The following is a 53,528-nucleotide window of genomic DNA, read 5'->3' as shown; positions in this document are numbered from 1 at the left end:
GGCGGGCACAAGCTTGACTTGGGGTCCAGGCCCGGCATCGTCCGCTGTCACGGTCATGAAGCAGCGGAGCCGCATCGGATGCGCCCGAATCCCACTCTCGCCGCCCTGGTGCTCGGCCTGTTCGCCGCAAGCACGGTGCTCCCGGCCCAGGCCCGCTCGGCCCGCGAGGAGATCTCTCCCGCCGAGGAGCAGACCTTCCCCTACGACGCGAACATTCCCGGCTGCCAGGATCCCTCGGTGCTGGAGACGGTCTCGAGCCAGTTCGCCGAGAAGGAGGAGCAGTACTGGAATTCCTCGATGACGATCGTCGCCTACGATCACATCGAGCGCACGGCCTGGCGGCCCTACGGCGTCGACTTCATCCCCCGCCGCTTCTGCACCGCGGTCGCGACCACCTCGGACGGCCTGCGCCGCAAGATCGACTATTCGGTCCGCGAGAGCACCGGCCTGATCGGCGCGAGCTGGGGCATCGATTTCTGCGTGCACGGCCTCGACCGCAACCTGTCCTACGCCTACGCCACCGCCTGCCGGATGGCCCGGCCCTGATGCGCGCGGCCTGCGTCGCCCTCGCCTTCGCCGCGGTTCTGGCGCTGACGGACGGCGCCGCGCAGGCCCAGGATTACGGGGGCTTCCGCCGCGGCGGCGAGCCCGGCGTCTTCGACTTCTACGTCCTCGCCCTGTCCTGGTCTCCGACCTATTGCGAGGATGAGGGCAGCCGGCGGGACCGCGACGGGCAATGCGCCCCGGGCCGCGGCCTCGGCTTCGTGGTGCATGGGCTCTGGCCGCAATACGAGCGCGGCTACCCCTCCGAATGCTCCACCGTGCAGCGGCCGGTCACCCGGCAGGCGATGGAGGAGGCGGGCCGGATCTATCCGAGCGAGGGCCTCGCCCGGCACGAATGGCGCACCCACGGCACCTGCTCGGGCCTCGACCCGGCCGCCTATTTCCGCGCGGCCCGCGCCGCCCGGGAGGCGGTGACGATCCCCGACGCCTATGTGAAGCCCGCGGCCGACCGGCGGGCCGCGCCGATCGAGATCGCCCGCGACTTCGTCATGGCCAACAAGGGCCTGCGCCCGGACATGATGTCCGTCACCTGCCGCCGCGGGCAGCTGCAGGAGGTGCGCATCTGCTTCACGAAGGACCTGCGCGGCTTCACCCCCTGCCCGGAGGTGGCCCGGCAGAATTGCCGCGTCGGCGAGGTCGCGATCGAGGCGGCGCGCTGATCCTTTCAGCCGCCGCCGGGCACCGCTATCCTGGCGCGAGACGTCCTTCGGAGGGGCCGCCATGGCGGAGAAACCGACCTGCCGCCTCGTCCAGGCCGGCGCATCCTTCACCGGCAAGCAGGGCCTCGACTACGCGGTCGGCATCTCGGCGGAGAGCGTCGGCGCCAAGGGCCTTCATCTCCAGCTCGTCACCATCCCGCCCCTCGCCAAGGCGAAGGCCCACCGGCACGAGGCCCACGAGACCGCGATCTACGCGCTCAGCGGCGTCTCGGGCTGCTGGTACGGCGAGGGGCTCGAGGAGCACGCGGTGGTGCGCCCGGGCGACTTCTTCTACATCCCGGCCGGGGTGCCACACCTGCCCTACAACCCGAGCGCCGAGGCGCCCTGCATCGCGGTGATCGCCCGCACCGATCCGAACGAGCAGGAGAGCGTCGTGCTGATGCCCGAGCTGGACGGCGTGCATGCGGACGTCTTCGCCGGCGCGAAGGCGGACATGCCCTGAGCCAGGCCCTGAAAGGTTCTCGACCCTGAATTACCGCCACGCCTTCCACGCCGGCAATTTCGCCGACGTGCTCAAGCACCTCGTCCTGACCCGGGTGCTCGTGCACCTCCTGGCCAAGGACAAGCCGTTCCGGGCGATCGACACCCATGCCGGGCTCGGAGTCTACGATCTCGAGGCCGAGGAGGCCGGACGCACGGGCGAATGGCACGAGGGCTGGGGCCGGCTCGACGCGCCGTTCCCGCCGGAGGTCGAAGCCCTGCTCGCGCCCTACCGGGCGGCGGTCGCCGCCACCCGCGCCCGCCACGGCGCCACGACCTATCCCGGCTCGCCGGCCCTGATCCGGGAATTCCTGCGCGCGGGCGACAAGGGCGTCTTCGTCGAGCTGCATCCCGTCGATGCCGAGACCCTGGCGGAGCGCTTCCGCAGCGATTCCCGCACCAAGGTGATGCATCTCGACGGCTGGACCGCCCTCAACGCCCTGATCCCGCCGCCGGAGCGGCGCGGCCTCGTGCTGATCGACCCGCCCTACGAGGTGCGCGGCGAGATCGACCGCCTCGGGGAGCAGCTGCTCAGGGCCGCGTGGAAATGGCCGACCGGCACCTATCTCGGCTGGTACCCGATCAAGGAGGTCGCCGCGATCGACCGCATGGCGGCGCGGCTCGATGCAGGGCTCGCCCGCCCCGCCCTGCGCCTCGACCTGATGATCGCCCGGCCCGACGACCCGAGCCGTCTCTCCGGCACGGGCCTGATCGTGATCAATCCGCCCTGGACCCTGCGCCAGGAAGCCGAAGCCTTCCTGCCGGCCCTGGCCGGGCGGCTGGCGCAGGGGGATTACGGCGCCTTCCGCTGCGAGGGCCTCGGGCCGGAGGCGTGAGGCCGCTCAGACCGCGATCCGCCCCTCCAGCGGGAACACCTTGGCCGGGTTGAGCAGCCAGGCGGGGTCGAACACGCTCTTCACCCGCATCTGCTGCTCCAGATCGACCTGGTCGTACTGGAAGCGCATCAGCTCGCGCTTCTCGATGCCGACCCCGTGCTCACCGGTGAGGCAGCCGCCGACCTCGACGCAGAGCTTGAGGATCGCATCGCCCGCGGCCTCGGCCTTCTGCAGCTCGCCCGGCGTGTTGATGTCGAACAGGATCAGCGGGTGCAGGTTGCCGTCGCCGGCATGGAACACGTTGGCGACCCGCAGGCCCTGCTCGGAGCAGATCGCGCCGATCCGCTCCAGCACCCCGCCGAGCTGGCCCGTGGGGATGGTGCCGTCCATGCAGATGTAGTCGGAGATCCGGCCCGTGGCGCCGAAGGCCGATTTGCGGCCTTTCCAGATCGCCGCGGATTCCGCCTCCGAGGTCGAGACCCGCAGGGAAGAGACCTGGAATTGCCGGGCGATGGCGACGATGCGGGCGAGCATGTCCTCGCATTCCGCATCCGAGCCCTCGACCTCGATGATCAGCATCGCGGCGGCATCGAGGGGGTAGCCGGCCTTGGCGAAATCGTCGGTGATGCGGATCGCCTCGTTGTCCATGTACTCGATCGCCACCGGGATGATGCCCGCCGCGATGATCGCCGCGGTGCAGGCGCCCGCATCCTCCACCGAGGAGAAGCCGACGAGCATGGGCCGGGCGCCCTCGGCCGCGCGCAGGATGCGCACCGTCGCCTCGGTGACGATGCCGAGCTGGCCCTCCGAGCCGCAGATGAGGCCGAGCAGGTCGTAGCCGGGGCTGTCGAGATGGTCGCCGCCGATCTCCATCACCGTGCCGTCATGGGCCACCAGCGTCACGCCGAGGAGGTTGTTGGTGGTCACGCCGTATTTCAGGCAATGCGCCCCGCCGGAATTCATGGCGATGTTGCCGGCGATGGTGCAGGCGAGCTGGCTCGACGGGTCGGGGGCGTAGAAGAAGCCCTCGTGGCTGACCGCGCCGGAGATCGCGAGGTTGGTGATGCCGGCCTCGACCCGGGCCGTGCGGTTGGCGAAGTCGATGTCGATGACCCGGGTCATCTTGCCGACGCCGAGGATGATCGCGTCCTCCTGGGCGATCGCCCCGCCGGCCAGGGAGGTGCCGGCGCCGCGGGCGACCACGCGCACCCCGTTCTCGTGGCAGAAGGCCATCACCGCGGAGACCTCCTGCGTGGTCGAGGGCAGGACCACCGCCAGCGGCATCTTGCGGTAGGCGGTGAGCCCGTCCGTCTCGAAGGCGCGGCGCTCGTCCTCGCTCACCACCAGCGCCTCCGGAGCGACCAGCCCCCGCAGGCCCTCGATGATGGCGTCGCGGCGGGCGACGACGGCCGCGTCGGGCAGGGGGAAGGCGATCGACATCGGCGTCTCCTGTGAAGCGCCTCCCGGGGCGCATCCGGTTTCTTCAGCCCCGCTTCAGCCGGCCTGGGCGATGCTCAGGAACGGGGCGGGTTCTCCCGCATCCTAAGGCAAGCGGGCCTGCCTTGCACCGGGCCCGCGGGGACGCAGGGGAGGATGGGACGGAAACGCGGCGTGAAGGCTTCCCTTCCCTCCGCGCGCCCTAAATGCCGGGGTGGCATTCACAATCTTTATCTGTTCTAAAGCGAAAAGCTCTGCCATGAGCCGGGCGGCTCCGGCCGCACCCAAGGAGGAAAATAACGATGCGTCACCTGATCCTCGGCGCCGCTTTCGCGGTGCTCCTGCCCGTCGCCGCCCAGGCCGAGGGCGATGCCGCCGCCGGCGAGAAGGCCTTCGCCCCCTGCAAGGCTTGTCACAACTTCGAGAAGAACGGCGTCGGCCCGACCCTGAAGGGCGTCGTCGGCTCGAAGGCTGGCGAAGGTGCCGACGGCTACAACTTCTCCGACGCTCTGAAGAAGTCCGGCATCACCTGGGACGAGGCCAACCTCAAGGAGTGGATCACGGACCCGAAGAAGAAGGTCCCCGGCACCAAGATGGTCTTCCCGGGCATCAAGGACGAGAAGAAGGTCCAGGACATCATCGCCTATCTCAAGACGAAGTCCTGATCCTTTCGATCCGCGACGCAGAACACGGAAGCCGCTCTTCGGAGCGGCTTTCTCGTTTCGAGGGAGCCTGTCCCGCTCCCGGGGCGCGGCGTCAGACCGCCTCGACGCCGACTTCGACGGTGCGGGCGTGCAGGTCGTCCCGGACATTGGCGAGGAGCGCGAGCAGGTCGCGCCGCTGGTCGACGGGAAGGCCGGTCATGCCGCCGACCGTATCCGGCAGGCAGGTCATCTTGTCCTGCAGGCCACGGCCCTTGGTCGTGAGGAAGATGCTCACCTGCCGCTCGTCGGCCCGGTCACGGGCCCGGCGGACATGGCCGGACGCCTCGAGCCGCTTCAAAAGCGGCGTCAGCGTACCGGAATCGAGGAAGAGCCGGTTGCCGATCTCCTTGACCGTCAGGCCCTCCTCTTCCCAGAGCACCAGCAGGACGAGGTATTGCGGGTAGGTCAGGCCGTGATGGGTGAGCAAGGTGCGGTAGGCGCGCCCGAAGGCATGCGCTGCGGCATAGACGGCGAAGCAGAGCTGGTTGTCCAGAAGCTGCGGGTCGTCGCGGCCCGGCTTGCTCATTCGCATTGTCCTCATGGCGCACCCGCGCTCTCGATCAAGCGGCAGGCCGGCCCGGTACGGCGTGGATGGTCACCGGGCTGGCCCGGTTTGCCCCAGCCTGTGCGGCGAGGCAGCAGGTTCCATATCAAGCGTCTCGACGTCGCGCGACCCACCGCCGTGGAAGCGGTGAAGAAACGCTGATCGGGAACCCCGAGAGCGGAGTAGTAGACCAAAATTCGCGTGTGCACAATCGAGTTAAGCCCCGGCGCCGTCGAAGGGATCCGCACCCAGCGCAGGGGTCCGCCCCGCGCCCGCAAAAAACCTTGCGCGCAATTCAGCGTCCTGTAGAAGCGCCCCATCGGTTGCGCGCAATCTATTTCTGCGCCCGAACGAAGGAGACGACACATGCAGGTTCTCTACACCGCCCAGGCCCATGCCACCGGCGGCCGCGAGGGCTCCGCCGCGAGCAGCGACGAGAAGCTCACGGTCGGCCTGTCGACCCCGAAGGAGCTCGGCGGCGCCGGCGGCGCCGGCACCAATCCCGAGCAGCTCTTCGCGGCCGGCTACGCCGCCTGCTTCCTCGGCGCGGTGAAGTTCGTGGCCGGCCAGGACAAGGTCCGCATCCCGGACGAGGCCCGGATCGATTCCTCGGTCGGCATCGGCAAGCGCGACGACGGGCAGGGCTTCGGCATCACCGTGGCGCTGAAGGTCAGCCTGCCGGGGATCGAGCGCGCCAAGGCCGAGGATCTCGTCCGCCGCGCCGACGTGGTCTGCCCCTATTCCCACGCCACCCGCGGCAACATCCAGGTCGACATCTCCGTCGCCTAACGCTCGCTCGGGCCCTCCGGCTTGCGCTGGGGGGCGAGCGGCGTGATCCGCAGGGCGGTGATCCGGTTGCGGGCCTTGCGCAGCACCTGGAACCGGAAGCCGTGGAAGTTGAAGGCGGTCCCCGTATCGGGGATCGCCCGCGCCTCGTGGATGACGAGGCCGGCCACGGTCGTGGCCTCGTCGTCGGGCAGATTCCAGTCCATCGCCCGGTTGAGATCGCGGATCGGCACGCCGCCATCGGCGTTGACCGAGCCGTCGGGCAGCACGCGCACGCCGGAGACCGAGACGTCATGCTCGTCGGCGATGTCGCCGACGATCTCCTCCAGGATGTCCTCCAGGGTCACCAGCCCCATCACCTCGCCGTACTCGTCGACGACCAGGGCGAAATGCGTCTTGCGCGCGAGGAAGGCCTTGAGCTGGTCGCGCAGGGAGGTCGTGGCGGGCACGAACCAAGTCTCCAGCGCCAGGGCCTCCACCTTCAGGCCGGAGGCGTCCCCGCCCGCGGCGTCGAGCGCCCGCAGCAGGTCCTTCGCATGGAGCACGCCGACGATGTTCTCCGGGCTCTCCCGCCACAGGGGCATCCGCGTATAGGGCGAGGCCAGCACCTCGCGCACGATGTCCTGCGAGGGCAGGTCGGCGTCGATGGCCCGCATCCGGGTGCGGTGGACCATCACCTCGGAGACGGTGAGCTCCTTCAGGTCGAGCAGGCCACCGAGCATGTCGCGATCGGCCTTCTCGACGCCGCCCTCCCGGTGCAGCAGGGCGAGCTGCCCGCGGATCTCGTCCTGCGCGGACAGGATCGACTGATGGGCGTCGATCGAGACGCCGAAGGGCCGCAGCAGCAGCCGCACCAGCCGCTCCACGGCCAGGGCGAAGGGGGCGAGCAGCCCCACGGCGAAGGCCACGGGCCGGGCGGTGAGCAGGGCGAAGCGGTCGGCGTTGTTGATCGCCAGCGTCTTCGGCAGAACCTCGGCGAAGACGATCACCAGCACCGACATGGTCGCCGTGGCGTAGAGCACGCCGCTCTTGCCGAACAGCGCGCTGAGCACGCTCGCCATGAAGGACGAGGCGCCGATGGCGACCACGTTGTAGCCGATCAGCATGGCGCCGATGAAGCGCTCGCGGGCCGCCAGGATGCGGTTGACGATGCCCGCGCGGCGATGGCCGGCGGTCTCCAGCGCCAGCATCCGCGCCCGGGAGGCGGCGGTGAAGGCCGTCTCCGCACCGGCGAAGAAGGCCGAGAGCAGCAGGGAGATCGCGACGATGCTCGCCGCGAGCCAGATTTCGGTGTGGTCCATGGATGGATGAGACGCCAGAGGAGCCGGTTTTCTCGGGCGCAAGCTTATCAGCAGCGGCCGCCTCGCGACACGGCGCGCGCAGCGCAACCCGAGCCGGCCCGGAGCCGGGTTCCGTGCCGATCCGCACAAGAACACGGCAAGGTCAGGCGCGATCCCGTCAGGCTTAGCGAAACAGTCCCGCTCCGCGTGCCGGCCCGCACCGCGATCGGAGCAGTCCTCGGCAAGATGACGGTCAGCGGATCGGACGAAAGCCGGTCCCGGGATCGACCCGAAAGGACCTCATCGTGCCCCGCCTGCCGCTTGCTGCCCTCGTGCTCGCGCTCTCCGCTCCCGCCGCTTTCGCCCAGGTCACCGGTGCTCAGGTCACCAGCGCCCAGCGGGCCGCCTGCGCCCCCGACGTGCTCAGGCATTGCGCCGGGGACATCCCGAACGCCACGCGGATCACCGCCTGCCTCAAGAGCAAGCGGGCGGAGATCAGCGCCGGCTGCCGCGCCGTGCTCGATGCCGCCGAGGCGCCCGTGCGCACCGCCGCCCATCCCTGACGGGCCCGCCCGTGCCCTCTCCACGAAGAAACCCGCCGGAGGGCAATCCGGCGGGTTTCTCTTTTCTCGTCGCGAACGCCGCGATCAGTAGCGCGGGCCGTTCGTGGTGTTGCCGAGCTGCTGCTGGTAGCCGGGGCGCTCCGGGTTCCGGGCGTTGGGGTTGCCGTGCAGGTGGGTGTTGCGGCGGCGGGCCATGCGCTCGGCCTTGGTGGTGCGGTGGTGGTGCCAGCCATGGCGATGATGGTGATGGTGCCAAGCGCGGTGACGCACGCTCGTGGCCAGCGTCTCACCGGCGACGACGCCCGGCTGAGGCATGGCCGGCGCGGCGGAGGCCGAGAACGGGCCGACGAGGCTGCCCAGCACGAGGCCGGCGGCGAGGGTGAGGGCTTTGCGCATCTGTTCAGTCTCTCTCGAAGTGCCGTTCGCACGTCCTGCGCTTAAGTCGGCCGAGACAGAGTCGTTCCTCGGAAAAATCCGGATCTCATCAAGAAAAAACCTCGACCCGCGAGGGATTTCCATTCGTTTGCCGGCGTGTTCTCCCACGGCGCGTGGAGAGCCGGTGACGGGCGATTGCCGGTTGCCTGCGCCGCGCATCCGGGCCACCAGCGCCGCATGATCGAGACGGCCTCCGACAGATCCGACTTGCCGATCGAAGCCGCCCTGCCGCGGTTGCGCGATGCGCTGCGCGGGGGCTCCTCCGCCGTGCTCGTCGCCCCGCCCGGCGCCGGCAAGACCACCCGCGTGCCCCTCGCCCTGCTCGACGAGCCGTGGCTCGCCGGCCGCAGGATCATCCTGCTCGAGCCCCGCCGGCTCGCCGCCCGGGGCGCGGCCGAGCGCATGGCGGCGACGCTGGGCGAGCGCGTCGGCGAGACGGTGGGCCTGCGCGTGCGCCTCGGCTCGAAGATCTCCGGCCGCACCCGGATCGAGGTGGTGACCGAAGGCGTGTTCACCCGCATGATCCTCGACGATCCCGAGCTCACCGGGATCGGCGCCGTGTTGTTCGACGAGTTCCACGAGCGCTCCCTCGACGCGGATCTCGGGCTGGCGCTGGCCCTGGACGCCCAGGGCGCTTTGCGCGACGATCTGCGCCTGCTCGTGATGTCGGCGACCCTCGACGGCGCCCGCGTGGCGGGCCTTCTCGGGCAGGCGCCGGTGGTCGAATCCGAGGGCCGCGCCTTCCCCGTCGCGACGCGCCATCTCGACCGCGACCCGAACCAGCGCATCGAGGACGCGGTGACGGAGGCGGTTCTGCGGGCGTTGCGCGCCGAGCCGGGCTCCGTCCTCGCCTTCCTGCCGGGTCAGGGCGAGATCCGCCGCACGGTGGAGCGACTCGCCGACAGGGTCGGGCCGGAGGTGGAGCTGGCCCCGCTCTACGGCGCCCTGGACCGGGCCGAGCAGGACCGGGCCGTCGCCCCCGCGCCCCCGGGACGGCGCAAGGTGGTGCTCGCCACCAGCGTCGCCGAGACCTCGCTCACCATCGAGGGCGTGCGCATCGTGGTCGATTCCGGCCTCTCCCGAGTGCCGGTCTACGAGCCGGGGATCGGGATGACGCGCCTCGTCACGGCGCGGGCCTCCCGCGCCTCGGTGGACCAGCGCCGGGGCCGCGCCGGGCGCACGCAGCCGGGAATCTGCTACCGGCTCTGGGCGGAAGCGGCCACCGGCGCCCTGGAGCCCTTCGGCCGGCCCGAGATCCTGTCCGCCGACCTCTCCGGCCTGCTCCTCGACGGTGCGGCCTGGGGCGTCACCGATCCGACCACGCTCGCCTTCCTCGACCCGCCGCCCGCCCCGGCCCTGAAGGAGGCGCGGGCGATGCTGACCGATCTCGGCGCCCTCGACGCCGACGGGCGGCTCACCGCCACGGGCCGGGCCCTGCGGGCCCTGCCGCTTCCGCCCCGCCTCGCCCGGATGCTGCTCTCGGCGGCCGGCTTCGGCCGGGCGCGGGCGGCGGCGGATCTCGCCGCCGTCCTGGTCGAGCGCGGCCTCGGCGGCGATGCGGTCGATCTCGCCGAGCGGGTGGAGCGGGCCGGGCGCGAGCGCGGTCCGCGGGCCGAGGAGATGCGCCGCCTCGCCCAGCGCTGGGCGCAGGAGGCGGAGCGCCATGCGCGGGACCTCGCCCGCGGCCCGGCGCCCGCCGGCCTGCCGGAGGGGCCGGGCAGCCTGCTGGCCCTGGCCTATCCGGACCGGGTGGCCCGCGGCCGGGGACGGGACGGCGAGTTCCTGATGGTGAACGGGCGGGCCGGGCGCCTCGACCCGGCGAGCCCCCTCGCCCGCGCCCCCTATATCGTGGTCGCCGACATCACCGGCAGCGCCGCGGCAGCCCGCATCCTCGCCGCCGCGGCGATCGAGCCGGCGGCGATCGAGTCCCTGTTCTCCGATCGGATCGCGGAGCGCGAGAGCGTGGTCTTCGACCGCGAGGCCCGGGCTCTGCGCGCCCGCGCCGCCCGGCGCCTCGGCGCCGTGACGCTCGCCGAGCGCAGCCTGCCGGTGCCCGCCGATGCGGAGGCCGCCCGGGTGCTCGCCCGGGGCATCGCCGGGCTCGGCCTGGAGCGCCTGCCCTGGACATCGGCCTCGCGCCAATGGCGCGCTCGCATCCGCTTCCTGGCCCGGGCCGAGCCCGGGCACTGGCCGGACCTGTCCGACGATGCCCTGACCGCCTCGGTCGAGGACTGGCTCGCCCCCGCCATCGAGGGCCGCACCGGCCTCGACGCGGTGACGGCGGACGATCTCGTGCAGGCCCTGCACGGCCTGCTGCCCTGGGACAAGCGGGCGCAGCTCGACCGGGACGCACCGACCCATGTCGAGGTGCCGACGGGATCACGCATCCCGGTCGATTACGAATCCGGCGAGGAGCCGGTCCTGGCGGTGCGGGTGCAGGAACTGTTCGGCCTCGCCCGCCATCCCGCGATCGGCGGCGGCGTGCCCCTCGTCCTGCACCTGCTCTCCCCGGCCCACCGGCCGATCCAGATCACCCGCGACCTGCCGGGCTTCTGGCGCGGCTCCTGGGCCGCGGTGCGGGCGGAGATGCGCGGGCGCTACCCGCGCCACCCCTGGCCGGAGGATCCCCTCGCCGAGCCGCCGACGCGCAGGGCCAAGCCGCGGGGGACGTGAGCGCTTCGGCTCACTCCCACTCGATCGTGCCGGGCGGCTTCGAGGTGATGTCGTAGGTCACCCGGTTGATGCCCTTCACCTCGTTGATGATCCGGGTCGCGACCCGGCCGAGGAAGGCCATGTCGAAGGGATAGAAATCCGCCGTCATGCCGTCGACGGACGTGACGGCGCGGAGCGCGCAGACATGGTCGTAGGTGCGCCCGTCGCCCATCACGCCCACCGTCTTCACCGGCAGGATCACCGCGAAGGCCTGCCAGATCGTGTCGTAGAGCCCGGCCTGGCGGATCTCGTCGAGATAGATCGCGTCGGCCTTGCGCAGGGCTTCCAGCTTCTCCCGGGTGATGACGCCGGGGCAGCGGATGGCGAGGCCGGGGCCGGGGAAGGGGTGACGGCCGACGAAGGCGTCCGGAAGGCCGAGCTCCTTGCCGAGGAGCCGCACCTCGTCCTTGAACAATTCCCGCAGGGGCTCCACGAGCTTCATGTTCATGCGCGCGGGCAGGCCGCCGACATTGTGGTGGCTCTTGATCGTCACCGAGGGGCCGCCGGAGAACGACACGCTCTCGATCACGTCCGGATAGAGCGTGCCCTGGGCGAGGAAGGCCGCGCCGCCGATCTTCTTGGCCTCGGCCTCGAACACGTCGATGAACAGCCGGCCGATGGTCTTGCGCTTCACCTCCGGGTCGTCGACGCCCTCGAGCGCGCCGATGAACAGGTCCTGCGCCTGAACATGGACCAGGGGGATGTTGTAGTGGTCGCGGAACAGGCGGACCACCTCCTCGCCCTCGCCGAGGCGCAGCAGGCCGTGATCGACGAAGACGCAGGTGAGCTGGTCGCCGATCGCCTCGTGGATCAGCACCGCCGCGACGGAGGAATCGACGCCGCCCGACAGGCCGCAGATCACCTTCTCGGAACCGACCTGCTCGCGGATCTTGGCGATGGCCTCCTCGCGATAGGCGCCCATGGTCCAGTCGCCGGAGCAGCCGGCAATGTCGCGCACGAAGTTGCGGATCAGCAGGGCGCCATGGGGGGTGTGGTGCACCTCCGGGTGGAACTGCACCGCGTAGTAGTGGCGCGCCTCGTCCGCCACCGCCGCGAAGGGGGCGTTGCGGGACATCGCGATGGTGCTGAAGCCCTCGGGCAGCTTGGTCACCCGGTCGCCGTGGCTCATCCAGACCGGGTATGTCTCGCCGACCTGCCAGACGCCCTTGAACAGGGGCGAGTCCGACAGGATCTCGACCTCGGCCCGGCCGAACTCGGCATGGTGGCCGCCCTCGACCTGGCCGCCGAGCTGGGCCGCCATGGTCTGCTGGCCGTAGCAGATGCCGAAGACCGGCACCCCCGCCTCGAAGATCTTCTGCGGCGCCCGCGGCGACAGGTCCGTCGTCACCGATTCGGGGCCGCCCGACAGGATCACGCCCTTGGGCCGGTGCTCGTCGAAGGCGGCCTCGGCCTTGGTGAAGGGCACGATCTCGCAATAGACGCCCTCTTCGCGCACCCGCCGCGCGATGAGCTGGGTCACCTGGGAGCCGAAATCGACGATCAGGATCTTGTCGTGGTGCGAGGTGTCGATGGTCATGCTGTCACGCGGGCCTTCCAAAGGCCCGGGTTAGACGAGGGGCCGGGGCGGCGCAACGCGTCTGCGCGCGCAGCCGGGCCGAGGCGAGGTCGGGGGCCGCACGCCCCGCGGATCGCCCGGCGCGGGCCTGCAACCCATTAACTCTTCATTCAACCTGTGGATGCGAGACCGCCCGTCCCTCGAAACGGACAGGAGTCATCCGACCATGAGAGCTGCCATCATCGGTGCCGTCGTCGCCCTCGCAGGCCTCGGCGCGGCCGCGCCGGCCTCCGCCCTTCCGTTCGCCGGCCCGTCCCTCCAGGACGGCCTCGTGAGCCAGGCCCGGATCGTCGAGCGCCGGGTCGTGCGCGGCCCGCGCTGCAAGACCGTGATCGTCAAGCGCCGCGGCCCCTTCGGCCGCACCGTCATCGAACGCCGGCGCCGCTGCTTCTGAGACCGGACGACGGACGGGGCGGCCCCGACGCCGCCCCGTCGCTTGAGACGCCTCAGGCCGCCAGCAATGCGAGGGCAATGACGGCAGCCGGGCTCGGTTCCGCACTGCACAATCCTGCAATGGTGCGCAGCATCGGGGACGATTCAGGCGGCCTCGGAGCTTTCCTCCGCCCGGTCGTAGCGCGTCCGCGCCTGCGCGATCTCGCCGTGCCGCGCCTCGGCCCAGTCGATCAGGGCGGCGAGGGGCCCCAGCAGCGAATGCCCCAGGGGCGCGAGCCGGTAGCTGACGCTCGGCGGCTTCGTCGGGAAGACGTGCCGGGTGACGAAGCCGTCCCGCTCCAGGTTGCGCAGGGTCTGGGTCAGCATGCGCTTCGAGATGTCCGGGATCAGCCGGTCGATCTCGTTGAAGCGGCGCGGGCCGGCGGCGAGCGCGATCACGATCAGCGTCGTCCACTTGTCCCCGAGATGGTCGAGCACGTCGCGGACCGGGCAGCGGGTCGCGTCGAAGCCGGCGCCCTGCCATTGCGCGAACTTGTCCGCGATGCGGTCGCTCTCGGACATGGCGCGGTTCCTCCGGGGTAACCTTGGGCGAAAAAGCTGCCTCCTTACGGGGGCAGAAGGTCTCATATAGATACCATGCTCCACTTTGAGACTGAAACGGAGCATCCGATGTCCGACGCGTCTTCCCCCCGCCTCTTCGTCACCGGCGCCAGCGGCCAGCTCGGCCGGCTCGTGATCGACGCGCTCCTGGCGCGCGTGCCCGCCGAGCGCATCGTGGCCGGCCTGCGCGATCCCGCCGGCGCGGCGGCAGCGAGCTTCCGCGACCGCGGCATCGCGGTGCGCGTGGCGGATTACGCCCGGCCGGACACCCTGGCGGCGGCCTTCGCCGGCATCGACCGACTGCTGCTGATCTCCTCCAGCGAGATCGGTCAGCGGGTGGCCCAACATCGCAACGTGGTCGAGGCGGCCAAGGCCGCGGGGGTCGGCTTCCTCGCCTATACGAGCGTGCTGCGCGCCGACACCTCGCCCCTCGGGCTCGCCGAGGAGCATCGCCGGAGCGAGGCCCTGGTGACGGGTTCGGGCCTGCCCCACGCGCTCCTGCGCAACGGCTGGTACACGGAGAACTACACGGCCTCGATTCCCCCCGCCCTGGCCCATGGCGTCTTTCTCGGCAGCGCCGGCGAGGGCCGCATCGCCTCCGCGGCACGGATCGACTACGCCGAGGCCGCCGCCGCGGTGCTGACGGCGCCGGAGCCGCAGACCCGCATCTACGAGCTTGCCGGCGACGCGGCCTATACCCTGGCCCAGTTCGCGGAGACGGTGGCGGCCCTCTCGGGCAAGCCGGTCGCCTATCGCGACCTGCCGGAGGCGGAGTTCAAGGCGGCCCTGCTCGGCGCCGGCCTGCCGGACTTCGTGGCGAGCCTGCTCGCCGACTCTGACGCCGCGGCGGCCAAAGGCGCCCTCGATGACGACGGCCACGCCCTCAGCACCCTGATCGGCCGCCCGACCACGCCCTTCGCGGACACCATCGCCGCCGCCCTGAAGGGGTGACCGGCGCGTCAGGCTCGCAGCAATCCCCGGCCCCGCATCCAGGCCAGGAACAGGCCGGGCCAGGCGGCCACCGGGCTGCCCGGCACGCCGAGGCCGAAGCCGTGGCCGCCGCGCTCGAACACATGCAGCTCCGCCGGCACCTTGGCGTTGCGGAGCGCGGCGAACATCAGGAGCGGATGGTCGGTCACCGCGATCGGATCGTCGGAAGCCTGGACGAGGAAGACCGGCGGCGTCTTCTCCGTCACCTGAAGGTCGACGGAATAGGCCCGCCGCTGCGCCTCGGTCGGGTCCTCGCCGATCAGCATGCGCCGGCTGGAGATGGTGCGGTCGAAGGGCGTGCGCAGGGTGATCACGGGATAGATCAGGCCGGCCAGGGCCACATGGGCGGATTGGGTGTCGTCCTCGTCGACCGGCTCGTAGAGATCCGCCGCGGCGCCGACCGCGGCCTCGCCCATCAGGTGGCCGCCGGCGGAGAAGCCGAGCAGGCCGATCCGCTCCGGGTCGAGGCCGTAATCGGCCGCGCTCCCGCGCACCAGCCGGATCGCCCGCTGGGCGTCCTGGCGGGGGGCATCCGGCCCCGCGTTCCAGCCCTCACCCGGCAGCCGGTAGACCAGGATGAAGGCGGTGATGCCGGCCTTGTTGAGCCACGCCCCGACCGGCAGGCCCTCATGGCCGATATCGATGCGGCGATAGCCGCCCCCCGCCGTCACGACGACGGAGGCGCCGTTGGGCCGCTCCGGGCGCATCACCAGCAGGCAGGGCCGGCTCACGGCGGTGATGATGCCCTTCAGGGTCTCGTCGAAGCGGTATTCGGTGACGGGCGGGCCGCCGCCTCCGGGCGGCGGGCCCGGCCAGAGATCGATGACCTCGAGATCGGAGCCGGGGGCCGCCTGCGGCAGCGGCTGCACCCGTTCCGGCTCGGCCCGCGCGGGAATCGTCTGCGCCATGGTGGTGCCGCCAGCCTCCCGCCCCGACAGGCTGGCCGCCGCGGCGGCCAGGAGCGCCCTGCGATCGAGTTTCATCCGCGCCCTTCCCCGCCACGCACCCCGGGCCGCCTGCAAAGCGGCCTCCGTCAGAACGAAGCAGGGCCGTGGTCGATCCCTGAGCGGGGCTCGGTGCGATGCCGCGACGCCCTCAAGCCTGCCGGGTGATCTCGGCGAAATAGAATCCGTCCGTGCCGGTGCGGGCCGGGCTCATCTGCAGGCCGTGCTCCGTGAGGCGCAGGGCCGGGGCGAGGCCGGGACGGCGCTGCGCCAGCGCCTCCGGCGGCTCGGCGGCGAAGCGGCCGCCGCTGCGGGCGAGGAGGCCGGCGACGGCCCCGTCATTCTCCTCCGGCAGGAGCGAGCAGGTGACATAGGCGATGCGCCCGCCCGGCCGCACGAGCTGCGCGGCCCGGTCGAGCACCGCGGCCTGCTCGGCGAGGCGGGTGGCGAGGCTGCCCGGGCGCAGGCGCCATTTCGCGTCCGGATTGCGCCGCCAGGTGCCCGTGCCGGTGCAGGGGGCATCGACCAGCACCCGGTCGACCTGCCCGTCGAGATCCGTCAGCACGTCGGCCCGGGCGCGGCCGCCGCGGGGCGTGCGGATCTCGGCCTGGGCGCCGGCCCGGCGCAGGCGCTCATGGATCGGCGCGAGGCGGCGGGGATCGGAATCGGTGGCGATCAGGCGCGCGCCGTTGCCGGTGGCCGCGGCGAGCGCCAGGGTCTTGCCGCCGCCGCCCGCGCAGAGATCGACGAAGGTCTCCCCCGGCTTCGCATCGGCGAGCAGGCTCGCGAGCTGCGAGCCCTCGTCCTGGATCTCGTAGAGCCCGTCGAGGAATTCCGGCTCGACATGCAGGGCCGGGCCGCGCCCGTCCTCGCCGAGCGGCACCCGCAGGCCCCAGGGGGAATGCGGGGTCGGCTCCGCCTCCAGATGCGCGACCTGCACGCGGGCCGCCTCGCGGTCGATCTTCAGGGCGTTGATGCGGATGTCGAGGGGCGCCCGGCGGGCGAGCGCGCGCAATTCCGGCAGCAGGTCCGCGCCGAACAGCCGCTCCAGGGCGGGCAGCACGAAGGCCGGCGCGTCGCCCGCGACCTCCGGCGGCGCATCGTCGAGGGTGCCCTCGTTCAGGCGCCGGGTCTCGGCCTCGCTCAGGGGCGCGGGGGCGAAGCGGGCGCCGTCGAACAGGCCGGCGATGGTGGGGGCGGCGAGGCCCCGCTGCAGGCGCAGCATGCCGATGAGCACGGCCCGCGGCGTCTCCTCGCCCATGATCCAGGCGGCGGAGGCCTTCCGGCGCAGGCCGTCATAGACCAGGCTCGCGATGGCCGCGCGGTCGCCCGAGCCGGCGAAGCGGTGGGAGAGGCCCCAATCCTTGAGGGCGTCGGCGGCGGGCCGGCGCCGCTCGCCGATCTCGGCGAGGACCTCGATGGCGGCGGAGAGGCGGGCGGAGGGAGTCAGGGCAAGCTCCGAGGGGGCTCTGAGAGTCGGCGAGGGGCCGCTTTGGCGGCGTTGCCGCCCCAAGGCAAGCCCCGCTCACGCGTCGGAGGCCGGCGGCACCTCCTCCGGATCCCGGCCCCGATACAGGGCCTCGAAGTCCCGGCCGCCATAGAACACGTTGGCGATGCAAACGCGGTTGGTCGCGATCCGATCGGCGATCACGGCCGAAGGTTCGAAGGGGACAGGCGCAAACCAGGCTCGAGGTCGTCCCGGAGACGGCCGCCCCGCGGAGCATCGCCGCTGCGATCGCAGCGGGCCGGAAGGCGGTCGAGGAAACGCCTGGCGACGTTCGGGTCGCGGCTGGCTTCGTAGACCCAGCGATAGATATTCAGGAGATCGGCACTCGCCTCTTCGAGGAGCACGACCTCAAGAGGCGTCACGGTGCGCCTTCACGGTCTCGGCATGCAGCCCGTCGATGCGCGCCTCGACCTCCTTCAGGCTCAAGGGAGGCCGCGGATCGTCCAGGGAGCGGCGGATGCGGGCGCGCAGGGCGGCGAGGCGCTCGCCATCCTCCCGGCGCCGGTGCTGCCACAGGGGCAGGGCGTCGCTCACGGCCTCGCTGGTCGAGGCGTATTCGCTCGCCTCGACGCTCTCGCGCACGGCCTGGAGCATCTCCGGCGCCAGGGTGACGTTGATCGTGTCGGCCGGCCGCATGATCCCGCCTCGCCTTGCCCGGGGCCGATCGTGCCACGGAATCCGGGACCGCGCATCGCGCGCCGGGGCCCGCCTGCCGCCTAACGGTAGTCGTTCGGCGTCAGGCCGTAGCGCGCGATCTTGTCGTAGAGGGTCTTGCGGGGAACCGCGAGGGCTTCGGCGGCGAGTTTCACGTCGCCGCCGGCCATGATCAGCTCCTCGCGGATCAGGCCGCGCTCGAAGCGCTCGACCTGCTCGGGCAGGCTCGGCGCCGGCCCGGCCTCCGGAACCGCCGCCTGCGGCACCAGGCCCAGGGCGCAGCGCTCGGCGAAATGGTCGAGCTCGCGCACGTTGCCCGGCCAGGCATGGCGCAGGAGGTGGTTGCGGATCGCCCCCGACATTGGCGGCGGCTCGCGCCCGAAGCGGGCGGCGGCGCGGCCGAGGAAGTGCTGGAACAGGAGCAGCACGTCCTCCCGCCGCGCCCGCAGGGGCGGGATCGCGATCGTGACCACGTTGAGCCGGTGGTAGAGGTCGTCGCGGAAGCTGCCGGCGGCGGCCTCCTGACCGAGATCGACCTTGGTGGCGGAGACCACCCGCATGTCGACGGGCCGGCGCTCGTTGGTGCCGAGCGGCTCCACCACCCGCTCCTGCAGCACGCGCAGGAGCTTCACCTGCAGGCCGAGGGGCATGCTCTCGATCTCGTCGAGGAAGAGCGTGCCCCCCTGCGCGTGCTCGATGCGCCCGACCCGGCGCTTCAGGGCGCCGGTGAAGGCGCCGGCCTCGTGGCCGAACAGCTCGCTCTCGACCACGCTGTCGGGCAGCGCCCCGCAATTCATGGCGACGAAGTTCTTCTGCGCGCGCCGGCTCCAGCGGTGCAGGGCGCTCGCCACCACCTCCTTGCCGGATCCGGTCTCGCCCAGCACCAGCACGTCGACATCCGCCGAGGCGATGTCGCGCACGAGGCGGCGCAGGCCCACGATCTCCGGGGAGACGCCGAGGAAGGCCGGGTCTTCCTCCACCGCCGCGTCGAGGCGGGCATTGAGGCGCCGGTTCTCCAGGACGAGGCGGCGATGCTCCAGGGCGCGGCGCACGGAGCCCATCAGCGCCTCGGCCGGGTAGGGCTTGGCCAGGAAGTCGTAGGCGCCTTCCCGCATGGCCGCGACCGCCATGGTGATGTCGCCGTGGCCGGTGATGAGGATCACCGGCAGGTCCGGGTCGAGGGCGCGCAGGCGCTCGAACAGGGCGCGCCCGTCCATCCCCGGCAGGCGCACGTCGCTGACGACGACGCCCGGCGGCTGCGCCTGGATGCCGGCCAGCGCCGCCTCCGCCGTCTCGAAGGTCTCCACGGAGAAGCCGTCGAGCTCCAGGCTCTGGCGGTTTGCGCGGCGCATGTCCTCCTCGTCGTCGACGAAGACGATGCGCTCGGCGGGGTCGAAGCTCATCGGGTCGGCTCCAGGCTGGCCTCGCCGCGGGCGGCCTGCGGAGCCGGGGCGCGGGAGAGTTCCATGCGGAAGACGGTGCCCTCCGGGCTCGAGCGCACGGAGAGGGTGCCGCCGCTTTCCTCCACGATCCCGCGGGCGATGGCGAGCCCGAGGCCCAGACCTTCCGCCTTGGTGGTGAAGAACGGGTCGAAGACCTGGGCCAGGGTGTCCGGCGGGATGCCGGGGCCGTTGTCGGCCACCGCCACGGCGACGCGCTCGGCCCCTTCCTCCACCGTCAGCGCCACCTGCGGCGCCGGCCGCCCGGCGACCGCGTCCAGCGCGTTCTGGAGCAGGTTGACCAGAACCTGCTCCAGCCGCGGCCCGTCGCCGAGCACGGCGAGGTCGGGGGCGGGCGCCGCCACGGAGAGGGCGATGCCCGCCTGCGCCGCCCGGGCGCCGACCACCTCCAGGCTGCCGCGCAGGGTCTCGGCGAGGCGCACCGGCTCGCGCCGGCCCGAGGCGCGCCGGGCGAAGCCCTTCAATTGCCGGGTCAGCGCGCCGATCCGCTCCGTGAGCCGGCCGATCGCCGAGACGTTCTCGGCGGCGTCCTCTACCCGGCCCCGGCGCACCAGGATCGCGGTGTTGTCGGCATAGGTGCGGATCGCGGCGAGCGGCTGGTTGATCTCGTGGGCCATACTGGCGGCGAACTGGCCCAGCGCCGCGAGCCGCCCGGCCTGGGCGAGCTCGCGGCCCAGGCGCTCCCGCTCGGCCTCGGCCCGGCGGCGCTCCTCGATCTCGCCGCGCAATTGCCGGTTGGCCTCGCTCAGGGCCTGGGTGCGCTCGGCGACGCGGGCCTCCAGTTCCTCGCGCCCGGCCGCGGCCGCGGCGAGGCGCGCCCGCATCCGCCGCCGCCGGCCGATCAGCGTGGCGAGGCCGAGCCAGGACAGGCCGGTGGCGAGCAGGGCGATGACGCGGCCCTGCGCCCGCTCGCGCTCCACCGCGGCGGCGATGGGGGTGAGGGTGTGGAGCCGCCAGTCGGTGCCGGGGATCGGCGCGTCGAGCATCAGGGCGGGGCGGGCCGGCTCCGCGCCCTTGCCGACGCGCACCCGGTCGGGGCCGTCCCGGGTCGGGAAGACGGGCAGGGGCGCCAGCGGCGCCTCGCCGAATTCCAGCGCCTCACGGATGCGCCGCCGCTCCGCCTCGTCGATGCCGCGCAGGGCCATGAAGCGCCAGGCGGGATCGCTCGCCACCAGCACGATGCCGCGGGGATCGGCCGCGAAGACCGTCTCGCCCCCCTTCCGCCAGGCGGCCTCGACGGCGTCGAACTCGATCTTGACCACCACCACGCCCACGGCCTCGGGCAGGCGCCGGGCGAGATAGAAGCCCGGTCGTCCGCTCACGGTGCCGAGGGCGAACTGGGAGCCCGCGCCCCCCGCCATGGCCTGCTTGTAATAGGGCCGGAAGGCGTAGGTGCGCCCGACGAAGCTGCGCTCGGTCGCGGCGTTGCTCGCGGCCACCGTCATGCCGTCGGCCCGGGTCACGTAGATCACCGCCGCGCCCGTCGCCTCGGCGATCTGGGCGAGCCGCCCGTTGACCTGGGCGACGAGGGCCGGATCCGAGGCGTCCCGCGCCACCCGGGCGATCTCCGGATCGGCGGCGAGCGCCAGGGGCAGGGCGCTCTGCGTCTGCATCTCCGCCCGCAGGGCGGCGACCTGGAGGCTCAGGGCGGAGCGCGCGCCGCGGCGCAGATCGGCCAGGGCCCGATGCTCCGCCACCCGCCCCCCGGCCCAGGCCGCGAGCGCCATCGCGGCGAGGCCGAGGAGCAGGGCGAGTCCCCGACGGTGCCGGGCGAGCCCGTGGCGCGCGGCCTCCCTCATGCCGGCGCCCGCGTTCCGGATTCTCGGAACGATTCCGGCCGTCCCGTGCGGATCCCCGCAAAGGCCGCTCCGGAAGCCGGGCGGGGATGAGGAAAAATAGTACGCATTTCAGTCGGTTAGCAAAAACTTAACGGCCCTCCGGCGCTGGCATGCCGGTTGCCATTCGGTCGGCGAAGCACAGTCATGCCGCAACCGCAGAGCTGTGCGCCGACAGGCCAAAAGCAAGAGCGGACAGCGGCGCGGCCCCGAAAAGGGCCCGCCGACCGAGCCGCGGACCGATCCACCGCCTGACAGGGAGAGAGACCCCATGGCTGCCGTCCCCTCGCCGCTGACCGCGCCGCACGCCCCGCCCGCGCCGAAGCCCCTCTACCGCACGCTCTATTTCCAAGTGCTCGTCGCCGTCGCGATCGGCGTCCTGCTCGGCCATTTCTACCCGCAGCTCGGCGCCGAGATGAAGCCGCTCGGCGACGCCTTCATCAAGCTCGTGAAGATGATCATCGCCCCGGTGATCTTCCTCACCGTGGTCTCCGGCATCGCCGGCATGACCAATCTCGAGAAGGTCGGCCGCGTCGGCGGCAAGGCGCTCCTGTACTTCCTCACCTTCTCGACGCTCGCCCTCATCGTCGGCCTGATCGTGGCCAACGTGCTCCAGCCCGGCCACGGCCTGCACATCGATCCGAAGTCGCTCGATCCCAAGGCGGTCGCGACCTATGCCGGCAAGGCCAAGGAGCAGAGCATCGTCGACTTCCTGATGAACATCATCCCGACCACCGCGGTCGGCGCCTTCGCGGGCGGGGAGATCCTTCAGGTCCTGTTCTTCTCGGTGCTGTTCGGCTTCGGCCTCGCCTTCATGGGCGACCGCGGCAAGCCGGTGCTGGACATCATCAAGGTGCTGTCGGAGGCGATCTTCGGCGTCGTCGCCATCATCATGAAGGTCGCTCCCATCGGTGCCTTCGGCGCGATGGCCTTCACCATCGGTAAGTACGGGATCTCGTCGCTCGCCAACCTCGCCTACCTGGTCGGCGCCTTCTACCTGACCTCGGCGATCTTCGTGCTCGGCGTGCTCGGCCTGGTCGCCCGCTACAACGGCTTCTCGATCCTCAAGCTCATCCGCTACATCAAGGAGGAGCTGCTGCTGGTGCTCGGCACCTCGTCGTCGGAATCGGCGCTGCCCTCCCTCATCGACAAGATGGAGCGCGCGGGCTGCTCGCGCCCCGTCGTCGGCCTCGTGGTGCCGACCGGCTACTCGTTCAACCTCGACGGCACCAACATCTACATGACGATGGCGGCGCTCTTCATCGCCCAGGCCACCGACACGCCCCTGTCCCTGGGCGAGCAGGCCCTGCTGCTCCTCGTCGCCATGCTCTCCTCGAAGGGCGCGGCCGGCGTCACCGGCTCAGGCTTCATCACGCTCGCCGCGACGCTCGCGGTGGTGCCCTCGGTGCCGGTCGTCGGCATGGCGCTGATCCTCGGCATCGACCGCTTCATGTCGGAATGCCGGGCGCTCACCAACTTCATCGGCAACGCGGTGGCCTGCATCGTGGTCGCCCGCTGGGAGGGCGAGGTCGACGAGGCCAAGCTCCACGCGGCGCTCGGCGGCAAGCCGGCGGAGATCGCCGCCCCGGTCCCGGCCCTGCAACCGGCGGAGTGATCCCCGGCGATCCGACTCCCGGCGGGGTTTCGTCTCCTCCGCCCCGCCGGTGAGGGAAAACCGCGGCAGCCGGAACCGGCCGCCGCGGTTTTCTTGTTCCCGGGCCGCGCGGCGCCGGTATCCTCCCCGCCGCGCGAATCCGATCGAGGGGAAGCCGGATGCTCAAGGGCCGCTGCCATTGCGGGTCGATCACCTACGAAATGTCCTCGGAGGTGGTGCATAATGCCCTGTGCCACTGCTCGGATTGCCGGCGCCATGCCGGCGCGCCGATGGTCGGCTGGGCCATGGTGCCGGCCGGGCAGGTCACGATCTCCGGCGAGCCCATGGTCTACGCCTCCTCCGAACACGGGCGGCGCCATTTCTGCGGCCACTGCGGCACCGGCCTGTTCTACGTGAACGAGCAGACCCTGCCGGGCATGATCGACGTGCAGACGGCCACCCTCGACACCCCGGAGGCCCTCCCGCCGGCCGCCCAGATCCAGGTGGCGGAGCGCATCGCCTGGATGGAGGAGGCCCACCGCCTGCCGACCTTCGACCGGTTTCCCGGCTGAGCCGTTTCAGAGCGCCGAGAGCCGCCGGTCCACCTTCGCCAGGAAGCGGGCGCGGGCCGTCGGCGTCGCCTTGTCCATGCCGGTGAGGCTCAGCCAGTCGAGCCGGCAGCCCGGGGCACAGAGGCTGCGGATGCCGAAGCGGAACAGCCGCCAGTCCGGCCAGCCGACGAGCCAGAGCAGCCAGCGCGGCGAGCCGTAGGTCGTCACCACCACGATCCGGCGGATGTTGGTGAGCCGCGGTTGCAGCACCCGGGCGCCCCCGAGGGAGAAGGCGATGCCGGGCAGCCAGACCCGGTCGATCCAGCCCTTCAGCATGGCCGGCAGGCCGAACCACCAGGTCGGGTAGACGAGGACCAGCACCTCGGCCCGGCGCAGGGCGGCGATATGGAGAGCGAGGTCGGGGCGCTCCCGATCCTCGTCGAAATAGGTGCCGCGCTCCGGCGCGCTCAGCCGCGGATCGAAGTTGTCCGCGTAGAGGTCGATCGTCTCGACGGCGTGGCCCGCCCGGGCGAGGGCGGCGGTCGCGGCCGCGCGCAGGGCGGCGCAGTAGCTGTCGGATCGCGGGTGGCAATAGACGAGGAGGACGCGCATGGGGCCGTCCTACGGGGAAGCCGGGCGTTCCGCCCGGATCTTTTCGAGGAGCCCCGGCTCGGCATAGCCGTCCGGGGTGAGGCCGGCCTTCTCCTGATAGGCGCGGATCGCCGCCCGGGTCTTCGGGCCGACCTTGCCGTCGGCGGCGCCGACCGCGTAGCCGAGGACGGCCAGCGTCGTCTGGAGTTCGCGCCGCTCCGGCGTCGTCAGCATCCGGTCCCCCCGCGGCCAGGGCGCCGCGAAGGCCGGCGCGCCGGCGAGTCGGTCCGCGAGATGGGCCACGGTGAGGGCGTAGGCCAGCGCCGTGTTGTAGCGCAGGATGACCTTGAAGTTCGGCTGCAGCAGGAAGGCCGGCCCCCTGGCCCCGGCGGGCAGCAGCAGCACCGCCCTCGCGCCCTCGGGGAAGGGGAGGGGACCGGCCGGCTTCACGCCGAGGGCGGCCCATTCCGAAAAGACGCGCTCCGTCGTCTCGTCGGCGAGGCGGTGGTCGAAGCCCTCCGGCAGCGACACCTCCCGACCCCAGCCTTCGTGGGCCCGCCAGCCCGCCGCCTTGAGGAAGTCGGCGGTGGAGGCCAGGGCGTCGGGCACCGCGTGCCAGATGTCGCGCCGGCCGTCGCCGTCGAAATCCACGGCGTGGCGGAGATAGGCGGTCGGCATGAACTGGGTGTGGCCCATGGCCCCGGCCCAGGAGCCGAACAGCCCCTCCGCCGGCGCCTCGCCCCGGTCGAGGATGGTGAGCGCCGCGATCAGCTCGTCGCGCCAGGTGGCGGCGCGGGCGGGCTCGCCGCAGGCCAGGGTGGCGAGGGCCGGCACCACCGGGCGCAGACCCTTCGGATCTGCGATCGCCCGGCCGAAATTCGATTCCACGCCCCAGAAGGCCACGAGGACGTGGCGGTCGACGCCGTAGGCGGCCTCGATCCGCGCCAGCGCCTCGGCCCATTCGGCGAGCTTGGCCTGGCCGGTGGCGATGCGTTCCGGCGTGACGCTGGCGTCGAGATAGTCCCAGAGCGGGCGGACGAACTCCGCCTGCGCCCCCGTGGCCGGCAGCACCACGGGATCGGGCGCCAAGGCGCCGAACTGCGCGGAGACGGTCGCCTCGGAGATTCCCCGCGCCTGGGCCAGGGCTGCGAGCGCGCCGAAACAGGCCGGGAAGGAGGCCGCGGGGAGCGCGGGATCGGACGGGGCGGATTCGGCGGCGGCGCAACCCGGAGCGAGCCCGAGCAGCAGGGCCGCCCCCGCGATGCCCCGTCGAAACCCGCGCCCCATCCACCACCCCGCCTTGCTCGCCCCCGAGCCTAGCACCGGCCCCTTGCCCGTGTCAGGCCGGCTTGCCGACGAAGCGGTCGCGCCCGGCGGGCAGGCCGCAGGCCAGGGCGGCGAGGGCGAGGCCGACATAGAGCGCGCAGGGCCAGCCCCAGCCGCCGCTCGCCTGGTGGGCGAGGCCGAAGCTCAAGGGCCCGAGGGAGGCGAGGGCGTAGCCGATGCCCTGGGCCATGGCCGAGAGCGCCCCGGCCCCGGCGGCGTCGCGGGCGCGCAGGACGATCAGGGTCAGGCCGAGGCCGAAGCAGCCGCCGACCCCGAAGCCGGAGACGATGCCGGCCGGGACGAGCAGGGACGACGGCCCGAAGGCGAGCACGAGGAAGGGCAGCATCGTGGCGAGGATGATGCCGAGCACCCAGGCCCGCTGGTCGCGCCCGCGCCCGGCCAGGGAGGCCACGATCAGGGCGCCGGGGGCCTGGCCGAGGGTGGTGACGGAGGCGAGGTAGCCCGCCTCCAGGGCCGAGAGGCCGCGCCCTTCGAGGAGCGCAGGCAGCCAGCCGAACTGCACATAGGCCAGGGCGGATTGCAGGCCCATGAAGCCGGTGACCTGCCAGGCGAGGGGATCGCGCAGCAGCGCCAGGGGCCGGCGCGCCGGGAGCGGCGGCTCCGGCCGCAGGCGGGTCAGGGGCGCCCAGGCCAGCAGGGCCGCCAGGGCGGGCAGGCTCCAGACGGCGAGCGAGGGCGCCCAGCCGCCGAGAATCCCGCTCAGGGGCACGCTGAACCCCGCCCCGAAGGCGGCGCCCAGGCAGAGCGTCATGGTGAACAGGCCCATCATCCGCCCGGTGGCGTGGGAGAAGTCGCGCTTGACGATGGCCGGCACCAGCACCCCGGCGAGCCCGATGCCGAGGCCCGCGAGGATCACGCCGAGGAACAGGGCGGGCAGGGTGCCGAGGGCGCGCAGAGCCAGCCCCGCGGCGATGGCGAGAAGCCCCGCCAGCACCCCGGCCTCCGTGCCGAGCCGGCGGATCGCCAGGGGACCGAGGGCTCCGGCGAGGCCGAGGCAGAGCACCGGCAGGGTGGTGAGCAGGGCGGCCCCGCCCGCGCTCAGGCCCGTCTGCCCGATGATGCTCGTCAGCAGCGGCCCGACGCTCGACAGGGCCGGGCGCAGGTTGAAGGCGACGAGCATCACCCCGGCGCCGACGACGAGGCGGCGGCCTTTGGAAGCAGCGGGTCGGGTCATGGGCGGCGGCGGCCGGCGAGCGCTCCGCCGAGGCAGGCGGCCAGCATCAGGGCGAAGGGAAGGTCGCCCGCCCGGGCATAGAGGGTGGCGCCGGGCAGGGGGGCGGGCAGGTCGGAATCGAGGGCGTCCTCGGCGCCGAGGGGCAGGCGGGCGACGATGCGGCCATGGGCATCGACCACGGCGGAGATGCCGCTATTGGCGTCGCGCACCAGGGGCAGGCCCTCCTCCACGGCCCGCAGCCGCGCCTGGGCGAAATGCTGGCGGGGGCCGGGGGTGTCGCCGAACCAGGCGTCGTTGGTGAGGTTGAGGATCAGCCCCGGCGGCCTCTGCACGCCGCCCGGGGGGGCGGGCGGCCGGATCGCGCCGGGGAAGATCGCCTCGTAGCAGATCGCGGCGGCGACCGGCGGCAGGCCCGGCACGTCGAGGATGCGCTGGCCCTCCCGGGCGCCGGGGGTGAAGCCGCCCGGCACGGAGACGAACTGGCGCAGCCCCACCGCGCGCAGGAGCGCGTCGAACGGCCCCGGCAGGTACTCGCCGAAGGGCACGAGATGCACCTTGTCGTAGGAATCGCCGAAGGTGCCGCCATGGGCGATCGTCAGGATCGCGTTGAAGAACACCGCGTGCTCGCGGGTCAGGGGCTCCTGCGCCCGGGCCGCGCCGGTGATGAGCTGGGTGCCGCGGGGGATCACGGCACCGATGCGCCCGAGCGTCTCGGGATCGCGCTGGATCAGGAAGGGGAAGGCCGATTCCGGCCAGATCACATGGGTCGCCCGGGACAGGCCGCCGCGCCCTTCCGCATCGGCCCGGTCGGAGAGCTCCAGATACTTGTCGACGATGCCCTCGCGGTTCTCGGGCCGGAACTTGGCGTCCTGCGGGATGCTCGGCTGGATCAGCCGCAGCCGCACCCCGGGCACGGTCGGGTCGGGCGCGGCGGGCACGCGCCAGGCGCCGTAGAGGGTCAGCGCCGCGAGCGCCCCCAGCGCCGCGGCGGAGGGGCCGAAGCGGGCGAGCCGGCCCGGGCCGGTGGCGAGCGTGGCCGGCGCGGCGGCGATCAGCACGGCGAGCACCGTGAGCCCGTAGAGGCCGACGAGGGAGGCCGCCTGCATCGGCCAGAGATGGCTCCCCAGGGCCATGCCGAGGGTGTTCCAGGGAAAGCCGGTGAAGAGGTGGCCGCGCAGCCACTCGGCGCCGGCGAGCCCGAAGGCCAGGGCGGCGAGGCGCGCCGCGCCGCGCGACCAGAGCAGGCGGGCGGCGGCGAAGCCGAGGGCCGTGAACAGGCCGAGCACCGCCGGCAGGCCGAGCACGCCGAGCGGCATCGCCCAGGCGAATTCCTCCGCCTCCACCAGGAAGGCGGCGCCGAGCCACCACAGCCCGGCGGTGAAGAAACCGAAGCCCCAGGCCCAGCCGATCAGCGCCGCCAGCCGGAGAGGGCGCCGCCCGTCGAGTCCGTCGAGCAGCCAGATCGCGGGGGCCAGGGCGAGGACGAGGGCCGGGAGGAACCCGAAGGGCGGCATCGCCAGGGCGCCGGAGGCCCCGCCCACAAAGGCGAGGGCGAGCCGCCGCCAGCCCCGCAGCGCCCCGACCCAACGGGCGGGCGCGGCGAGGAGACGGCCGAGCGTCGGCGCATCCGGGCGCGGGGCGGCGCCGGATGCGCCGACAGTCACGGGCGTCATGCCAGCGGTCAGCGTCCCGATTCGGCAGCCTGCTGCGGCGCGGGGGCCGGCGCCGCGGGCGCCGGCAGCGCCAGGGGCACCACGTTGTCGATCTTCAGCGGGCCCTTCTGCAGGCGCACGCGCTTCACCCGGCGCGGATCGGCGTCGAGCACCTCGAATTCGAGATCGCCCGGCCCGGCGATCAGCTCGCCCCGGGAGGGGACGCGGCCGGCCAGCGTCACGATCAGACCGCCGATCGTGTCGATCTCCTCGGCCATCTCGCCCGCGGCGGCGACGAGGTCGACACCGGTCGCCTCGGAGACCTCGGCGAGGTCGGCGCGGGCATCGGCCACATAGGCCTCCTCGTCGCCCTCGAGGCGGTTGACGAGGCGGCCCTCGGCCACGTCGTGCTCGTCCTCGATGTCGCCGACCACGACCTCGATCAGGTCCTCGATGGAGATCAGGCCGTCGGTGCCGCCATACTCGTCGATGACGAGGGCCATGTGGGTGCGGGTCGCCTGCATGCGCACGAGCAGGTCGATCGCCGGCATGGAGGGCGGCACGAACAGCACCGGGCGCTGGATGCGGGTGGAGGCCAGGGTGACCGAGAGGTCGACCTTGCCGAGATCGAGGCTGCGGGGCACGCGGCTGCTCGCCCGGCGGGGGCGGGGGGCCGGCTTCTCCTCCGCGAGGGCGCCCTCGGCCGGGACGGCCTTCGCCGCCGGCACGCGGCGGGGCGCGGCCTCCGCCTTGGCGGCCATGTACTCGACGAGGTCGCGGATATGGACCATGCCCCGGGGGTCGTCGAGCGTCTCGCCATAGACCGGCAGGCGCGAATGGCCGGCGCTGCGGAACAGCTTCAGGAGGTCGCCCAGGCTGGTATCGACGGCCACCGCGGTGATGTCCGCGCGGGGGATCATGACATCGTCGACCCGCACCTTGTGCAGGCCGAGGACGTTCTTGAGCATCGCCCGCTCCAGCGGCGAGAACGACTCGGCCCCGCCATCCGGCTCGGCCAGCGCATCCTCGATATCCGTGCGCAGCGTGTCGCGCGGGCGCAGATGGAAGACGTTCAGAAGGCGGTCATACCACGCCTCGCGTGGCTGGCCCTCGCCTTCCGCAACCGGCGCGGCCAGGGCCGCGCCACGACTTCGGTCGTTGGTCATATCTCTCGTTCAACAGTGAGGCGGGATTGCCCGTGTCGAAGCGCGCGGCCCGAATCACTCCTCGTAGGGGTTCGGGATGCCGAGGGTGGAGAGCGCCGCGATTTCGAGCGCCTCCATGGCGTCGGCCTCGGCCTCACCGGTCTCATGGTCCTGTCCGAGAAGGTGAAGGGTGCCATGAACGAGGAGATGGGCGAGGTGGTGTTCGAGCGGCTTCGACTGCTCCGTACTCTCGCGCAGCATCGTGTCATAAGCAAGAACGACGTCGCCGAGGGGGCGGGCCATGCCCGGCTGCAGGGGCTGCTCCGCGGCGGGGAAGGAGAGCACGTTGGTCGGCTTGTCCTTGCCGCGCCAGGTGCGGTTGAGCCCCTGCACGATGGCGTCGTCGGCCAGCAGCACGCTGACCTCGACCGGGCCGCCCCCGGCCTCCGGCAGACTCGCGAGCCCGGCCTCCACGGCCCGGATCACGAAGGCTTCGAGGTCGGGCACGGCCTCGTCCCAGCGCGCGTCCTCGACGGCGATGTCGATCTCGTGGTCGGTCATCGTCGTCAGGCGAGGGGTCGGCGGCGGGGATTCGGGTTGCGGTCGGCCTCCGCCTCGCCATGGGCGGCGGCCTCGTAGGCCGAGACGATGCGGCGCACGAGGTCGTGGCGCACCACGTCCACGTCGCGGAAGCGCACGCGGCCGATGCCCTCGACGCCGTCGAGCACGCCCACCGCCTCGACGAGGCCGGATTTCTGGCCCGGCGGCAGGTCGATCTGGCTCGGATCGCCGGTGACGATCATCCGCGAGTTCTCGCCGAGCCGGGTGAGGAACATCTTCATCTGCATGGAGGTCGTGTTCTGCGCCTCGTCGAGCAGGATCACGGCGTTGGTGAGGGTGCGCCCGCGCATGAAGGCCAGGGGCGCGATCTCGATCGTGCCGGTCTCGAGCCCGCGATCGACGTGGCGGGCCTCCATGAAATCGTAGAGGGCGTCGTAGATCGGGCGCAGATAGGGATCGACCTTCTCGCGCATGTCGCCGGGCAGGAAGCCCAGGCGCTCGCCCGCCTCCACCGCCGGGCGGGACAGGATCAGCCGCTCGGCATGGCCCTGCTCCAGCAGGGAGACCGCATGGCCGACCGCCAGCCAGGTCTTGCCGGTGCCGGCCGGGCCTTCCGCGAAGACGAGCTCGTTGGCGCGCAGGGCCTTGATGTAGTCGCTCTGGGCCGCGTTGCGGGCGCGCACGGCGCCCCGCTTGCGGGTGGCGATCTGCTCGAAGAGCGGCCGGTCGGGCTCGGCGGCGATCTCGGCGGAGGGGAACAGGTTGCCCTGGACGGTGACCTCCTGGATCACCCCGTCCACGTCGCCGAGGGTCAGCACGGTGCCGGAGCGCTTCACCCGGGCATAGAGCCGCTCGAAGACCCGGCGCGCCTTCTCGGCGGCGTCGGGCTGGCCCTTCACCACGAGGTGGTTGCCCAGCGCCGTCGCGGTCACGTCGAGGCGGCGCTCGATATGGGCGACGTTCTGGTCGTACTGGCCGAAGACGAGACTCGCCAGCCGGTTGTCGTCGAAGGTCAGGGAGACCTCGACCGTCTCGGCGAGCCCGCTGGGCCGCGCGGACGCGGGCCGGGTTCTCTGCTGCACGGCGCGGCCGGGAAGGTCAGCGGGCGGCAAACGGGCGTTCCTGCAAGGTCATCGGCCTCATATGGGGTCAGGCGGCCCGCGCCGCATCGGCGACGCGCTCGCCGAACAGCGAATTCGAGCCTGACTGGACGATGCGCACCGGCACCAGCGTGCCGATGGCGGCGAGCGGCGCGTCGAACTGCACCGCCTGGAGATGGGGCGTCTTGCCGGCGACCTGGCCGGGATGGCGCCCGGCCTTCTCGACCAGCACCTCCACGACCTTGCCCACGGTCGCCGCGTTGAAGGCGTGGCGCTGGGCGTCGAGGAGGCCCTGCAGGCGGGCGAGGCGCTCGCTCTTGACCGCCTCGGGCACCGCGTCCTCCCGCTCGGCGGCGGGGGTGCCGGGGCGCGGGCTGTACTTGAAGGAGAAGGCGGAGGCGAAGCCGATATCGGCGACGAGCCGCATCGTCTCCTCGAACTCGGCCTCGGTCTCCCCGGGGAAACCGACGATGAAGTCCGAGGACAGGGCGATGTCCGGCCGGGCCGCCCGGATGCGGGCGATCAGGGCGCGGTAATGGTCGCCGGTATGCTTGCGGTTCATCGCCTTCAGCACCCGGTCCGAGCCCGACTGCACGGGCAGGTGCAGATAGGGCATCAGCAGCGGGTCGCTTCCATGGGCGGCGATCAGGTCCTCGGCCATGTCGTTGGGATGGCTCGTGGTGTAGCGCAGGCGCAGGAGATCGGGGATCCGCCCGAGCTCCGCCATCAGGCCGGCGAGGCTCGCCGGCGCCCCGTCCGCGCCCGCGCCGTGATAGGCGTTCACGTTCTGCCCGATCAGCGTGATCTCGCGCACGCCGGCGGCGACCATCGCCTCGGCCTCGGCCCGGATCGCGGCCACGGAGCGGGAGACCTCGGCGCCGCGGGTATAGGGCACCACGCAGAAGGCGCAGAACTTGTCGCAGCCCTCCTGCACCGTGAGGAAGCCGGTGACGCCGCGGTTGCGGCGGGCGGGCAGGTGGTCGAACTTGTCCTCGACGGGGAAATCCGTGTCGACGACCCGCTTCTCGCGGGAGGCGGCGAGCAGGGCCGGCAGGCGGTGGTAGCTCTGCGGGCCGACCACCACGTCGACGCCCTGCGCCCGCGACAGGATCTCGGCGCCCTCGGCCTGGGCGACGCAGCCCGCCACGACGATGCGGGTGTCCCGCCCGGCCTCGGCCCGCTCACCCTTGAGCACGCGCAGGCGGCCGAGCTCCGAATAGACCTTCTCGGCGGCCTTCTCGCGGATGTGGCAGGTGTTGAGGACGACCACGTCGGCCTCCTCCACCTGGTCCGTGGCGGCGTAGCCCTCGGCGCCGAGCACGTCCGCCATGCGGGCGGCGTCGTAGGCGTTCATCTGGCAGCCGTAGGATTTGACGAAGGCCTTCTTCAACGGATCGGTACCCTGCCGCCGGCGCCCCGCCATCGCCGGCCTGTCTCAAGTGGCTTGCAGGCCCGCGGGAGATCTGACAGGCGCCCATAGCACGCTTTGGCGCGCCCGTCGCCGCGGGGCGCATCCTCACCCCAGGAAGGCCGATGGACCTTTCGACCGATCCGGATTTCTTCGCGCTGCTCACCGGCAGCCATCGCCGCCTCGTGGGCGTCCCCCTCGCGCCGGAGGGGGCGGACGCGGCCTGGCTCTATGCGGACGCGCCCTTCGCGGTGCTCGCCCATGACGGGGGCGCCGATCCCCGCTTCGTCTACGCCAACCGGGCGGCGCAGGCGGCCTTCGGCTATGCGCGGGAGGAGATCGTCGGGCTGCCCTCGCGCCTTTCGGCGGAGGCGCCGGACCGGGCCGAGCGCCAGCGCCTGCTCGACGCGGTCGCCCGCGACGGCTTCGTCACCGGCTATGCCGGGATCCGGGTGCGCAAGGACGGCCGCCGCTTCGCCCTGAAGGGGGGCACGGTCTGGCAGCTGATCGACGAGGAGGGCCGCATCCAGGGCCAGGCCGCGACCTTCCCGCTGCCGGCCGCGGTCTGATCACACCGCGGCGATGCCCGGCGCCGAGACGTCGGCATCCTCGTACGGGGCGCGGCCGGGCGTCACGAGGGGCGGCAGGGGCCGGCCGGCGAGCGCTTCCTTCAGGGCGCGCCGCACGGAGGCCTCGGCCAGGGCGGTGGCGACCTTGCGGTCGGTGCCCGCCTCGAAGGCGATCGGCTCGCCCCAGATCACCTGCACGTCGATCGGCCCGCGGGTGGCGAACAGGCCGAGATGGGGCGCGAGCTCCATGTCGCCGTACCAAGCGATCTCCGGCCGCTCCAGGCGCGTGAGGGGGATGCCGTTGCGCCGGGTATAGGCGAGCGCCAGGGGCTGCAGGCGGATCCGCTCCAGGCCGCCCTCTTCCGCGGCCAGCGCCGCCCGGGCCGCGCCGACCAGGGAGGAGCGGAAGGGCAGGAGGCGCAGCCCGTCCCCGGTGGTGCCCTCCGCGAACAGCACGATCAGGTCGCCGTCGGCGAGGCGCTGCCCCACGGTGGCGTTGACGCTCGCGGTGGCGGCACGCTTGGCCCGCTCGATGAAGACCGTGCGCTGGAGCCGGGCGCAGGTGCCGATCAGCGGCCAGCCGGCGATCTCGGATTTCGCCACGAAGGAGAGCGGGCGCAGGGCGCCGAGCACCACGATGTCGAGCCAGGAGACGTGGTTCGACAGCACCAGGGCCGGCTCGCCCGCCCCCGGGGGCAGGCCGCTCTGCTCCACGCGCACGGCGAAGAGCCGCAGGAACAGCCGGTGGAAACGCACCGGGATATGCGCCGCCAGGCGCCCGCGCCCGAAGCGCAGGCTCAGCAGGTGCGGGCCGACGACCAGGGCGAAGAACAGGGCACAGAGCGCGAGCCGCGCGGCGAGGCCGAGGCGGGACATGACGCGTCAGCCGTCCAGGGTCACGACAGGGACGCGCTCATGGTCAGCGCCGTGGCCCGGCTGCCGTCGGGCCGGGCGTAGTAGCCGGTGCGCTCGCCGACCTTGGCGAAGCCGTGGCGGGCATAGAGCCTCAGGGCGGGGGCGTTGCCCTCGTCCACCTCGAGATGCACCGTGCGGATCCCGGCGAAGGTCAGGGCGGTCAGGTGCTCGCGCAGCAGCCGGCGGCTGTGCCCCCCGCCGCGCAGGGCCGGGCTGAGCACGATCGTCAGGATCTCGGCCTCGTCCGCCGCCTTGCGGGAGAGGGCGAAGCCCAGCAGGGTCCCGGCCCGCCACAGGCCATGGGCCTCGGTGGAGCGCTCGCACAGCATCCGCTCGAATTCGTGCGGGTCCCAGGGCCGGGCGAAGGCGGTGGCGTGGATCCGGGCCATGGCGCCGGCCTGGGCGGAGTCGCGCAGCGGCGCCACGTAGGGGGTCGAGCCCCAGGAATCCCAGAGGGCGGTCCAGTATTCGAGGGCCCAGAACGGGGAGAGCGGGCGGGTCATTGCCGGGCGAGCCTCGCATGGTCCTGGGGCTGCGCGTCCGGCCCGCGCAGGTAGAGGGGCCGGGGCAGGGCGTGGGCGGGGTCGGCGACGAGCCCGAGGGAGGCAACCCAGGCGATCGGCGGCGGCCCGGTCTCGCCGAGGGTGGCCGCGCCGCCCGCCGCCTCGATCGCCGCGGCGAGGGCCGGGGCGCCGGAGCCGACCACGGTGACCGGCCGCCCTTCGAGCAGGCGCACCGCCTCCTCGACCCGGACGTGGCGCGGCGAGACCGTGACGCCGCCGGCGATGCTCATCGCCTGGAGGTAGATCGCCCCGTGCCGGGCATCGATGGCGGCGGCCACCAGGCCGTCGCCGTTGAGGGCGAGCTGGGGGGCGAGCAGCGCCGAGAGGGTGGTCACGCCGACCACCGGGAGCCCGGTGGCGAGCCCGATCGCCCGGGCGGCGGAGAGGCCGACGCGCAGGCCGGTATAGCTGCCGGGCCCCACGGTCACGGCGACGCGGGCGAGGCCGTCGAAGCCCCCCTCGATCCGCGCCATCACCCGCTCGACCATCGGCAGCAGCGCCTCCGCATGGCCGCGGGCGAGGGTCATCGTCTCCTCGGCGTCGAGGTCGTCGCTGTCGTCGCGGGCGACGCAGACGGAGCAGGCGTCGAGCGCCGTATCGATGGCGAGGATGCGCAAGGTCGCTCCGGTTCGCGGTGGGGCGCCGGGAAAGGTGCCCGATCCGCGCCTTTCTAAGCCGAAAAAGGCCGTCCCGTCAGCGCGGCGCGGCCGTTCCCGTCCGCAATTGCCGGGGAAGTGTTGCGGAGCTGCGTCCTTCCCCGGCCGAGGTCAGAAGGCGTTCCGGTAGGCCCGGGGCGAGATCACCGTCTGGAGGATGATCTTGAGGTCGAGCCAGATCGACCAGTTGTCGATGTAGTGCAGGTCGGCCTGGACGCGCTTCTCCATGTCGGCGTCGGTCAGGGTCTCGCCGCGGAAGCCGTTCACCTGGGCCCAGCCGGTGATGCCGGGCTTCACGTTGTGGCGCCGGGCGTAGAGGGCGATGCGCCGCTCGAAGCTGCGGTCGTGGGCGAGGGCGTGGGGGCGCGGCCCGACCAGGGACATGTCGCCGATGAGCACGTTCAGGAGCTGGGGCAGCTCGTCGAGATTCGTCCGGCGCAGCATGGCGCCGATGCGGGTGATGCGGTCGTCGTTGCGGGTCGCCTGCCGGAATCCCGCCTCCGCATGCACCTTCATGCTGCGGAACTTGAAGACGCCGAAGGCCTGCTGGTTGAAGCCGTAGCGGCGCTGCCGGAAGAAGACCGGGCCGGGGCTGTCGATCCTGATCAGCACGGCGATGGCGATGAGCATCGGGGCGAGCAGGACGAGGGCGGTCGTCGCCAGGACGAGGTCGAAGGCCCGCTTCAGCAGGATCTCGCCGAGATTGAGCGGGCGCCGGCCGATATTGATGCCGGAGAGCCGGCCGACGCGGGCGACCTGGAGGTCGGGGAAGCGGTCGAGCATGGTGCCCGGGCGCAGGTGCAGGGCGGCGGGCACCCGCAGGAAGGCGTCGATGCAGCGCTCCACATCCGCCGTCTCGGTCCAGGGCACCAGCACGAAGACGTCGTCCGGCCGCAGGAAGCGCACCACCGAGACGGCGAGGTCGAGATCCTCCGAGAGGAGCGCCTCGCGGCTCGGCCGGTCGCTGCCCGGCTCGGGACGGCGCAGGTAGCTCGTGCCGATCACCCGCAGGCCGAGCTCGGAGACCGCGTTGTTCTCGTAGAAATCGGTGATGTCCTCCTCGTAGCCGACGAGATGGACCCGGCTCGCCGAGGCGGAGGCCGGGGTGACGCCGTAGCGCACGAGGGCGACCATGCCGGCGCGCACGACCAGCAGGCTCAGCAGGCCGGCCCCGAAGAAGGTTGCGGTCGCGAGGCGGGAGAAGTCGCTCGTGGTCTTGGTCGCGAAACCGATCACCAGCGCCCCGGCCCAGGCCAGCAGCCACAGGGTGGCGAGGCGGCGCAGGTGGGGCGCCCGCGAGAGGTAGTTCTCGATGCTGTATTCCTCGCGCACGAGGTTGGTGACGAGCACGATCCCGGCGAGCAGCCCGGACAGGCGCAGGGCGAGGCTCGTCGAGAGCGGCGGCATCTCCCCGGCATAGGCGAAGAAGTAGAAGAACTCGATGAGAAGGCCCGAGGCGACGATCGCGGCGGCGTCGGCCCCGGCCAGGGCGGAGGCGATGCCGAGCCGGACCAGGGTGCGGCCGCGGCTCGGCAGCAGCGCCGCCCAGACCGAGCGTCGGCGCGGCGCCTGAGGATCGACGTTCCGGTAGGCTTCCGGGACAGGGTCCTGAAACATCGTGATCACGCCATACCGCCATGGGTCAAGCTTGGTCCCGATTTGGCACAGACGCACCTGTCCCATCGAGATCCGCCCGCCTCAGCGCAAACCGTGGACCCGTGTCTCGGTCACGGCGATTTCGGTTCCGGCAGGGGGCCATGACGCGGACGGCATGGCTGTTCCTGTGGACGGGCCGTCCCTTGCGGGGTCTTCGGGGGAATGCCACAGCCGGAGCCCGGCCCGCGGCGGCACGGGATCGAGACGGGACATCGGACACGCCATGGATCGCAGCGCGGACAACCCCGCCCTCGAGGCCGACGTCCTCGACCAGGCTCCCGTGACGGCGCCACCCCCCGTCAAGGCCGGCGCGGCGCCGGCCTATGCGGTGCTGTTCGGGTTGAGCCTGTCGCATCTGCTCAACGACCTGCTCCAGTCGCTGCTGCCGGCGATCTACCCGGTGCTCAAGACCGCCTTCCGGCTCGATTTCGGACAGATCGGCCTGATCACCTTCTGCTTCCAGGTGACGGCCTCGGTGCTCCAGCCCCTGATCGGGCTCGCCACCGACCGCAAGCCGATGCCCTATTCCCTGGCGATCGGCATGGCGGTGTCGCTCGCCGGCCTCGCCCTGCTCTCGATCGCCCCCTCCTACGGCGCCCTGCTCGGCGCGGCCTGCCTGATCGGGCTCGGCTCGGCGGTGTTCCATCCGGAGGCGACCCGGGTGGCCCGCCTCGCCTCCGGCGGCCGCTACGGGCTCGCCCAGTCGGTGTTCCAGGTCGGGGGGAATGCCGGCACCGCCCTAGGGCCGCTGCTCGCGGCCTTCGTGGTGGTGCCGCACGGCCAGGGCAGCGTCGCCTGGTTCTGCTTCGCGGCGCTCGCGGGCATCCTCGTGCTCGCGGGGGTCGGGCGCTGGTATGCGGGGAGCCTGCGCCCCGGCCGGCGGACGCCCGGGCGCGCCGCCGCCGCCATGGGCCCGCGCCCGAGCCGGGCCCGCATCGGCGCGACCATCGCCATCCTGCTGGCGCTGATCTTCTCGAAGTACTTCTACATGGCGAGCTTCTCGTCGTACTTCACCTTCTACCTGATCCACCGCTTCGGCGTGCCGGTCGCGCTCTCGCAGGTCTACCTGTTCGTGTTCCTGGGGGCGGTCGCCGCCGGCACGCTTCTGGGCGGCCCGGTCGGCGACCGCTTCGGCCGCAAGGTGGTGATCTGGGGCTCGATCGTCGGCGTGCTGCCCTTCACCCTGGCCTTGCCCTACGCCAACCTGTTCTGGACCGTGGCGCTCACCGTGCCGATCGGGCTGATCCTGGCCTCGGCGATGCCGGCGATCCTGGTCTACGCCCAGGAGCTGCTGCCGGGCCGGATCGGCCTCGTGGGCGGGCTGTTCTTCGGCTTCGCCTTCGGCATGGGCGGCCTCGGCGCGGCGGTGCTGGGGGAGCTTGCCGACCACACCAGCATCGAGACCGTCTACGCCCTCTGCGCCTGGCTGCCCGCCCTGGGGCTGCTCGCCGCCTTCCTGCCGCGCCTGCGCTGAGCGGCGGGTTTCAGGGCGCCTCCGTCCCGGGGGCGGCGACGGTCTGGATCGCCTCGAAGCCCTCGAATTGCGGGTGGCCGAGATAGAGCGGCTTGGTGCCCGGCACGCGGCCATGGGCCTGCCGAAACTGCTCGGAGCGCGTCCACGCCTCGAAGTCGCTCCGCGACCGCCAGACCGTATGCGAGGCATACAGGACGTGGTCCTCCGCCTCGGGACCGCGCAGGAGGTGGAACGCGACGAAGCCGTCCATCTCCCCGAGCCGGCTGTCGCGGCCGAGCCAAACTTTCTCGAAGTCCGCCGCCGACTCTTTGACGACCTTGAAGCGGTTCATAGCGATGAACATACGGTTCCTCCGATGCCGGGGTACGCCCCCCGCCGGGGCGGAGCCTAAACCACGGGGCCGGCGCGCCCGAAACCGCGCGCAACGCCGCACGGATGCCGGCTGGCCTGTTCGCAACACACAACGAAAACTTTATCCTGGCAGGCGCTCTGTCACCTGCACTTGGTCCTTAAGCAATGTAAACCCGTTGACAACGCAACCTTAGACGAGGATGCAAAGGCATCGTTCGGTCGAAACGACTCGCGCCACGCTGGCAAAACCGGCGCGACCCGGGATGTCAATGTTGGGGGGATGCATACATGCCGGCCAAGGTCCTTGGGTCGGCATGCATCGGCATGGAAGGACCGGATCGTCGGTATAATGCCCAAACAAACTACGGATGTTGATCGTCTCGTCGGCCTGCGCATCACCGCTTTGCGCAAGGCTCGGGGTTTAAGTCAGACAGCGCTCGGCGCGGCTGTCGGCGTGACTTTCCAGCAGGTCCAGAAATACGAGAAGGGCCAGAACCGTGTCGGCGCCGGTCGCCTGCGCGAGATTGCCCGCCTTCTGGAGGTCCCCGTCTCCGCCTTCTTCGAGGAGAACGGCCGCGCGGACAGCAGCGAGCAGGAGGACGTGTTCGGCTTCCTGCGCGCCCATGGCGCGGTGGATCTCCTGCGGGCCTTCGCCTCGATCGAGGACGACCAGCTGCGGCGGGACGTCCTCGCGATCGTGCGCACCGCGGCCCGGCTCGACCGCAGCCGCGCCGGCGTCACGGCCGTCGCCGAGGAAGAGGTTCCGGCCGGGGCCTGAGCGTCCCTGCCGGAACCGGCGGAAGCCGGGACCAAGCCTCGGCCCGGACGCGTGCGAACCACGCGTCCGGGCCGATGCCGTTCAGGGTCCCGGGCGGGGCAGGCGCGGCCTCAGGGCGGGTCGCCCGCGATCAGGTGGAAGAAGCTTCCCGTGACGAGGCCCCGGCGGTGCCCGGCATGGCCGAGGGGCGTGCCCTCCGCATCCGCGACCGCGGCGAGGCCGCTGCGCGCGTCGGGGGCGGGGCTCGTCTCCGCGGCGTAGTGGAATTCGTGACCGACGAGCCGGGCGCCGGCCGGGCCGAGCACGCCGTCCTCGAGAAGCCGCGCCACGCGGTAGCCGAGATGCAGGCGGCGCTTGGCATAGGAGGTCGCCACCGGGAGCAGCCCGGCCATGGGGTGCAGGGTGCCCTCGGCATCCTCCAGGCTCTCGCCCAGCACCATGTAGCCGCCGCATTCCCCATGGACGGGCCTGGAGCGGGCGAAGGCGCGCAGGCCGTCGAGGAAGCGCGTCGCGGCGGCGAGGCGCCCGGCATGGAGTTCCGGATAGCCGCCGGGCAGCCAGCACAGGTCGCAGCCCGGGTCCGGCCCCTCGTCGGCGAGCGGCGAGAACGGCACCAGCTCCGCCCCGGCGGCGCGCCAGCCGGCGACCAGATGCGGATAGAGGAAGGAGAAGGCGGCGTCCTGCGCCACGGCGATGCGCTGGGCCGGCGGGGCGGGCAGTCGCCCCGCGCCCGGCCTCACCTGACCGGCGGCGGCGGCCACCACCGCGTCGAGATCGATCGAGGCCTCCGCCAGATCGGCCAGGCGGTCGAGGCGGGCGACGAGATCCTGCGTCTCCCCGGCCTGGACGAGGCCGAGATGCCGCTCCGGCAGGACGAGGCCGGCATCGCGCAGCAGCACGCCGAGCACGGGCAGGCCGATGCGGGCGAGCCCCGCCTCGACGAGGCGGCGGTGGCGCGGGCTCGCGACCTTGTTGAGGATCACCCCCGCCACCCGGATCCGGGGATCGTAGCGGGCGCAGCCCAAAGCCACGGCGGCGGCCGATTGCGCGGCGCCGGACACGTCGAGGACGAGGATCACCGGCCAGCCGAAGCGGGCGGCGATGTCGGCATTGGCCCCCGACCGGCCCTCGCCGGCCACGACGCCGTCATGCAGCCCCATGGAGCCTTCCGCCACGACGAGGTCGGCCCCGGCGCAGGCGAGGCCGGCGGTGGCGTCGAGCAGGGCGTCGGGCATGGCGAAGCTGTCGAGATTGACGCTCGGCCGGCCGGTCGCCGCCGCGTGGAAGGCGGGGTCGATATAGTCCGGCCCGCATTTCGCCGCCCCCACCGCGAGGCCGCGGCGGCTGAGCGCCCGCATCAAGGCGAGGCTGACCGTGGTCTTGCCGGAGCTCGAACGCGGCGCGGCGACGAGCAGGCCGGGCGGCCTCATGCCTCCGCGCTCCCCGCGGCGGCCGCCCCCGCGCCGGGGCGGAAGCGCCGGTCGTAATCGGGGGCGTAGAGGGCGCTCTCGCGGAAATCCCGGGGCGCGAGCGCCGGCCCGACCAGGATCAGCGCCGTGCGTTCGAGCCGGGCCGCACGCACGGCTTCGGCGATGGTGGCGAGGCGGCCGTTCAGCACCCGCTCGTCGGGCCAGGTGGCGCGGAACACCACGGCGACGGGGCAATCGGCGCCGTAGAAAGGCGTCAGCTCCTCGGCCACCCGCTCGATCACGTGGATCGAGAGATGGATCGCCAGGGTCGCCCCGCTCGCGGCGAAGGCGGCGAGGGTCTCGCGCTCCGGCATCGGGCTCGCCCGGCCGGAGGTGCGGGTGAGGACGACGGATTGGGCGAGGCCCGGCACGGTCAGCTCCCGCCCGAGCACGGCCGCGGCCGCGGCGAAGGAGGGCACGCCCGGCGTCACCGTATAGGGGATGCCGAGGGCGTCGAGCCGCCGGGTCTGCTCGGCGAGCGCGCTCCAGACCGAGAGGTCGCCGGAATGCAGGCGCGCCACGTCGAGCCCGGCCTCGTGCGCGGCGACCATCTCCGCGACGATCGCGTCGAGGTCGAGGGGGGCGGTGTCGACGATGCGCGCGCCCGCCGGGCACCAGGACAGGATCTCCGGCGCGACCAGCGAGCCCGCATGCAGGCAGACGGGACAGCGGGCGATGAGGTCGCGGCCCCGCACGGTGACGAGGTCCGCGGCACCGGGACCGGCGCCGACGAAATGAACGGTCATGGCCGTCGCTTACGGTGTTTCACGGGAAACCGCGAGGGCGCAGGTGACCCGCGGCCCCGCGATCCGCGGCAGCAGCAGCCGGCTCGTCGGGCCGCAGGCGGCGAGCGCCGCCGCCTCCGCCAGGGAGCCGATGCCGCGTTCCGCCGCCATCCGGGCCGAGCGGGTGACCACCCGCGCATCGGCCGCCCGCAGGGCCTCGGAGGCGATCCCCCGCAGGGGCAGGGCGAGCCGGGCGGCGGCCTCGCGGATGGGGCTCTCGCCCGCCCGGTCCGCGGCGGTGGCGAGGGCGGCGAGCGCCGCGACCGGGTGCCCGACCGCGTCGAGGGCCGCCTGGACCAGGGCCAGGATCTCGTCCGGCTCCGCCGCGTGGCGGAAGCCGAACCCGGCGACGAGGCGGCCCGGCCCCGCGGTCACGGCTTCGTCCAGGCCCATTGCGTCACCGGCATCGCCGCGCGCCAGGCCTGCAGCCCGCCGACCGGGGCGGCGCGGGCGACGGAGAGGCGGCGCAGGTCGCCGCCCCTCTCGGCGAAGGCGGCGAGCAGGGCGGCCTCGCCCTCCAGGGTCACGGCATTGGCCACGAAGCGGCCCCCCACCGGGAGCGCCGCGGCGCAGGCGTCGAGCAATCCGGGCACCGAGACGCCGCCGCCGACGAAGACGGCCTCCGGCCCGGGCAGGCCGATGAGCGCGTCCGGCGCCGGGCCTTCGACGATCCGCACCCGTTCGCCCACGCCGAGGGCGTCGGCGTTGCGCGCGATCCGCGCGGCCCGCTCCGGCCGCGCCTCGATGGCGAGGGCCATGTTGGCGGGATGGCGCAGGCACCACTCAATCGAGACCGAGCCCGCCCCCGCGCCCACGTCCCAGAGCCGCTGCCCGGCGCGGGGGCGCAGGGCGGCCAGGGTCACGGCGCGGATCTCGGCCTTGGTGAGCTGGCCGTCATTCTCGAACCAGTCGTCGTCGAGGCCGGGGCTCAGGCTCAGGATCCGGGCTCCGGCCCCCGCCACCACCTCGACGGCGAGGGTGTTGAGGGCGGCCACCTCCGGCTGTCCGAAGCCCTCGGCAGGGGCGGACAACACGCGCTCGGCCGGCCCGTTCATGGCTTCGAGCACAGTGAGGCGCGAGGCGCCCAATCCCCGGGCGACGAGGAGGGCGGCGACGGCGGCCGGCGTGCTCCCGTCCCAGGAGAGCACCAGCAGGCGGGCGCCCGGCTGGAGATGGGGCACGATCCGCGTCAGCGCCCGGCCGTGCAGGGTCAGGCAGGCGGTCTCGGCGAGCGGCCAGCCGAGGCGGGCGGCGGCGAGGCTGAAGGCGGAGGGCTGCGGAAAGGCCCGGATCTCGGCCGCCGGCACCAGCCGGGCGATCTCGGCGCCGATGCCGTAATGGAAGGGATCGCCGGTGGCGAGCAGGCAGGTCGGCCGGCCGCGCCGGGCCAGGATCTCGGGATAGGCCTGGGCGATCGGGCTCGGCCAGGCCCGCGCCTCGGCGGAAAAGGGCGCGGCGAGGGCGAGATGGCGCCGCCCGCCCCAGACGATCTCCGCCGCGTCGAGGGCGGCGGCGGCCGCCGGCGACAGACCGGCCCGGCCGTCCTCGCCGATGCCGACGATGGTGAGCCAGGGCGCGTTCGGCGCGGCGAAGGTCCGGGCCTCGCCCGTGTCATGAGGCATCGCGAAAAAAGGTGCTGGAACGCATCGGGATGCGTTCCAGCTACGCGCAGGATCTCCGCTTGGCCAGCGGCAATCCCGGTCGGGACGTCCCTCAGGCGGCCTTGGTCGCGAGGGCGTTCAGGCCGGCGGGCACCGCCGGGCCGGGGCGGCCGAGATAGGCGCGGCGGGCCGGTCGCAGCACGAACCAGGCGAGCGCCGCCGTCGCCAGGTCGAGGCCGATGGCGATGGAGAAGACCGGGATCCAGCTGCCGGCCGCATCGTGGATCAGAGCCGCCACCGGACCGCCGAGGAGCGAGCCCACGCCCTGGGCCATGTAGAGGAAGCCGTAATTGGTGGTGGCGTGCTTCGTGCCGAAGGTGTCGGTGAGCGTCGAGGGGAACAGGGAGAAGATCTCGCCCCAGGCGAAGAACACCACGCCCGAGAGCAGGGCGAAGGCGTAGGCGTTCTCGCGGAAGGCGAGCAGCAGGCAGATCGCGCCCGCCTCCAGGGCGAAGGCCACCGCCATGGTGGTCTCGCGGCCGACATGGTCGGAGACCCAGCCGAAGAAGGGCCGGGTCAGGCCGTTGGTGATCCGGTCGAAGGTCAGGGCGAAGGGCAGCGCCGCGAAACCGAAGACCAGGGCATCGGCCACGCCGAATTCCTTGGCGAAGGCGGCGAACTGGGCCACGACCATCAGGCCGCCGGTCGACATCATCGCCATCATCGCGAACATCAGCCAGAACAGCGGCGTGCGCAGCATCGGGCCGGGGGCCACGTCGCGGGCGGCGCTCGCCACCTTGTCCGCCGGGATCTCCGGGGTCTCGCCCGGCCTCGGGGCGCGCAGGCCGAGGGCGGCGACCACGCCGATGGCGCCGAGGATCAGGCCGAACACGAGCAGCGTGTCCCGGTAGCCCGAGGCGGCGATCCTGTCGGAGATCGGGAAGGTGGTGGCGATGGCGCCCATGCCGTAGCCGGCGGCGACGATACCCGCGGCGAAGCCCCGGCGGTCGGGGAACCAGCGCACCATCAGGCCGACGATGCCGACATAGACGATGCCGGTGCCGAGGCCGCAGAGCAGGCCGTAGCTCGCATAGAGGCCGGTGAGGCTGGTGACCTGCGAGGCCGCGACCCAGCCGAGCCCGCTCAGGGCGGCGCCCAGCGCGATCATGCCCTTGGCGCTGAAGCGCTCGATCAGCCAGCCCTGGACCGGAGAGAAGAAGGTCTGGAGCACGATCAGGATCGTGAAGGTGACCTGCACCTGGGCGAGCGTGCCGCCGGTGCTGCCCTGGAGCGGCTTCACGAACAGCGTCCAGACATATTGCGGGCTGGAGATCGTCATCATGACGATCAATCCGAGCAGGAGCTGCACCCAGCGGGTGCGCGCGGAACCTGAATACATGATGCACTCCTCGTGGCCCCTTCGCATACGCAAAGGTGGTGCCACCGGGGGAATGCACGCAATGATCGTCAGCGCGTCGCCGTCACCAACCAGCACCCGGCACCGAGGCCGGCCTCGCCCCCCACCGCATGCGGATGCAGGGCCTCGGCGATGGCCGCCCGGGCCTCTGCCCGCATTTCAGGCACCTGCGCGCGCAGATGTCCGGCCACCGGGCCGAGTTCGAGGAGGAAGTCCGTCGCCGCGGCGACGGCCGCCGCCGTGTCGCCGTCCGCGGCCCGCCCGAGGGGCAGGCGCCGGTCGAGGGGCCGCTCGGCGATGTCCCGGAAGCCGGCCTCCGCCAGGAGCGCGGGCAGGGTCCCGCTCGCCGCGAAGCGGAAGGGTCCCGGCTCGTCCCCGCCGGAGGACAGGGTCCGTGCCTCCGGCGGCAGCAGGGCGCGCACCGCCGCCCAGGGCACGGAGACCCAGGGATTCTCCGGCAGGCCGCGCCAGCACAGGAAGGCGAGACGCCCCTTCTCCGCCAGGGCGCCGCGCAGATGGGCGAAGGCGGGCCCGGATTCCTCGAAGAACATCACGCCGAAGCGCGACAGGGCGCAGTCGAAGGCCCCCGCGCCGAAGGGATGGCGCGCGGCATCCGCCTCGATCCAGGCGATGGGCGCGCCGCCGGCGGGCCGCGCCCGCGCGGCCGCCACCGCGAGCAGCGGCGCCGACACGTCGACCGCCGTGACCCGCCCCGACGCGCCGATGCGGGCCGCGGCCTGCAGGGCGCTCTCGCCGGCCCCGCAGCCGATATCGAGGACGCGTTCCCCCGGCCGGGGAGACGCGGCCTCGATCAGGGCCGCGGTGAGCGGGGCGAAGGCGGCGTCGAGGATGGCTTGGTGGCGCGCCCAGCGCGCCCCGGCCTCGCCGTTCCAGTAGGCCGCCTGGTCGCTCGCCGCGCCCATCCCCGCCTCAGAGCCCTTCCGAGCCGCCATCCGAACGCGGATCGTGCACCGCCTCGATGCGGCCGTTCTGCGCGTGCCGCACCAGCATGCCGGCATGGCCGAGGCTGTCGATATAGGCCCCGCCGAGCTCCTCGATCTCGTGGCCCATGCCGCGCAGGGCCGCGATGCAGGCCGGATCGAAGCGGTCCTCGACCTTCACCGTGAGCGATTCCGCGCCCCAGGTCCGGCCGTAGAGCAGGCGCGGCGCGTCGACCGCATCGGCCACCGACATCCCGTAATCGGCGTAGCGGGAAAAGATCTGCGCCTGGAATTGCGGCTGCCCGTCCCCGCCCATGGAGCCGTAGGCCATGATCCGCCCGTCGTCGAAGGCGGCGAGCGCCGGGATCAGGGTGTGGAACGGCCGGCGCCCCGGCTCCAGCGGGTTCACCGCGTTCGGGTCCAGGGAGAAGGACATGCCCCGGTTCTGCCAGCAGATGCCGGTCTGCGGCAGCACCGTGCCCGAGCCGTATTCCCAATAGACCGACTGGATGAAGGAGACGGCGAGGCCGTCCTTGTCGATGGCGCCCATCCAGACGGTGTCGCCGTGGCCGGGATCGCGCAGGGGCACCGGGGCGGCCCGGTCCATGCGGATCGCCGCCGCCTCGCGGGCGAGGCGGTCCGGGGTGAGGAAGCTCGCGGGGTCCACGCGCAGCCGGTCGAAATCGGTCACGACCCGGTCGCGGATGGCGAAGGCGCGCTTCGTCGCCTCGATCAGGCCGTGGTAATGCGCGGCGCTCTCGGCCCGGGCCACGTTCAGCCGGTCGAACAGGCCGAGGATCAGGAGCGCGGCGAGCCCCTGGGTCGGGGGCGGGAAGTTGTAGAGGGTGGCGTCGCGCCGCCTCAGGGACAGGGGCGCCCGCTCCCGCGGACGGTAGGCTTCGAGATCGGCCCGGGTGACCGGCGCGCCGAGGCGCTGAAGGTCGGCGGCGATCTCGCGGCCGAGATCGCCGCGGTAGAAATCCTCGAAGCCGGCATGGGCGAGCTGCTCCAGGGTCGCGGCGAGGAGCGGCTGGCGCCGGAGCGTCCCCTCGGGGCAGGGCTTCCCGTCCCGGAGATAGGTGGCTCCGAAGTTCGGCGCGTCGTGGAGGGTATCAAGTGCCTGGGGCACATAGCGCGCCTCGGAGGGCGACACGGCGCAGCCCTCCCGCGCAAACCGCACCGCATCCGCCAGCAGCAGGTCGCGGGGCAGCCGGCCGCCCAAAGCCCGGGCGAGGTCCAGGGCCAGCTGCCAGCCCCCGACGGTGCCCGCCACGGTGAGCGCCGCATCCGGCCCGCGGGAGGGGATCGCGTCGTAACCCTTCTCCCGGTAGCGGGCGATGCTGGCTTCGGACCCCGCCGGCCCGCAAGCCTCGATGCCCCGGACCCGGCCGTTCGGGGCGCGGATCAGCCAGAAGCCGTCGCCGCCGATGCCGTTCATGTGCGGGTAGACCACCGCGATGGCGGCGGCCATGGCGATCATCGCCTCGATGGCGTTGCCGCCCTGGGCGAGGACGCTCTGGCCGGCCTGGGCGGCGAGGCGGTGGGGCGCGGCGACGGCCGCGGCGGCATAGACGGGGGTCTCGGGCATGCGCCTTTCGCTTCTCTCATCGCGCCGGGCTGGGTCCGCCGGGCCGATCTCGCAGGCAGGATCAGGACCATGCGGGGCGCGAGGCGGCAAGGCCGGCTCTTTCCCCACGGCGGAGTCCGCGGCAACGCCCTATATCCTGCCGCGACGGGATGCGCCCACGCGTCGGTTGCATGGGCCAGGTTCCATGGGCTTGGCACACGCGCTTGGCGTAGGGGTCCGGCGACGGCCCCCGGCGGGAGGAGCGGGCAGGGGATGAGCTTCGGATGAGCTTCGTGGTCCAGGCGTTCGAGCATGTGTCGGGGCGTCTCGTCGCCACGCTGCGGCGCGACGCGACGAGCCAGGCCGATGCCCTGCGCCAGGCGGAGGCCCTGGCCGGTCGGCTGTCCGGCGCGGTCGCCCTCGAAGTCGCGCCGGAGGACGGCAGCATCGCCGCGATCCTCGGCGCCTTCGGCGACGTGCCCGACGATTTCGCGGACGGGCTCGCCGGCGGCTAGGCCGCAGCGTTCCCTCGTTTCCAAGAGCGCGATCCGGTTCGGGAGCCGATGTTCCCGTGGCGGTTGGGGCGCGAGAAGCGCCCGTTCAGCCTCCTGGCGCCCCGCCCGGCGCCAACCGGGCCAGGAAGGGGGAGGCGGCCTTCTCGGCGGCACGCTCGATCGCCCGGTAATGGGCGACGACATCGGCCCCGAAGGGGGAGAGCCGCGCCCCGCCCCCGGCCTTGCCGCCGATCTGCGCCTCGACCACCGGCTCGGCGAAGCCCTTATTCATCTCCTCGATCAGCAGCCAGGCCCGGCGATAGGACATGCCGAGGGCCCGGCCGGCCGCCGAGATCGAGCCGTGCTCGGCCACCGCCTCGAGGAGCTGCACCTTGCCCGGCCCCAGGCGAAGGCCCGGCGCGAGATCGATGCGGATGCTCAGATGCGCCAACCGTCCCTCCTCCCCTCGCGGGTCCCGGCCCGCTCCCGCTCGCCGCTGACTCTACACGATCCGGGCCGCCCGCCGCAGGGCCGGAGGCGAAAAGCCCGGCTCCGCTTCCCCCCTCGCCTCGAGCCATCGCCATGTCTGGACGCACATAGCGGCGCCGGGGAGATCCTGGTGCGACCCGCGGCGGGCACGGCGTCATCATGGCCTTGCCGCCGAAGGCCGCCTGACCGCCTCGACGCCGGCCCTCACGCTCCGAGCAGGCTGCGCACCCGCTCGGCCAGGGCGTCCACGGCGAAGGGCTTGGTGACGAGCTGCGTGGCCGGGGCGGCGGCCCCGTCCTCGAACAGGGCGTTGTCGGCGTAGCCCGTCATGAACAGCACCTTCAGCCCGGGCCGCTCGGCCCGGGCCTGTTCGGCGAGCGAACGGCCGTCGAGGCCGGGCAGGCCGACATCGGTGACGAGGAGATCGATGCGCGCATCCCCCCGCGCCAGGGCGAGCCCGGCCGGGCCGTCGGAGGCTTCGAGCACCGTATAGCCGAGATCGTCCAGCACCTCGTGGACGAGGGCGCGCACGACGGGTTCGTCCTCGACGAGGAGCACGGTCTCGCCCCGGTGGGCCCGGGCGGCTCGCTTCGGCGCGACCGCTTCCTCGACCGGCACCGTATCCCCATGGCGGGGCAGGTAGATGCGCACCGTGGTGCCCTTGCCGGGCGCCGTCTCGATCTCGGCATGCCCCTCGGATTGGCGGGCGAAGCCGTAGATCATGGAGAGGCCGAGGCCCGTTCCCTGGCCCAGAGGCTTCGTGGTGAAGAACGGCTCGAAGGCCTTCGCCGCCACCTCCGGCGTCATGCCGGTGCCGGTGTCGCGCACGCTCACGCAGACATAATCCCCCGGCGCGACGTCCGGGTGCCGCCGCAGCCGCGCCGCATCGAGATGGACGTTGCGGGTGGCGAGGACGAGCCGGCCGCCGCCGGGCATGGCGTCCCGGGCGTTGATCGCGAGGTTGAGCACGGCGCTCTCGAGCTGGTGTGGGTCGCAGAGGGTCGGCCAGAGACCCTGTCCCGGCGCGATCTCGAAGGCGATCTGCTTGCCCAGGGTGCGGGCGAGCAGGTCCGCCATGCCTTGCAGCAGCGCGTTGGCGTCGACGATCTGGGTGGAGAGGGGCTGGCGCCGGGCAAAGGCGAGGAGGCGGTGGGTGAGGGCGCCGGCCCGCTCGGCGGAGGCGATGGCCGCGCCGACATAGCGGTCGATCGTGTCCGTGCGGCCCTGCGCGAGCCGGGTCTGCAGGAGCTCCAGGCTGCCAATGATGCCGGTGAGCAGGTTGTTGAAGTCGTGGGCGATGCCGCCGGTGAGCTGGCCCACGGCTTCCATCTTCTGAGCCTGCCGGAGCTGTTCCTCGACCGCCTCCCGGGCCTCGATCGCCTGCTCGCGCTCCCGCAGGGCGTCCGCGGCGGCGGAATCCGCCCGGCGCTGGCGCGAGAGCGTCCACAGGATCAGCAGGATCGCGGTGGCGCTGGCCGCGGCGGCCCCGCCGGTGACAAAGGCCTCGCGGTACCAGTCACCCAGCACCTCGTCGCGGGTGCGGGTGACGTTGAGGATGAGCGGGTAGCCGCGGGTCGCCCGGGTCGAGACGAGCCGGTGCATGCCGTCGACGGAATCCTCGATCTCGTAGAAGCCGGCGCCGGCCCTGAGCCGCTCCTCGGTGAAGGCCTTGAGCTTGAACTGGCGCCCGACGCCGGGCAGGGGCGGCTCCCGGGTCAGCAGCGTACCGTCCCGCCGCCAGAGGCTCACCGCCGCGTGGCCGCCGAGATTCAGCGAGCGGTAGAAATTGTCGAAATAGCCGAGGTCGATCGTGCCGAGGACGAGGCCGACGAAGCGCCCATCCGGCCCGGCGAGCCGGCGGGCCAGGAAGACCGTCCAGGTCCCGGAGCCGCGGTTCTGCACGGGGCCGGTGACGTAGGGCTCGGCGATCGGGTTGTCGCGCAGCTCCGCGAAATAGTCCCGGTCCGAGATGTCGATCGCGGGGACGGGGTAGCGGCGCGAGAAGTTGATGAGCCGCCCATCCGCGCCGACCATGGTCACGGCGTCGAGCTGCGGCACGCCGGCGACCTTGGCCTTCAGCAGTTCGTGGGTCTCCCGGTCCCCCTTGCGGGCATAGGCCTCGCCGGTGGTCACACCCTCCGCCACCAGCCCGTCGCTCACGCTGCGCAGGACGAGGTCGACGCTCTGGAGCGTGCGGGCCGCCTCCTCGGCGAGCACCGTGTTGAGAACGGTCAGTTCGCGCTGCGCGTCGGCCAGTTCCTTGCGCCGCAGCTCGGCCACGATCAGGCCCGAGGCGGCGAGGATCACGGCGACGAAGAGCAGCGCCGCGCTCAGGAGCACCCTCGGCAGCGAGATGCCGCCGAGGCCGGTCTGCCGGATGATCCGATCGGCAGGCACGAACCGCCGCGCCTCCTGCGCTTCGGGAGGCCGTCGACCCAAGGCCGGCTTCGGCGCGCGAACACGACTCCCGCCCGCCTGACTGCCCTCGGACGCGCCGCGTCGCAAGCCGGCGGAAAGCGCCCCTATCTCATTGGGCGCGCGTGTGGATCCGGGAGCACAGGCGGCGGCCGGCGCCGGGCTCAGCCCTCCAGCGTCTCCAAGACGAGATTGCCGTTGGTGTAGACGCAGATATCGGCGGCGATCTTCATGGCCCGGCGCACGATCGCCTCGGCGTCGAGGTCCTGGTCCTCCAAGGCGCGGGCGGCGGCGAGCGCGTAGTTCCCGCCCGAGCCGATCGCCATCACCCCGCTCTCGGGTTCGAGCACGTCGCCCGAGCCGGAAAGGAGCAGGCTGACGTCCTTGTCGGCCACCAGCATCATCGCCTCCAGGCGGCGCAGGTAGCGGTCGGTGCGCCAGTCTTTGGTCAGTTCCACGCAGGCGCGGGTGAGCTGGCCGGGATATTGTTCGAGCTTGCCCTCCAGCCGCTCGAACAGGGTGAAGGCATCGGCCGTGGCGCCGGCGAAGCCGCCGATCACGCTGCCCTTGGCGAGGCGGCGCACCTTGCGGGCATTGCCCTTCACGATGGTCTGCCCGAGGCTGACCTGCCCGTCGCCCCCGATCACCACCCGGCCGCCCTTGCGGACCATCAGGATCGTGGTGGCGTGCATCTGCGGCGGGCCGCTGGCGGCAGGATCGGACAAGGGGGGCTCCAGTCGGTCGGGTCAGAGGGCTCGGCGGCACAGGTAAGCGCTTCGCCCGCCCCGTCCAAGGTTCAGGGCGCTTCGTTTGGGATGGTGCGGGGGTAGACCAGGCTTCGGCAGGCGTCTTTTCCCCACTCCACGAGCGCTGGTCGGCTGTCGACCGAATTGCAACCACAGCACCTCAACCGCGCGAATTGCCCGCTTGACGGCGCCCGCCTTGCGGGTTCGAAGGCGGCCCGAGAACCAACGAGGATCCGTGATGCCCGCCCTGTCCCAGCTTTCGCCCGAGGCGCTGTCCGAGCTGCGCGCCGGCCTGCGCCAGGAATACGAGGCGCTGAAAGGCCAGGGCCTCAAGCTCGACATGACCCGGGGCAAGCCCGCGCCCGAGCAGCTCGATCTCGCCACGGAGATGCTGGCCCTGCCCGGCAACCGCGACACCACCGCCGATGACGGCACCGACGCGCGCAACTACGGCAACCTCCAGGGCCTCACCGAGACGCGGGCGCTGTTCGCGCCGGTCCTGGGCGCGCCGCCCGAGCAGATCGTGGTCGCCAACAATTCGAGCCTCGCCCTGATGCACGACGTGCTCGTCTACGCCCTGCTCAAGGGCGTGCCCGGCGGCGACAAGCCCTGGAGCAAGCAGGAGCCGATCGCGATCCTCTGCCCCGTGCCCGGCTACGACCGGCACTTCACCCTGTGCGAGGGCTACGGCATCCGCATGATCCCGGTGCCGATGACCGGCGCCGGCCCGGACATGGACGTCGTCGAGAAGGCGGTGGCCGACCCGGCGGTGAAGGGCATCTGGTGCGTGCCGCAATATTCCAACCCGAGCGGCGAGACCTATTCCGACGAGACCGTGCGGCGCCTGGCCGCGATGAAGGCCGCGGCGCCGGATTTCCGCATCCTGTGGGACAACGCCTACGCGGTGCATCACCTGAGCGACGAGCGGCCGTCGCTGGCCAACGTCATCGAGGCCTGTGCCGAGGCCGGCAATCCGGACCGGCCGATCGTGTTCGCCTCGACCTCGAAGGTGACGATCGCCGGCGCGGGCCTCGCCATGCTCGCCTCTTCCGCGGCCAATATCCGCTGGTACCTCGCCCAGGCCGGCCGCCGCAGCATCGGGCCGGACAAGCTCAACCAGCTCCGCCACGTCCGCTTCCTCAAGGACGCCGCCGGCATCGCCGCCCATATGGAGAAGCACCGGGCGCTGATCGGCCCGAAATTCGACGCGGTCGAGACGGCCTTCGCCGCCCGCCTCGAAGGCTACGAGGTCGCCCGCTGGAGCCGGCCGCTCGGCGGCTACTTCATCACCCTCGACGTGGCGGACGGCACGGCGACGAAGGTGGTGGCGCTCGCCGCCGAGGCCGGCATCGCGCTGACGCCGGCGGGGGCGACCCATCCCTACGGCAAGGATCCCGACGACCGGACGCTGCGCATCGCCCCGACCTTCCCCAAGCTCGAAGCGGTGCGCAAGGCGGCCGAGGCGGTCGCCCTCTGCACCCTGCTCGCCGCCGTCGAGGCGAAGCTCGACGCCTGAGACCCGCCGCCGGGGCGTGGGCGGGTCGCCTACGCCTCCGGAGGCCGGGACGCCGCCTCGACCTCCGGCCAGTGCGGGAAGGGCTGCCAGTCGGTGAAGGCATCCTCCGCATAGCCGTGGTCGCAGGAGGCGACGTGCCAGGGCGTGTCGTCGCCGTGCCGGGCCGGATCCCAGCGGACCACGGCGCGCCGGTCGGGCTCGTAGCGGTTGATCGCGATGATCCAGCGGCCGTCATGGGGTGCCGCACCGATCGGTATCCAGCTTCGCATCGCCCCTCGCGACGATCCCACCCTGGGGCGTCCGCGCCCCCCGTCCGGGAAACGCCCAAGGCGCCGAAACCGTTCGCCCCGCTCTCGGCCCGCGGGGCCGGTCTAGATCACGACCGTGATCGCCCGCGCGGCCCGGGTCAGGCCCGTATAGAGCCAGCGGGCGCGGTGCTCGCGGAAGGCGTAGGATTCGTCGAAGAGGACGACCTTGTCCCATTGCGAGCCCTGGGCCTTGTGCACGGTGAGCGCGTAGCCGTAGGTGAACTCGTCCGTCTCCCGCCGCAGGTAGAGCGGGATCTCCTCCTCCGAGCCCTCGATCACCTGGCGCAGGACCTTGATGTCGACGGCGCGCTTGCGCAGAGCCGGGTCGTCGTCCGGCACCACGTCGAGGCGGATCGTGTCGGGCCGCGGCGGGGCGCGCAGGGCCTGCACCGTCCAAGTCGAGCCGTTGAGCAAGCCCTTGGTGCGGTCGTTCCTCAGGCAGACCAGCTTCTCGCCGATGGAGGGCATCGGGTCGGTATGGCCGGCGAGCTCCCGCAGGCGGTTGTTGTAGAGCCGGCGGGTGCGGTTGAGGCCCACCAGCACCTGGTCGCAATCGAGCACCTGGGCCGGGTCGATGTCCCGGCGGCGGATCACCCGGCTCTCGCCGTACGCGCCCACCTCCAGCCGGCCGCCCTCGCGGATGGTCATGGCCATGCGCACGATCGGATCGTCCTTG

At 72.6% G+C, this 53,528-nt stretch carries 55 protein-coding genes (1 of these 55 cut by a window edge); 17 read left to right on the top strand and 38 right to left on the bottom strand.

Features of this window, described 5'->3' with window-relative positions; genetic code table 11:
• Positions 1–78: 78 nt before the first annotated feature.
• The 4 genes from MMB17_RS06195 to MMB17_RS06180 all read left to right on the top strand — a co-directional run bounded on the left by MMB17_RS06195 (position 79) and on the right by MMB17_RS06180 (position 2,599).
• Positions 79–546: a hypothetical protein gene (locus tag MMB17_RS06195; RefSeq protein WP_241101456.1), complete on the top strand. Its 468-nt coding sequence runs from the start codon at positions 79–81 to the stop codon at positions 544–546.
• Positions 546–1,223, top strand: coding sequence for a ribonuclease T2 family protein (locus MMB17_RS06190; protein WP_241101455.1), 678 nt, complete (start codon positions 546–548; stop codon positions 1,221–1,223). The genes MMB17_RS06195 and MMB17_RS06190 overlap by 1 nt, the downstream gene beginning before the upstream one ends.
• A gap of 61 nt (positions 1,224–1,284) precedes the next feature.
• Positions 1,285–1,725: a cupin domain-containing protein gene (locus MMB17_RS06185; RefSeq protein WP_238309521.1), complete on the top strand. Its 441-nt coding sequence runs from the start codon at positions 1,285–1,287 to the stop codon at positions 1,723–1,725.
• A gap of 67 nt (positions 1,726–1,792) precedes the next feature.
• Positions 1,793–2,599 (top strand): 23S rRNA (adenine(2030)-N(6))-methyltransferase RlmJ, encoded by an 807-nt coding sequence (locus tag MMB17_RS06180; protein WP_241101454.1) that lies wholly within the window; start codon positions 1,793–1,795, stop codon positions 2,597–2,599.
• A gap of 6 nt (positions 2,600–2,605) precedes the next feature.
• On the opposite strand, the gene MMB17_RS06175 is transcribed toward MMB17_RS06180, so the two are convergent.
• Positions 2,606–4,039 carry an FAD-linked oxidase C-terminal domain-containing protein gene (locus MMB17_RS06175; RefSeq protein WP_241101453.1) on the bottom strand — a complete coding sequence of 478 codons (1,434 nt, stop codon included), beginning with the start codon at positions 4,037–4,039 and terminating at the stop codon, positions 2,606–2,608.
• A gap of 299 nt (positions 4,040–4,338) precedes the next feature.
• On the opposite strand from MMB17_RS06175, the gene MMB17_RS06170 reads away from it, so the two are divergent.
• On the top strand, positions 4,339–4,701 hold the full coding sequence (locus MMB17_RS06170; protein ID WP_241101452.1) for a c-type cytochrome: 363 nt from the start codon (positions 4,339–4,341) through the stop codon (positions 4,699–4,701).
• Between the two features lie 91 nt (positions 4,702–4,792).
• Here MMB17_RS06170 and MMB17_RS06165 read toward each other — a convergent pair whose 3' ends face one another.
• Positions 4,793–5,266 (bottom strand): MarR family winged helix-turn-helix transcriptional regulator, encoded by a 474-nt coding sequence (locus tag MMB17_RS06165; RefSeq protein ID WP_241101451.1) that lies wholly within the window; start codon positions 5,264–5,266, stop codon positions 4,793–4,795.
• A gap of 384 nt (positions 5,267–5,650) precedes the next feature.
• Here MMB17_RS06165 and MMB17_RS06160 point away from each other — a divergent pair, with 384 nt between their 5' ends.
• Entirely contained in the window at positions 5,651–6,073 is a 423-nt protein-coding gene (locus tag MMB17_RS06160) for an organic hydroperoxide resistance protein (RefSeq protein WP_238309526.1), read from the top strand.
• Here the strand turns inward: MMB17_RS06160 and MMB17_RS06155 are convergent.
• Positions 6,070–7,371, bottom strand: a complete 1,302-nt coding sequence (locus MMB17_RS06155; RefSeq protein WP_238309527.1) for an HlyC/CorC family transporter — start codon at positions 7,369–7,371, stop codon at positions 6,070–6,072. The two genes, MMB17_RS06160 and MMB17_RS06155, sit on opposite strands and share 4 nt — an antisense overlap.
• Positions 7,372–7,655: 284 nt before the next feature.
• Here MMB17_RS06155 and MMB17_RS06150 point away from each other — a divergent pair, with 284 nt between their 5' ends.
• Entirely contained in the window at positions 7,656–7,913 is a 258-nt protein-coding gene (locus MMB17_RS06150) for a hypothetical protein (protein ID WP_241101450.1), read from the top strand.
• A gap of 84 nt (positions 7,914–7,997) precedes the next feature.
• On the opposite strand, the gene MMB17_RS06145 is transcribed toward MMB17_RS06150, so the two are convergent.
• Positions 7,998–8,309: a hypothetical protein gene (locus MMB17_RS06145; RefSeq protein WP_241101449.1), complete on the bottom strand. Its 312-nt coding sequence runs from the start codon at positions 8,307–8,309 to the stop codon at positions 7,998–8,000.
• Positions 8,310–8,525: 216 nt separating this feature from the next.
• Between MMB17_RS06145 and hrpB the strand changes: the two genes are divergently transcribed.
• Positions 8,526–11,021: an ATP-dependent helicase HrpB gene (gene hrpB, locus MMB17_RS06140; RefSeq protein ID WP_241102133.1), complete on the top strand. Its 2,496-nt coding sequence runs from the start codon at positions 8,526–8,528 to the stop codon at positions 11,019–11,021.
• Between the two features lie 10 nt (positions 11,022–11,031).
• On the opposite strand, the gene guaA is transcribed toward hrpB, so the two are convergent.
• The gene (guaA, locus tag MMB17_RS06135; protein ID WP_241101448.1) at positions 11,032–12,597 is read right to left on the bottom strand and encodes a glutamine-hydrolyzing GMP synthase; all 1,566 of its coding nucleotides are present in this window, start codon (positions 12,595–12,597) and stop codon (positions 11,032–11,034) included.
• 205 nt (positions 12,598–12,802) lie between these two features.
• On the opposite strand from guaA, the gene MMB17_RS06130 reads away from it, so the two are divergent.
• Positions 12,803–13,030 (top strand): hypothetical protein, encoded by a 228-nt coding sequence (locus MMB17_RS06130; RefSeq protein ID WP_241101447.1) that lies wholly within the window; start codon positions 12,803–12,805, stop codon positions 13,028–13,030.
• 143 nt (positions 13,031–13,173) lie between these two features.
• Here the strand turns inward: MMB17_RS06130 and MMB17_RS06125 are convergent, their stop codons facing one another.
• On the bottom strand, positions 13,174–13,590 hold the full coding sequence (locus MMB17_RS06125; RefSeq protein WP_241101446.1) for a winged helix-turn-helix transcriptional regulator: 417 nt from the start codon (positions 13,588–13,590) through the stop codon (positions 13,174–13,176).
• 108 nt (positions 13,591–13,698) lie between these two features.
• Between MMB17_RS06125 and MMB17_RS06120 the strand changes: the two genes are divergently transcribed.
• The gene (locus MMB17_RS06120) at positions 13,699–14,580 is read left to right on the top strand and encodes an SDR family oxidoreductase (protein ID WP_241101445.1); all 882 of its coding nucleotides are present in this window, start codon (positions 13,699–13,701) and stop codon (positions 14,578–14,580) included.
• An 8-nt stretch (positions 14,581–14,588) separates the two neighbouring features.
• Here MMB17_RS06120 and MMB17_RS06115 read toward each other — a convergent pair whose 3' ends face one another.
• The 7 genes from MMB17_RS06115 to MMB17_RS06090 form a co-directional block, all read right to left on the bottom strand.
• Positions 14,589–15,602 (bottom strand): alpha/beta hydrolase, encoded by a 1,014-nt coding sequence (locus MMB17_RS06115; protein ID WP_241101444.1) that lies wholly within the window; start codon positions 15,600–15,602, stop codon positions 14,589–14,591.
• A 112-nt stretch (positions 15,603–15,714) separates the two neighbouring features.
• Complete coding sequence (locus MMB17_RS06110; RefSeq protein WP_241102132.1) at positions 15,715–17,013, bottom strand: RsmB/NOP family class I SAM-dependent RNA methyltransferase; 1,299 nt, start codon at positions 17,011–17,013, stop codon at positions 15,715–15,717.
• A gap of 75 nt (positions 17,014–17,088) precedes the next feature.
• Positions 17,089–17,214, bottom strand: a complete 126-nt coding sequence (locus tag MMB17_RS25330; RefSeq protein WP_338041770.1) for a hypothetical protein — start codon at positions 17,212–17,214, stop codon at positions 17,089–17,091.
• Entirely contained in the window at positions 17,211–17,414 is a 204-nt protein-coding gene (locus MMB17_RS25325) for a type II toxin-antitoxin system RelE/ParE family toxin (RefSeq protein ID WP_338041789.1), read from the bottom strand. The genes MMB17_RS25330 and MMB17_RS25325 overlap by 4 nt, the downstream gene beginning before the upstream one ends.
• 4 nt (positions 17,415–17,418) lie before the next feature.
• Positions 17,419–17,706 carry a ribbon-helix-helix domain-containing protein gene (locus tag MMB17_RS06100; RefSeq protein WP_241101443.1) on the bottom strand — a complete coding sequence of 96 codons (288 nt, stop codon included), beginning with the start codon at positions 17,704–17,706 and terminating at the stop codon, positions 17,419–17,421.
• Between the two features lie 80 nt (positions 17,707–17,786).
• Positions 17,787–19,127 (bottom strand): sigma-54-dependent transcriptional regulator, encoded by a 1,341-nt coding sequence (locus tag MMB17_RS06095; RefSeq protein WP_241101442.1) that lies wholly within the window; start codon positions 19,125–19,127, stop codon positions 17,787–17,789.
• On the bottom strand, positions 19,124–20,983 hold the full coding sequence (locus tag MMB17_RS06090) for a sensor histidine kinase (RefSeq protein WP_241101441.1): 1,860 nt from the start codon (positions 20,981–20,983) through the stop codon (positions 19,124–19,126). Before MMB17_RS06090 ends, MMB17_RS06095 begins: the two co-directional genes overlap by 4 nt.
• Before the next feature lie 307 nt (positions 20,984–21,290).
• On the opposite strand from MMB17_RS06090, the gene MMB17_RS06085 reads away from it, so the two are divergent.
• A complete protein-coding gene (locus tag MMB17_RS06085) occupies positions 21,291–22,634 on the top strand; it encodes a dicarboxylate/amino acid:cation symporter (protein WP_238309538.1) in 1,344 nt (447 codons plus the stop codon).
• A 158-nt stretch (positions 22,635–22,792) separates the two neighbouring features.
• On the top strand, positions 22,793–23,185 hold the full coding sequence (locus MMB17_RS06080; protein ID WP_241101440.1) for a GFA family protein: 393 nt from the start codon (positions 22,793–22,795) through the stop codon (positions 23,183–23,185).
• A gap of 6 nt (positions 23,186–23,191) precedes the next feature.
• Here MMB17_RS06080 and MMB17_RS06075 read toward each other — a convergent pair whose 3' ends face one another.
• The 8 genes from MMB17_RS06075 to miaB are packed head-to-tail and all read right to left on the bottom strand — an operon-like array spanning position 23,192 to position 32,124.
• Positions 23,192–23,776: an NAD(P)H-dependent oxidoreductase gene (locus MMB17_RS06075; protein ID WP_241101439.1), complete on the bottom strand. Its 585-nt coding sequence runs from the start codon at positions 23,774–23,776 to the stop codon at positions 23,192–23,194.
• A gap of 9 nt (positions 23,777–23,785) precedes the next feature.
• Positions 23,786–25,042: a lytic murein transglycosylase gene (locus MMB17_RS06070; protein WP_241101438.1), complete on the bottom strand. Its 1,257-nt coding sequence runs from the start codon at positions 25,040–25,042 to the stop codon at positions 23,786–23,788.
• A 52-nt stretch (positions 25,043–25,094) separates the two neighbouring features.
• On the bottom strand, positions 25,095–26,276 hold the full coding sequence (locus MMB17_RS06065; protein ID WP_241101437.1) for an MFS transporter: 1,182 nt from the start codon (positions 26,274–26,276) through the stop codon (positions 25,095–25,097).
• Positions 26,273–27,949, bottom strand: coding sequence for an apolipoprotein N-acyltransferase (gene lnt, locus MMB17_RS06060; protein WP_241101436.1), 1,677 nt, complete (start codon positions 27,947–27,949; stop codon positions 26,273–26,275). The genes MMB17_RS06065 and lnt overlap by 4 nt, the downstream gene beginning before the upstream one ends.
• Before the next feature lie 8 nt (positions 27,950–27,957).
• Positions 27,958–29,094 (bottom strand): hemolysin family protein, encoded by a 1,137-nt coding sequence (locus MMB17_RS06055; RefSeq protein WP_241101435.1) that lies wholly within the window; start codon positions 29,092–29,094, stop codon positions 27,958–27,960.
• A 54-nt stretch (positions 29,095–29,148) separates the two neighbouring features.
• Positions 29,149–29,634, bottom strand: coding sequence for an rRNA maturation RNase YbeY (gene ybeY / locus MMB17_RS06050; RefSeq protein ID WP_241101434.1), 486 nt, complete (start codon positions 29,632–29,634; stop codon positions 29,149–29,151).
• Positions 29,635–29,639: 5 nt separating this feature from the next.
• Positions 29,640–30,746, bottom strand: coding sequence for a PhoH family protein (locus tag MMB17_RS06045; RefSeq protein ID WP_420847339.1), 1,107 nt, complete (start codon positions 30,744–30,746; stop codon positions 29,640–29,642).
• 37 nt (positions 30,747–30,783) lie between these two features.
• Positions 30,784–32,124 carry a tRNA (N6-isopentenyl adenosine(37)-C2)-methylthiotransferase MiaB gene (miaB, locus tag MMB17_RS06040; protein WP_238309546.1) on the bottom strand — a complete coding sequence of 447 codons (1,341 nt, stop codon included), beginning with the start codon at positions 32,122–32,124 and terminating at the stop codon, positions 30,784–30,786.
• A gap of 143 nt (positions 32,125–32,267) precedes the next feature.
• Between miaB and MMB17_RS06035 the strand changes: the two genes are divergently transcribed.
• Complete coding sequence (locus tag MMB17_RS06035; protein WP_241101433.1) at positions 32,268–32,711, top strand: MEKHLA domain-containing protein; 444 nt, start codon at positions 32,268–32,270, stop codon at positions 32,709–32,711.
• Here the strand turns inward: MMB17_RS06035 and MMB17_RS06030 are convergent, their stop codons facing one another.
• The 4 genes from MMB17_RS06030 to MMB17_RS06015 form a co-directional block, all read right to left on the bottom strand.
• Positions 32,712–33,587, bottom strand: a complete 876-nt coding sequence (locus MMB17_RS06030; RefSeq protein ID WP_241101432.1) for a lysophospholipid acyltransferase family protein — start codon at positions 33,585–33,587, stop codon at positions 32,712–32,714.
• A gap of 20 nt (positions 33,588–33,607) precedes the next feature.
• Positions 33,608–34,129, bottom strand: coding sequence for a GNAT family N-acetyltransferase (locus MMB17_RS06025; protein ID WP_238309549.1), 522 nt, complete (start codon positions 34,127–34,129; stop codon positions 33,608–33,610).
• Positions 34,126–34,806: a tRNA (adenosine(37)-N6)-threonylcarbamoyltransferase complex dimerization subunit type 1 TsaB gene (tsaB, locus tag MMB17_RS06020; RefSeq protein ID WP_238309550.1), complete on the bottom strand. Its 681-nt coding sequence runs from the start codon at positions 34,804–34,806 to the stop codon at positions 34,126–34,128. The genes MMB17_RS06025 and tsaB overlap by 4 nt, the downstream gene beginning before the upstream one ends.
• A gap of 150 nt (positions 34,807–34,956) precedes the next feature.
• Entirely contained in the window at positions 34,957–36,462 is a 1,506-nt protein-coding gene (locus MMB17_RS06015; protein WP_241101431.1) for an exopolysaccharide biosynthesis polyprenyl glycosylphosphotransferase, read from the bottom strand.
• Positions 36,463–36,724: 262 nt separating this feature from the next.
• Between MMB17_RS06015 and MMB17_RS06010 the strand changes: the two genes are divergently transcribed.
• Entirely contained in the window at positions 36,725–37,975 is a 1,251-nt protein-coding gene (locus MMB17_RS06010; protein WP_241101430.1) for an MFS transporter, read from the top strand.
• A gap of 10 nt (positions 37,976–37,985) precedes the next feature.
• On the opposite strand, the gene hmuQ is transcribed toward MMB17_RS06010, so the two are convergent.
• Positions 37,986–38,318, bottom strand: coding sequence for a heme-degrading protein HmuQ (hmuQ, locus tag MMB17_RS06005; protein WP_241101429.1), 333 nt, complete (start codon positions 38,316–38,318; stop codon positions 37,986–37,988).
• A gap of 354 nt (positions 38,319–38,672) precedes the next feature.
• Here hmuQ and MMB17_RS06000 point away from each other — a divergent pair, with 354 nt between their 5' ends.
• Positions 38,673–39,104: a helix-turn-helix domain-containing protein gene (locus tag MMB17_RS06000; protein ID WP_241102130.1), complete on the top strand. Its 432-nt coding sequence runs from the start codon at positions 38,673–38,675 to the stop codon at positions 39,102–39,104.
• A 110-nt stretch (positions 39,105–39,214) separates the two neighbouring features.
• Here MMB17_RS06000 and MMB17_RS05995 read toward each other — a convergent pair whose 3' ends face one another.
• The 7 genes from MMB17_RS05995 to MMB17_RS05965 form a co-directional block, all read right to left on the bottom strand.
• Positions 39,215–40,534, bottom strand: a complete 1,320-nt coding sequence (locus MMB17_RS05995; protein ID WP_241101428.1) for a cobyrinic acid a,c-diamide synthase CobB — start codon at positions 40,532–40,534, stop codon at positions 39,215–39,217.
• A complete protein-coding gene (cobM, locus tag MMB17_RS05990; protein WP_241101427.1) occupies positions 40,531–41,319 on the bottom strand; it encodes a precorrin-4 C(11)-methyltransferase in 789 nt (262 codons plus the stop codon). The genes MMB17_RS05995 and cobM overlap by 4 nt, the downstream gene beginning before the upstream one ends.
• Before the next feature lie 9 nt (positions 41,320–41,328).
• Positions 41,329–41,751 carry a cobalamin biosynthesis protein gene (locus tag MMB17_RS05985; protein ID WP_241101426.1) on the bottom strand — a complete coding sequence of 141 codons (423 nt, stop codon included), beginning with the start codon at positions 41,749–41,751 and terminating at the stop codon, positions 41,329–41,331.
• Positions 41,730–42,980 (bottom strand): precorrin-6y C5,15-methyltransferase (decarboxylating) subunit CbiE, encoded by a 1,251-nt coding sequence (cbiE, locus tag MMB17_RS05980; protein ID WP_241101425.1) that lies wholly within the window; start codon positions 42,978–42,980, stop codon positions 41,730–41,732. Before cbiE ends, MMB17_RS05985 begins: the two co-directional genes overlap by 22 nt.
• A gap of 91 nt (positions 42,981–43,071) precedes the next feature.
• On the bottom strand, positions 43,072–44,358 hold the full coding sequence (gene oxlT, locus MMB17_RS05975) for an oxalate/formate MFS antiporter (RefSeq protein WP_241101424.1): 1,287 nt from the start codon (positions 44,356–44,358) through the stop codon (positions 43,072–43,074).
• Positions 44,359–44,426: 68 nt separating this feature from the next.
• On the bottom strand, positions 44,427–45,299 hold the full coding sequence (locus tag MMB17_RS05970; protein WP_241101423.1) for a class I SAM-dependent methyltransferase: 873 nt from the start codon (positions 45,297–45,299) through the stop codon (positions 44,427–44,429).
• A gap of 7 nt (positions 45,300–45,306) precedes the next feature.
• Positions 45,307–46,905 (bottom strand): gamma-glutamyltransferase family protein, encoded by a 1,599-nt coding sequence (locus tag MMB17_RS05965; RefSeq protein WP_241101422.1) that lies wholly within the window; start codon positions 46,903–46,905, stop codon positions 45,307–45,309.
• Positions 46,906–47,168: 263 nt separating this feature from the next.
• On the opposite strand from MMB17_RS05965, the gene MMB17_RS05960 reads away from it, so the two are divergent.
• The gene (locus tag MMB17_RS05960) at positions 47,169–47,399 is read left to right on the top strand and encodes a hypothetical protein (protein ID WP_238309561.1); all 231 of its coding nucleotides are present in this window, start codon (positions 47,169–47,171) and stop codon (positions 47,397–47,399) included.
• Between the two features lie 85 nt (positions 47,400–47,484).
• Here MMB17_RS05960 and MMB17_RS05955 read toward each other — a convergent pair whose 3' ends face one another.
• The 3 genes from MMB17_RS05955 to hslV all read right to left on the bottom strand — a co-directional run bounded on the left by MMB17_RS05955 (position 47,485) and on the right by hslV (position 50,974).
• Positions 47,485–47,829 carry a winged helix-turn-helix domain-containing protein gene (locus MMB17_RS05955; protein ID WP_241101421.1) on the bottom strand — a complete coding sequence of 115 codons (345 nt, stop codon included), beginning with the start codon at positions 47,827–47,829 and terminating at the stop codon, positions 47,485–47,487.
• 242 nt (positions 47,830–48,071) lie between these two features.
• A complete protein-coding gene (locus MMB17_RS05950) occupies positions 48,072–50,264 on the bottom strand; it encodes a hybrid sensor histidine kinase/response regulator (protein WP_241101420.1) in 2,193 nt (730 codons plus the stop codon).
• 182 nt (positions 50,265–50,446) lie between these two features.
• A complete protein-coding gene (gene hslV, locus MMB17_RS05945) occupies positions 50,447–50,974 on the bottom strand; it encodes an ATP-dependent protease subunit HslV (protein WP_238309653.1) in 528 nt (175 codons plus the stop codon).
• A 292-nt stretch (positions 50,975–51,266) separates the two neighbouring features.
• On the opposite strand from hslV, the gene MMB17_RS05940 reads away from it, so the two are divergent.
• On the top strand, positions 51,267–52,544 hold the full coding sequence (locus MMB17_RS05940; protein WP_241101419.1) for an aspartate aminotransferase type Ic: 1,278 nt from the start codon (positions 51,267–51,269) through the stop codon (positions 52,542–52,544).
• Between the two features lie 29 nt (positions 52,545–52,573).
• Here MMB17_RS05940 and MMB17_RS05935 read toward each other — a convergent pair whose 3' ends face one another.
• Complete coding sequence (locus tag MMB17_RS05935; RefSeq protein WP_238309565.1) at positions 52,574–52,813, bottom strand: hypothetical protein; 240 nt, start codon at positions 52,811–52,813, stop codon at positions 52,574–52,576.
• 102 nt (positions 52,814–52,915) lie between these two features.
• Positions 52,916–53,528, bottom strand: the 3' portion of a protein-coding gene (locus MMB17_RS05930) for an ATP-dependent DNA helicase (RefSeq protein ID WP_238309566.1). It continues 491 nt past the right edge of the window; the window shows 613 of its 1,104 coding nt (coding positions 492–1,104); the start codon falls outside the window, past its right edge; its stop codon occupies positions 52,916–52,918.

Origin of the sequence: Methylobacterium organophilum (assembly GCF_022533465.1) — a bacterium.
Taxonomy (GTDB): Bacteria; Pseudomonadota; Alphaproteobacteria; order Rhizobiales; family Beijerinckiaceae; genus Methylobacterium; species Methylobacterium organophilum.
The sequence above is the reverse complement of the archived record's forward strand: the minus strand, read 5'-3'. Positions and strand labels throughout refer to the sequence as shown.

Excerpts from the sequence above, each read along its gene's own strand:
- MMB17_RS06125 (WP_241101446.1), bottom strand. The coding sequence starts at position 13,590 with ATGTCCGAGAGCGACCGCATCGCGGACAAGTTCGCGCAATGGCAGGGC.
- MMB17_RS06015 (WP_241101431.1), bottom strand. The coding sequence starts at position 36,462 with ATGTTTCAGGACCCTGTCCCGGAAGCCTACCGGAACGTCGATCCTCAG.
- MMB17_RS06145 (WP_241101449.1), bottom strand. The coding sequence starts at position 8,309 with ATGCGCAAAGCCCTCACCCTCGCCGCCGGCCTCGTGCTGGGCAGCCTC.
- cbiE (WP_241101425.1), bottom strand. The coding sequence starts at position 42,980 with ATGCCTCATGACACGGGCGAGGCCCGGACCTTCGCCGCGCCGAACGCG.
- MMB17_RS06080 (WP_241101440.1), top strand. The coding sequence starts at position 22,793 with ATGCTCAAGGGCCGCTGCCATTGCGGGTCGATCACCTACGAAATGTCC.
- lnt (WP_241101436.1), bottom strand. The coding sequence starts at position 27,949 with ATGACGCCCGTGACTGTCGGCGCATCCGGCGCCGCCCCGCGCCCGGAT.
- guaA (WP_241101448.1), bottom strand. The coding sequence starts at position 12,597 with ATGACCATCGACACCTCGCACCACGACAAGATCCTGATCGTCGATTTC.
- MMB17_RS05985 (WP_241101426.1), bottom strand. The coding sequence starts at position 41,751 with ATGGGCCTGGACGAAGCCGTGACCGCGGGGCCGGGCCGCCTCGTCGCC.
- MMB17_RS06165 (WP_241101451.1), bottom strand. The coding sequence starts at position 5,266 with ATGAGCAAGCCGGGCCGCGACGACCCGCAGCTTCTGGACAACCAGCTC.
- MMB17_RS05935 (WP_238309565.1), bottom strand. The coding sequence starts at position 52,813 with ATGCGAAGCTGGATACCGATCGGTGCGGCACCCCATGACGGCCGCTGG.
- MMB17_RS05995 (WP_241101428.1), bottom strand. The coding sequence starts at position 40,534 with ATGAGGCCGCCCGGCCTGCTCGTCGCCGCGCCGCGTTCGAGCTCCGGC.
- MMB17_RS06195 (WP_241101456.1), top strand. The coding sequence starts at position 79 with ATGCGCCCGAATCCCACTCTCGCCGCCCTGGTGCTCGGCCTGTTCGCC.
- MMB17_RS06130 (WP_241101447.1), top strand. The coding sequence starts at position 12,803 with ATGAGAGCTGCCATCATCGGTGCCGTCGTCGCCCTCGCAGGCCTCGGC.
- MMB17_RS05940 (WP_241101419.1), top strand. The coding sequence starts at position 51,267 with ATGCCCGCCCTGTCCCAGCTTTCGCCCGAGGCGCTGTCCGAGCTGCGC.
- MMB17_RS06115 (WP_241101444.1), bottom strand. The coding sequence starts at position 15,602 with ATGAAACTCGATCGCAGGGCGCTCCTGGCCGCCGCGGCGGCCAGCCTG.
- MMB17_RS06185 (WP_238309521.1), top strand. The coding sequence starts at position 1,285 with ATGGCGGAGAAACCGACCTGCCGCCTCGTCCAGGCCGGCGCATCCTTC.
- MMB17_RS06120 (WP_241101445.1), top strand. The coding sequence starts at position 13,699 with ATGTCCGACGCGTCTTCCCCCCGCCTCTTCGTCACCGGCGCCAGCGGC.
- MMB17_RS06075 (WP_241101439.1), bottom strand. The coding sequence starts at position 23,776 with ATGCGCGTCCTCCTCGTCTATTGCCACCCGCGATCCGACAGCTACTGC.
- MMB17_RS06190 (WP_241101455.1), top strand. The coding sequence starts at position 546 with ATGCGCGCGGCCTGCGTCGCCCTCGCCTTCGCCGCGGTTCTGGCGCTG.
- MMB17_RS06160 (WP_238309526.1), top strand. The coding sequence starts at position 5,651 with ATGCAGGTTCTCTACACCGCCCAGGCCCATGCCACCGGCGGCCGCGAG.
- hrpB (WP_241102133.1), top strand. The coding sequence starts at position 8,526 with ATGATCGAGACGGCCTCCGACAGATCCGACTTGCCGATCGAAGCCGCC.
- MMB17_RS06065 (WP_241101437.1), bottom strand. The coding sequence starts at position 26,276 with ATGACCCGACCCGCTGCTTCCAAAGGCCGCCGCCTCGTCGTCGGCGCC.
- MMB17_RS06170 (WP_241101452.1), top strand. The coding sequence starts at position 4,339 with ATGCGTCACCTGATCCTCGGCGCCGCTTTCGCGGTGCTCCTGCCCGTC.
- MMB17_RS06025 (WP_238309549.1), bottom strand. The coding sequence starts at position 34,129 with ATGACCCGCCCGCTCTCCCCGTTCTGGGCCCTCGAATACTGGACCGCC.
- oxlT (WP_241101424.1), bottom strand. The coding sequence starts at position 44,358 with ATGTATTCAGGTTCCGCGCGCACCCGCTGGGTGCAGCTCCTGCTCGGA.
- MMB17_RS05960 (WP_238309561.1), top strand. The coding sequence starts at position 47,169 with ATGAGCTTCGTGGTCCAGGCGTTCGAGCATGTGTCGGGGCGTCTCGTC.
- hslV (WP_238309653.1), bottom strand. The coding sequence starts at position 50,974 with ATGCACGCCACCACGATCCTGATGGTCCGCAAGGGCGGCCGGGTGGTG.
- MMB17_RS06055 (WP_241101435.1), bottom strand. The coding sequence starts at position 29,094 with ATGACCAACGACCGAAGTCGTGGCGCGGCCCTGGCCGCGCCGGTTGCG.
- hmuQ (WP_241101429.1), bottom strand. The coding sequence starts at position 38,318 with ATGTTCATCGCTATGAACCGCTTCAAGGTCGTCAAAGAGTCGGCGGCG.
- MMB17_RS06030 (WP_241101432.1), bottom strand. The coding sequence starts at position 33,587 with ATGTCCCGCCTCGGCCTCGCCGCGCGGCTCGCGCTCTGTGCCCTGTTC.
- MMB17_RS06095 (WP_241101442.1), bottom strand. The coding sequence starts at position 19,127 with ATGAGCTTCGACCCCGCCGAGCGCATCGTCTTCGTCGACGACGAGGAG.
- MMB17_RS06175 (WP_241101453.1), bottom strand. The coding sequence starts at position 4,039 with ATGTCGATCGCCTTCCCCCTGCCCGACGCGGCCGTCGTCGCCCGCCGC.
- MMB17_RS06155 (WP_238309527.1), bottom strand. The coding sequence starts at position 7,371 with ATGGACCACACCGAAATCTGGCTCGCGGCGAGCATCGTCGCGATCTCC.
- MMB17_RS05970 (WP_241101423.1), bottom strand. The coding sequence starts at position 45,299 with ATGGGCGCGGCGAGCGACCAGGCGGCCTACTGGAACGGCGAGGCCGGG.
- cobM (WP_241101427.1), bottom strand. The coding sequence starts at position 41,319 with ATGACCGTTCATTTCGTCGGCGCCGGTCCCGGTGCCGCGGACCTCGTC.
- MMB17_RS06100 (WP_241101443.1), bottom strand. The coding sequence starts at position 17,706 with ATGCGGCCGGCCGACACGATCAACGTCACCCTGGCGCCGGAGATGCTC.
- MMB17_RS06070 (WP_241101438.1), bottom strand. The coding sequence starts at position 25,042 with ATGGGGCGCGGGTTTCGACGGGGCATCGCGGGGGCGGCCCTGCTGCTC.
- ybeY (WP_241101434.1), bottom strand. The coding sequence starts at position 29,634 with ATGACCGACCACGAGATCGACATCGCCGTCGAGGACGCGCGCTGGGAC.
- MMB17_RS06010 (WP_241101430.1), top strand. The coding sequence starts at position 36,725 with ATGGATCGCAGCGCGGACAACCCCGCCCTCGAGGCCGACGTCCTCGAC.
- MMB17_RS05965 (WP_241101422.1), bottom strand. The coding sequence starts at position 46,905 with ATGCCCGAGACCCCCGTCTATGCCGCCGCGGCCGTCGCCGCGCCCCAC.
- MMB17_RS06085 (WP_238309538.1), top strand. The coding sequence starts at position 21,291 with ATGGCTGCCGTCCCCTCGCCGCTGACCGCGCCGCACGCCCCGCCCGCG.
- MMB17_RS06090 (WP_241101441.1), bottom strand. The coding sequence starts at position 20,983 with ATGAGGGAGGCCGCGCGCCACGGGCTCGCCCGGCACCGTCGGGGACTC.
- MMB17_RS06035 (WP_241101433.1), top strand. The coding sequence starts at position 32,268 with ATGGACCTTTCGACCGATCCGGATTTCTTCGCGCTGCTCACCGGCAGC.